At 44.6% G+C, this 42,966-nt stretch carries 42 protein-coding genes and 4 pseudogenes; 40 read left to right on the forward strand and 6 right to left on the reverse strand.

All coding sequences use genetic code 11. From position 1 onward, the window contains the following. Nucleotides 1-149: pseudogene (locus tag ACERC7_RS06160) on the forward strand (transposase); the annotation flags it as partial. Between the two features lie 56 nt (nt 150-205). Here the strand turns inward: ACERC7_RS06160 and ACERC7_RS06165 are convergent. The 3 genes from ACERC7_RS06165 to ACERC7_RS06175 are packed head-to-tail and all read right to left on the reverse strand — an operon-like array spanning nt 206 to nt 1,998. Then, complete coding sequence (locus ACERC7_RS06165; RefSeq protein WP_373660430.1) at nt 206-781, reverse strand: ECF transporter S component; 576 nt, start codon at nt 779-781, stop codon at nt 206-208. Further along, complete coding sequence (gene coaC, locus ACERC7_RS06170; RefSeq protein ID WP_373666425.1) at nt 759-1,319, reverse strand: phosphopantothenoylcysteine decarboxylase; 561 nt, start codon at nt 1,317-1,319, stop codon at nt 759-761. Before coaC ends, ACERC7_RS06165 begins: the two co-directional genes overlap by 23 nt. Then, entirely contained in the window at nt 1,312-1,998 is a 687-nt protein-coding gene (locus ACERC7_RS06175) for a phosphopantothenate--cysteine ligase (RefSeq protein WP_373666426.1), read from the reverse strand. The genes coaC and ACERC7_RS06175 overlap by 8 nt, the downstream gene beginning before the upstream one ends. Nucleotides 1,999-2,349: 351 nt before the next feature. Here ACERC7_RS06175 and ACERC7_RS06180 point away from each other — a divergent pair, with 351 nt between their 5' ends. The 28 genes from ACERC7_RS06180 (at nt 2,350) to ACERC7_RS06315 (ending at nt 28,832) form a co-directional block, all read left to right on the forward strand. Then, nucleotides 2,350-6,033, forward strand: a complete 3,684-nt coding sequence (locus tag ACERC7_RS06180) for a pneumococcal-type histidine triad protein (RefSeq protein WP_373666427.1) — start codon at nt 2,350-2,352, stop codon at nt 6,031-6,033. A 2-nt stretch (nt 6,034-6,035) separates the two neighbouring features. After that, on the forward strand, nt 6,036-7,211 hold the full coding sequence (locus tag ACERC7_RS06185) for a hypothetical protein (RefSeq protein WP_373666428.1): 1,176 nt from the start codon (nt 6,036-6,038) through the stop codon (nt 7,209-7,211). A gap of 229 nt (nt 7,212-7,440) precedes the next feature. After that, nucleotides 7,441-8,682 (forward strand): GTPase HflX, encoded by a 1,242-nt coding sequence (gene hflX, locus ACERC7_RS06190; protein ID WP_373659027.1) that lies wholly within the window; start codon nt 7,441-7,443, stop codon nt 8,680-8,682. Then, the gene (locus ACERC7_RS06195; RefSeq protein ID WP_373666429.1) at nt 8,672-9,313 is read left to right on the forward strand and encodes a cystathionine beta-lyase; all 642 of its coding nucleotides are present in this window, start codon (nt 8,672-8,674) and stop codon (nt 9,311-9,313) included. The genes hflX and ACERC7_RS06195 overlap by 11 nt, the downstream gene beginning before the upstream one ends. Nucleotides 9,314-9,315: 2 nt before the next feature. Further along, entirely contained in the window at nt 9,316-10,248 is a 933-nt protein-coding gene (gene rnz, locus ACERC7_RS06200) for a ribonuclease Z (protein ID WP_373666430.1), read from the forward strand. Next, nucleotides 10,245-11,009: an SDR family NAD(P)-dependent oxidoreductase gene (locus ACERC7_RS06205; RefSeq protein WP_373666431.1), complete on the forward strand. Its 765-nt coding sequence runs from the start codon at nt 10,245-10,247 to the stop codon at nt 11,007-11,009. Before rnz ends, ACERC7_RS06205 begins: the two co-directional genes overlap by 4 nt. Before the next feature lie 247 nt (nt 11,010-11,256). Then, nucleotides 11,257-13,464, forward strand: coding sequence for a single-stranded-DNA-specific exonuclease RecJ (recJ, locus tag ACERC7_RS06210; RefSeq protein WP_373666432.1), 2,208 nt, complete (start codon nt 11,257-11,259; stop codon nt 13,462-13,464). Then, the gene (locus ACERC7_RS06215) at nt 13,465-14,319 is read left to right on the forward strand and encodes a metallophosphoesterase (protein ID WP_373666433.1); all 855 of its coding nucleotides are present in this window, start codon (nt 13,465-13,467) and stop codon (nt 14,317-14,319) included. It abuts the gene before it with no gap. After that, entirely contained in the window at nt 14,291-14,749 is a 459-nt protein-coding gene (locus ACERC7_RS06220) for an HD domain-containing protein (RefSeq protein WP_373666434.1), read from the forward strand. The genes ACERC7_RS06215 and ACERC7_RS06220 overlap by 29 nt, the downstream gene beginning before the upstream one ends. Nucleotides 14,750-14,823: 74 nt before the next feature. After that, nucleotides 14,824-15,177, forward strand: a complete 354-nt coding sequence (locus ACERC7_RS06225) for a TIGR02328 family protein (protein ID WP_373666449.1) — start codon at nt 14,824-14,826, stop codon at nt 15,175-15,177. A gap of 74 nt (nt 15,178-15,251) precedes the next feature. Then, on the forward strand, nt 15,252-15,770 hold the full coding sequence (locus ACERC7_RS06230; RefSeq protein WP_373666435.1) for an adenine phosphoribosyltransferase: 519 nt from the start codon (nt 15,252-15,254) through the stop codon (nt 15,768-15,770). Nucleotides 15,771-15,885: 115 nt separating this feature from the next. After that, complete coding sequence (metA, locus tag ACERC7_RS06235; RefSeq protein ID WP_018367320.1) at nt 15,886-16,830, forward strand: homoserine O-succinyltransferase; 945 nt, start codon at nt 15,886-15,888, stop codon at nt 16,828-16,830. A gap of 9 nt (nt 16,831-16,839) precedes the next feature. Further along, nucleotides 16,840-17,535, forward strand: coding sequence for a DnaD domain-containing protein (locus ACERC7_RS06240; RefSeq protein ID WP_373659035.1), 696 nt, complete (start codon nt 16,840-16,842; stop codon nt 17,533-17,535). Nucleotides 17,536-17,604: 69 nt separating this feature from the next. Continuing rightward, nucleotides 17,605-18,288: a tRNA (adenine(22)-N(1))-methyltransferase TrmK gene (locus ACERC7_RS06245; protein WP_373666436.1), complete on the forward strand. Its 684-nt coding sequence runs from the start codon at nt 17,605-17,607 to the stop codon at nt 18,286-18,288. Continuing rightward, nucleotides 18,278-19,072, forward strand: coding sequence for a Nif3-like dinuclear metal center hexameric protein (locus ACERC7_RS06250; RefSeq protein WP_373660436.1), 795 nt, complete (start codon nt 18,278-18,280; stop codon nt 19,070-19,072). Before ACERC7_RS06245 ends, ACERC7_RS06250 begins: the two co-directional genes overlap by 11 nt. 203 nt (nt 19,073-19,275) lie before the next feature. After that, nucleotides 19,276-20,382, forward strand: a complete 1,107-nt coding sequence (locus tag ACERC7_RS06255; RefSeq protein WP_373666437.1) for an NAD(P)/FAD-dependent oxidoreductase — start codon at nt 19,276-19,278, stop codon at nt 20,380-20,382. A gap of 45 nt (nt 20,383-20,427) precedes the next feature. Further along, nucleotides 20,428-21,297, forward strand: a complete 870-nt coding sequence (gene rfbA, locus ACERC7_RS06260; RefSeq protein WP_373659039.1) for a glucose-1-phosphate thymidylyltransferase RfbA — start codon at nt 20,428-20,430, stop codon at nt 21,295-21,297. Continuing rightward, nucleotides 21,297-21,890, forward strand: a complete 594-nt coding sequence (locus tag ACERC7_RS06265; RefSeq protein WP_373659041.1) for a dTDP-4-dehydrorhamnose 3,5-epimerase family protein — start codon at nt 21,297-21,299, stop codon at nt 21,888-21,890. Before rfbA ends, ACERC7_RS06265 begins: the two co-directional genes overlap by 1 nt. Nucleotide 21,891: 1 nt before the next feature. Then, a complete protein-coding gene (locus ACERC7_RS06270) occupies nt 21,892-22,371 on the forward strand; it encodes a phosphoribosylanthranilate isomerase (RefSeq protein ID WP_373666438.1) in 480 nt (159 codons plus the stop codon). A 32-nt stretch (nt 22,372-22,403) separates the two neighbouring features. Continuing rightward, entirely contained in the window at nt 22,404-23,450 is a 1,047-nt protein-coding gene (gene rfbB, locus ACERC7_RS06275; RefSeq protein ID WP_018367312.1) for a dTDP-glucose 4,6-dehydratase, read from the forward strand. A 97-nt stretch (nt 23,451-23,547) separates the two neighbouring features. Further along, the gene (gene murA, locus ACERC7_RS06280) at nt 23,548-24,819 is read left to right on the forward strand and encodes a UDP-N-acetylglucosamine 1-carboxyvinyltransferase (protein WP_373659044.1); all 1,272 of its coding nucleotides are present in this window, start codon (nt 23,548-23,550) and stop codon (nt 24,817-24,819) included. After that, on the forward strand, nt 24,819-25,007 hold the full coding sequence (locus tag ACERC7_RS06285) for a DNA-directed RNA polymerase subunit beta (RefSeq protein WP_373659045.1): 189 nt from the start codon (nt 24,819-24,821) through the stop codon (nt 25,005-25,007). The genes murA and ACERC7_RS06285 overlap by 1 nt, the downstream gene beginning before the upstream one ends. Nucleotides 25,008-25,016: 9 nt before the next feature. Then, complete coding sequence (locus tag ACERC7_RS06290) at nt 25,017-25,874, forward strand: DNA/RNA non-specific endonuclease (RefSeq protein ID WP_373666439.1); 858 nt, start codon at nt 25,017-25,019, stop codon at nt 25,872-25,874. Between the two features lie 64 nt (nt 25,875-25,938). Then, nucleotides 25,939-26,436, forward strand: coding sequence for a phosphatase PAP2 family protein (locus ACERC7_RS06295; RefSeq protein ID WP_373666440.1), 498 nt, complete (start codon nt 25,939-25,941; stop codon nt 26,434-26,436). 64 nt (nt 26,437-26,500) lie between these two features. Further along, nucleotides 26,501-28,045: an ABC-F family ATP-binding cassette domain-containing protein gene (locus ACERC7_RS06300; protein WP_373666441.1), complete on the forward strand. Its 1,545-nt coding sequence runs from the start codon at nt 26,501-26,503 to the stop codon at nt 28,043-28,045. 3 nt (nt 28,046-28,048) lie between these two features. Beyond that, nucleotides 28,049-28,219, forward strand: a complete 171-nt coding sequence (locus tag ACERC7_RS06305) for a hypothetical protein (RefSeq protein ID WP_373659049.1) — start codon at nt 28,049-28,051, stop codon at nt 28,217-28,219. Next, nucleotides 28,220-28,477: a hypothetical protein gene (locus ACERC7_RS06310; RefSeq protein WP_373659050.1), complete on the forward strand. Its 258-nt coding sequence runs from the start codon at nt 28,220-28,222 to the stop codon at nt 28,475-28,477. Further along, nucleotides 28,467-28,832 (forward strand): hypothetical protein, encoded by a 366-nt coding sequence (locus tag ACERC7_RS06315; protein ID WP_373659051.1) that lies wholly within the window; start codon nt 28,467-28,469, stop codon nt 28,830-28,832. Before ACERC7_RS06310 ends, ACERC7_RS06315 begins: the two co-directional genes overlap by 11 nt. 41 nt (nt 28,833-28,873) lie before the next feature. Here ACERC7_RS06315 and ACERC7_RS06320 read toward each other — a convergent pair whose 3' ends face one another. Next, the gene (locus ACERC7_RS06320) at nt 28,874-29,878 is read right to left on the reverse strand and encodes a LacI family DNA-binding transcriptional regulator (protein ID WP_373659052.1); all 1,005 of its coding nucleotides are present in this window, start codon (nt 29,876-29,878) and stop codon (nt 28,874-28,876) included. A 167-nt stretch (nt 29,879-30,045) separates the two neighbouring features. Here ACERC7_RS06320 and ACERC7_RS06325 point away from each other — a divergent pair, with 167 nt between their 5' ends. From ACERC7_RS06325 to ACERC7_RS06335, 3 genes and pseudogenes are all read left to right on the forward strand, one after another. Next, complete coding sequence (locus ACERC7_RS06325) at nt 30,046-31,218, forward strand: galactokinase (RefSeq protein WP_373659053.1); 1,173 nt, start codon at nt 30,046-30,048, stop codon at nt 31,216-31,218. A gap of 279 nt (nt 31,219-31,497) precedes the next feature. Next, on the forward strand, nt 31,498-32,982 hold the full coding sequence (gene galT / locus ACERC7_RS06330) for a UDP-glucose--hexose-1-phosphate uridylyltransferase (RefSeq protein ID WP_373666442.1): 1,485 nt from the start codon (nt 31,498-31,500) through the stop codon (nt 32,980-32,982). Between the two features lie 264 nt (nt 32,983-33,246). Continuing rightward, nucleotides 33,247-33,854 (forward strand): annotated as a pseudogene (locus ACERC7_RS06335) (helical hairpin domain-containing protein); the annotation flags it as partial. A gap of 39 nt (nt 33,855-33,893) precedes the next feature. On the opposite strand, the gene ACERC7_RS06340 reads toward ACERC7_RS06335, so the two are convergent. Next, a complete protein-coding gene (locus ACERC7_RS06340; protein ID WP_373666443.1) occupies nt 33,894-34,757 on the reverse strand; it encodes a helix-turn-helix domain-containing protein in 864 nt (287 codons plus the stop codon). Between the two features lie 215 nt (nt 34,758-34,972). Between ACERC7_RS06340 and ACERC7_RS06345 the strand changes: the two genes are divergently transcribed. The 8 genes and pseudogenes from ACERC7_RS06345 (at nt 34,973) to ACERC7_RS06380 (ending at nt 42,595) form a co-directional block, all read left to right on the forward strand. Further along, complete coding sequence (locus tag ACERC7_RS06345; RefSeq protein ID WP_373659064.1) at nt 34,973-35,125, forward strand: PhrA family quorum-sensing system peptide; 153 nt, start codon at nt 34,973-34,975, stop codon at nt 35,123-35,125. Nucleotides 35,126-35,385: 260 nt separating this feature from the next. Beyond that, nucleotides 35,386-35,679, forward strand: a complete 294-nt coding sequence (locus ACERC7_RS06350; protein WP_373666444.1) for a hypothetical protein — start codon at nt 35,386-35,388, stop codon at nt 35,677-35,679. A gap of 36 nt (nt 35,680-35,715) precedes the next feature. Then, the gene (locus ACERC7_RS06355) at nt 35,716-37,890 is read left to right on the forward strand and encodes an ABC transporter permease (protein WP_373666445.1); all 2,175 of its coding nucleotides are present in this window, start codon (nt 35,716-35,718) and stop codon (nt 37,888-37,890) included. Between the two features lie 4 nt (nt 37,891-37,894). Next, nucleotides 37,895-38,545, forward strand: a complete 651-nt coding sequence (locus ACERC7_RS06360) for an ABC transporter ATP-binding protein (RefSeq protein ID WP_373659058.1) — start codon at nt 37,895-37,897, stop codon at nt 38,543-38,545. Nucleotides 38,546-38,792: 247 nt separating this feature from the next. Next, nucleotides 38,793-39,131: pseudogene (locus tag ACERC7_RS06365) on the forward strand (helical hairpin domain-containing protein); the annotation flags it as partial. 413 nt (nt 39,132-39,544) lie between these two features. Further along, complete coding sequence (locus ACERC7_RS06370; protein WP_373666446.1) at nt 39,545-39,841, forward strand: lactococcin 972 family bacteriocin; 297 nt, start codon at nt 39,545-39,547, stop codon at nt 39,839-39,841. Between the two features lie 104 nt (nt 39,842-39,945). After that, complete coding sequence (locus tag ACERC7_RS06375) at nt 39,946-41,961, forward strand: DUF1430 domain-containing protein (RefSeq protein WP_373666447.1); 2,016 nt, start codon at nt 39,946-39,948, stop codon at nt 41,959-41,961. A gap of 1 nt (nt 41,962) precedes the next feature. Beyond that, on the forward strand, nt 41,963-42,595 hold the full coding sequence (locus ACERC7_RS06380) for an ABC transporter ATP-binding protein (protein ID WP_373666448.1): 633 nt from the start codon (nt 41,963-41,965) through the stop codon (nt 42,593-42,595). A 123-nt stretch (nt 42,596-42,718) separates the two neighbouring features. Here ACERC7_RS06380 and ACERC7_RS06385 read toward each other — a convergent pair. After that, nucleotides 42,719-42,844, reverse strand: a pseudogene (locus tag ACERC7_RS06385) (transposase); the annotation flags it as partial. Nucleotides 42,845-42,966: the final 122 nt, after the last annotated feature.

A 42,966-nucleotide genomic window follows, 5' to 3' on the forward strand; every position in this document is an offset into this window, starting at 1 on the left:
AACGCCAAGATTGAAGCAACCAACAACATCATCAAGGTTATTAAGCGCAACGCCTTTGGTTTCAGAAACTTTGAAAAGACAAAACTCGCATTTTCATTGCCATAAACATAAAACGAGAGAAGACACTTTCTGCCCTCTCTCGGTGTTAAATTGGTCAACCCACTACAGTTGACAAAGAGCCGGTTTATTGATGTGTTTTAGTCAATTAGTGCTTTAGCGACCGCAATCTCGGCACTAAAATCACGGTTAAGGCAGTAGCGATGGCGACTTCGACCAATGAGTTGGTTGCCAGTACAGCCGCTAAGAAGCTCTGCACATTGCCTCCGAAGCGGTCAGGGAAGAGGAAGAAGATACCACCCAGCACAAAGAGGGTGTTGGTCATGCTGCCAACAGCGCCAGCCATGCCCAAGCCGATAGTGTTGTGAAGGGCTTTGTAAATCAGATAGGGAGTGACACCGATAAGAACCCGTGGAACAATCGCAATCAGAAGAGAGTAAAAGTTTCCATCATCAACAAACGGTGAGAAAATGTAACTGGCGGGCGTAACCAAGATGGTGTTGCGCACCACGCTCATGATGCCCATAAAGGTTCCGAGCCCTGCGCCGACTTTGGGACCATAGTAGATGCTGGCGATAATGACAGGGATATGGGTCAGTGTCGGTTTTAGAGGGAGGGCGGGAATGGCTGCAAAGATGGACTGGCTGACAATTTCGATGACCAGCATGACAGCCATAAAAATAGCAATAGCAGCGATTTGTTTAGTTTCTTGACGTCTGTTCATGTAAAATCTCCTCAATCGTGTGAATAATATCTGATAGGTCAGCTAGGGCACCGCGCCCCACATCACCGCAAGCTAAAAGGGCAGAGCGAGGTGGAATTTCCCTGTATCCTTGTTGGGTCAGGACGGCCATGTTCTGTTGCGTGATGGGGTTGTCGTACATTTTTGTGTTCATGGCTGGCGCAAAGAGCTTTGGTGTTTCGGCTGGCAAGGCAAGCGCAGTGGCTGTCACCATATTGCTCGCCAGACCGTGTGCCAAATGCGCGATGGTATTAGCAGAAGCGGGAGCGAGGATAAATAAGTCAGCTTCCTTGGCTAAGTCGATATGGTTGATTCGGTCTGCTAATTTTTCAGTCATCACATCTACATGCACAGGTTGTTTAGAGAGAACTTGTAAGGTCAAGGGCGTGATAAATTGAGTGGCAGCCTCTGTCATTAAGACGTGGATCTCGTAGCCTAGCTTGGTTAATTGGCTGGTTAAATCCGCTGCCTTATAGGCAGAAATGGAGCCTGATATGGCTAATAAGAGTTGTTTAGGCATGAGTGGTCACCTTTTCTAAAATCAGCTGAGCGATTTGTTCTTTTGTCTCTGCTTCAAACACCTCGTCAGCTGTCAGCAAATAGCCGCGATGCTTGTCTTGGTTAATCTCCATTAAATCATTAGCCAGAATAAAATCAGCACGATTTTTCATCAGACTAGATTTCGCTACCGCGAAAAGCTCGTCACGACTAACATCAACCAAGAGCTTGAACCCCACTAACTTAATGTTCGGATTCCAATCTTTAATGTGACCGATAATCTTAGGCGTTTTTTTCAGAAGAAGAACTTGATAATCACTATGAGATGAGATTTTCGTATCATTATTTTTTTTGGTCAATAGCTGGCGCAGATCTGACGTTTTTTCGACCTCTTCCAAGTCAGTCATATAGACAGGGGTGTAATCAGAGACGGCCATGCTATGAATGCAGACATCATGTGATTGAACCAGAGGCTTGAGCACGGTGATTAGGCTTGCCACGTCAGAGATGATTGTCACAGATAATTTGGGGTGAGCATCAGGCTTAACGGCTTGTTTGGTTGTCACAAGTGTTACCTCATGACCAGCTGCTAAGCAGGTTTCTGCCATAATTTTTCCAAGCCAACCACTGGCATGATTGGTAATCCCTCTCACCTGATCAATCGGCTCTGTCGTGCCGCCGGATGTGATTAAACATTTCATATCTGTATTATAGCATAAGTCCTTTCCTAGGCAAAATGTTTTGTAAAAAGCTTGCAAAAATCGGCTTTATACGATAAAATAAACTGGTTAAGCATAAAATTAACTGGTTTTTAACCGGTGTATCATCAAGGAGGCTATATGGCTAAGCATAAATGGCTAAAACTAACTGGGCTTGTCCTAGCAAGCCATCTTGTTTTATCGGCCTGCCAAACCAAGCAGGAAGCTAAAACAACATCTTCAACAACCTAGACCAGCTCTTCAACAAAACAAAAAGAGAGCAAAAAAGATAAACAAGACAAATCATCCGATAAGAAAAACACCAAAAAAGAAAAAGATATCCCGGGTGTAACAGTGCCGACCAGTGACGGCTTTATCCTGACAGATCAATCAAAAATTCTTTCGCATACGAGAGACGGTATTGTCGTTGACCATAATGGGCATTCTCATTTTATCTTTTATGCTGATTTGCAAGGCACTAAATTTGCCCACCTGATTCCAGCAGGTACGGTTGTGACAGCAGCCCCAACTCAGCAAAAACCGCAAGGAGATAAGCAGCAGACTACAGCAGATCATCATTATGAGTTTAATCCAGCTGATATCGTCGCAGAAGATGCTCTGGGCTACACTGTTCGCCATGGAGACCATTACCACTATGTTTTGAAATCCAGCTTGTCAAATCAACAGCAGGCTGCAGCGACGACTCATGTTCAGACTACCCCGCTAGCACCGTCTACTGGAGGAAGAGCTGACCAGGCAAATCCATCCCAACAAGGTGGTATTGCAGGGATTGACTTTCCAACCAGTGATGGGTTCTTGTTTGATGGAACTGGCGTTCACGGCTGGACAGAGGCAGGGTTGTTGGTTAATCATGATAGACACCTGCATGTTTTATTGACATCAGATTTGGCTAGATCAAAATGGGCCTACCTTTTGAGGAACTCATCGACAGCCCCATCAATGCCATCTGTATTAGATAAGCCAACTCAACCAAGTTCCCCTATACCATCTGAGCAGCCAACAGTACCGAGTGGGTCTCCTCAAGAACCGAATGAGCATCATCAGGATGAGGTTGCGGTAAAACGTGCCTATTTGGCTCAAGCAACAGGGCTAAGTGAAAATCAGATTGTTCTACTAAATACGCCAGATGGTCCAGGGTTCATGTACCCTCATGATGACCATACTCACTTTGTCCTCTTGTCTAAATTGGACATCACGAAATCTTATGATGACGGTCATGGCAATCAGGTGAAGCCAGCAGTTCCAGAGAACCCTCAAGTGCCAACGTCTCCATCTCTTCCAGCACAACCAAGCACACCAGAAATACCAGCACAACTGTCTGAACCAAAACCATCTGAACGTGATGAGTTGGAGGCCAAACGTCAGTATCTGGCTGAGAAACTTGGTCTTCGTCCAGAAGCGATTCAGGTGACAGATGGTCCAACAGGACGATTGTTTATCTATCCCCACGACAACCATCATCATGCCATTGCTGTTGACAAGGTTGTGATCGGGGAGCCGATTGAAGATCCTCATGCGGATCCTCATGCTCACCAAGCTGTCGGTCGTGAGACCCTCAAGGCAATCGGTTTTGACGAGGAAATTATTGCAGATATCTTACATGCTGATGCCCCAACACCTTTCCCAGCAGATGAAACAGATCCTGAGAAGATGAAGGCCTGGTTGGCAACTGTAACTAGTTTGAACATCGGACAACGCCAAGACCCGCTCAAACGCTTTGGTCTGGACTTGATGCCCAACCTTGAGACCTTGGGTGTTGGGTTTACACCGATTGATGATGTGAGACCAATTTTACAGTTCAAGAAGTTAAAAAATCTTTTCTTAACCAAGACAGGGATTACAGACTATAGCTTCTTAAAAGAGTTGCCTCAATTAGAGGGACTTGATGCGTCACAAAATAGCTTAACCTCATTAGCTTTTCTCAAAGATTACCCACAGTTAAAAACACTGGCACTTGCAGGGAATGATCTCACAGATATCAGTGCGCTAGATGATTTGCCAAACCTTGAGTTTGTGAATCTGGACTACAACCGATTAACTGATTTGTCTGCCTTATCCCAAGCTAACCATCTTAAAGTGCTGAGTGTGGAACACAATCAGTTGAAAGATTTGTCTATCTTGTCTAACAAGTCTGAATTGCAACGTATCTTTGTATCCCACAACAAAGGTCTTGATTTGTCTACGCTTCAGGCGCCAAATCTGGAAGAATTAACAGCAGAGCACAACGAGTTGACTAATCTGAACTTTGTTTCAGGATTGCCATCGCTGGTTAGCTTGTCTGTAGGAAATAATGCGATTTCTGATTTATCAGGACTTGAAAAAGCAACCCAACTCCGCACATTAAATGTGTCGGATAACCAAGTGACCAGCTTGCATTTACCTGCTAGTCAAGCTAGCCTAGATAACCTTAACATTAGCAATAACTTGCTGACGACTTTGGAAGGTATCCAGAACTTTAGCGCATTGACAAGTTTGAATGCTGGTCATAATCATCTGAATACATTAGTGGTCAGCCAACCAAATAAAACCATTACCTTTATCGAAGTTAATGATAATCATATTCCTGCTGAAGAATTGACGCCAAACAGCCAAAATATCCCACAAGGCATTGCCCAGTATTTCCCAGCAGCAGAAGGTGGCAATACATCAAACAACACGCCTAACGAGCTAACAGAGCCAGCTGACGAAGTAGCTGCTAAAAGAGCTTACCTAGCACGTGAAACAGGTCTCAGCGAGGATAAGATTACCGTTTTGGAGACCAAGAATGGTCCAGGCTTCATGTATCCTCACGATGACCATATTCACTTCGTTTTACTGCGTGATTTAGACATCACTAAGCCTTATGATGACGGGCACAGCGACCATGATCAGCCGGCAGATTCGGAAAAATCGGGTAAACAAGATAAGCCAACTGAGCAAGAAAAACTAGCTGTCGCTCCTAAACCAAGTCGTCCAGAGAAACCGGCTGTTCCACCAAAACCAAGCCGTCCAAAACCATCGCCTGCTCCAACGCCTATTCCTGAAGAGCAAGAAACACCTGTGTCAACAACCGAAGCACCAACTAAAGAAGGGGTGGCTGGTATTGATTATCCAACTAGCGACGGTTTCCTCTTTGATGGCACTGGTATAGAAGGCTGGACTGATGCGGGCTTGATGGTTGACCATAAGGGGCATACTCATATTTTACCAAAAGACGCTATTGCTCGTTCAAAATGGGTACACTTATTGCCTAAGGAAACCCCTAAAGTGCAAGCGGAGTCTCCTGTTTTGTCTGAGAAGCAAGCAAAGCAAAGAGCAGAGTTAGCCCAACAACTGGGTCTACCTGTGGAGAGTATTCGTCCTGTGACCGCTGATGGCAAAGTTGTTGGTTTTGAATACCCTCATGAAGACCATACTCATATTGTCCATGTGACAGAAGAAGCGCCAACTAAAGCCCCTCTGACTGACGAGGAAAAGCGGGAATTAACGGCTTATATCCGTAAGGCTTATGGATTGCTCCAAGGGACGCCTGTTCATTTCCATGATTCCTTTGTTGTCTTTGCCATTCCTCATCCTCATCAAGACTACGATGCGAAGCGTGATTACTATACTGACGTGCTAGACCCACTTTATGATGCAGGTCACGTTCACCCCTACTCTGTACCACTGGATTTGTTAACCATTCCAGCTAAAACGGATAATTTGGAACTTGATTTTGAAAATGAGTTACAAGCTGCGGCTGAACGTTTGGGCGTACCAGTCATCCAAGTGAACATCAAGGATAAAAAATATTTTGTTCTACCAGGGAAAGATCACTACCACTACCTCAATATCTTAACGCCAATGGCTGGTTATGAGGCTTACATGGCCAATAAATTACCTGAAATTAAGGCAAGCTTTTCAGCAGGCGAGTTTTCAGCAGCACCGGTGACGGACGAGATTGCCCGTGTGCTGGAAGATGCCAAGTCCAAGTTTGGTGAAACAAGTGCAGACTATCGACGTATTGCACGAGCCTTGGATGACTCAAGGTTGACCTAGCAGTGCCAACAACATCTACACAAGCTTATATGGCAGCCTTACAGGATTTTGATAGCCGTTATATCAAGGGAGACAAACCAAAAGAAGCAGCACCAGTGGTTGAAGATGAGCTGACCGCACGTTATGAACAGCTGGTTGAGCAGTACAAGACATTAGGTTCAAGAACCTTACGTAGTTTTGGCTTACGTCAAGAGGAAGAAGTTGAAAAACTAAAAGCCCTAGTTGTCGCAAAAGACAAGGCAGGTTTAGAGCGTGTCGCAAATCACTTGTCAGCTATTGCACGCGTTGATAAGGCGTCTAGTGACCAAGGTCCGCGACTAGCTTATATGGACTTTTTCTTGAGACATATGGACGATGAAAAGGTTTCGCCACAATTGCGTCAACGCCTTCAGGAGAAAGTAAAAGAACTCTATGGTGTTCCGCGCGTGTTCGAATCTCATCTGGGAGAAACCTCTGCCTTGAAAGAAGAATTGAAAGCGGCTATGTCGACAGAGAAAGCCCCAGTTCACACAGCTGATGCGGATGTTCCGAGTGGCTCAGTGTTCAACCGTAAAGACATGGCGTCATATGTCAATAATCTGCGTGATTTTCTCATTCGAACAAAAGTTATGACGGACGAGGAATTGTCAGAAGACTTTACTGAGGCCTTGCCGTTATTCCTTGAACAGCCTGCTAAACATCTTGAAGACGGCACTAACAAACCGGCTGATTCAACGGAAGCCTCACCATCATCGTCAACCCCAGACTCTCCAGCTGAGCCATCTGAGGAGAAACCATCTGACGTCGTTGATAATGATGTCGATGACGAGGAAGACAAAGAGGACATCTTTGATGGTGCTTCTGCTGAGGAGTTAGAAAAACTGTTAGCAGAACTAACTCGCCTGAAAGCAGAACGTGACGCCTTTGAAGAAAGTAATCCAGCTAATTCAGATGAAATACCTGCTACAAAAACTACGCCAACCTCCCCATCAACTACTCAGCCTGAAGAACATAAAGCTGAGGAGACATCAACCCCAGACTCTCCAGCTGAGGCGTCTGAGGAAACCACAGCTGACGCCGTTGACAACGATGTCGATGATGAAGACGACAGCGAATGGGACGAGGACGAATTAGATGAATTTCTAGCTGGTTGGGAAGCCCTAAAGAAACAGCGTGAATCGATTCATTTTGAACCTTAGCCTAATAACAAAAAGATAAATGCAAGGTCATCATCGCTTAGAGACAAACATCAGGTTGGTGTTTGTCTTTTTCGCCATTAAAAGCACCTTGTAACGTAAAATTGCTATCATCGGAATAAGAGGTAGTTTTTGTCTATTTCTATCTCTCTGTTCAATCTTTAACGAATTCTTTGAAAATAGCAGAGCCCAAAAATATGGTATAATGGAAGTGATGCAAGGAGGTGGGCAGATGATTGAGACGCAAGAAAAGACTGAGCAAGCTATTTTGGTTGGCGTAGAGTTACAGACCAGTGAGCATTTTGCCATGTCTATGGAAGAGCTGGCCAGCCTAGCCAAAACAGCAGGTGCGGAGGTGGTGGCGAGCTACACCCAGAAACTGGAGCGCTACAACAGCAAGACATTTGTCGGCTCTGGTAAGTTAGAAGAACTAAAAGCAGTCATCGAGTCCGAGGAGATTGACAGTGTTATTGTTAATAACCGCCTAACCCCTCGTCAGAATACGAATCTGGAGATGGAACTGGGGGTTAAGGTCATCGATCGTATGCAGCTGATTTTAGATATTTTTGCCATGCGGGCACGGAGCCACGAGGGCAAGTTGCAGGTGCATCTAGCCCAGCTCAAGTACATGCTGCCACACTTGGTTGGTCAAGGGATCATGCTTAGCCGTCAAGCAGGTGGCATCGGTAGTCGTGGTCCTGGGGAGAGCCAGCTGGAACTCAATCGTCGTTCCATTCGTCATCAGATTTCAGATATTGAGCGTCAGCTCAAGCAAGTTACCAAGAACCGTTCCACGGTACGGGACAAGCGTATCGCTTCTCAGGCTCTCAAAATTGGGCTTATTGGCTATACCAATGCTGGCAAGTCTACCATCATGAACGTTCTAACGGACAAGAGCCAGTATGAAGCCGATGAGCTTTTTGCAACGCTGGATGCGACGACCAAGAAAATTTACCTCCAAGACCGCTTTGAGGCGACCTTGACCGATACGGTTGGTTTTATCCAAGATCTGCCGACGGAGTTGGTTGCGGCGTTCAAGTCGACTTTGGAGGAGAGCCGACAGGTGGACTTGCTATTGCATGTCATTGATGCCAGCGACCCCAATCACGCCGAGCAGGAGCAGGTGGTTTTGGACATCTTGGCTGATCTGGATATGGCAGATATCCCTCGGCTAGCAGTTTATAACAAGATTGACAAGGTCACTGAGTTTACCCCCAGTCTTTTTCCTTACGTGACCGTGTCATCTCAGTCGGAGACCGCAGCCAGTGACCTGCGCCAGCTGATGATCGAGGCGATCACTGACCAGATTTTTGAGCCTTTTGCAGTGCAGGTTAAGCCAGAAGACAGCTACAAACTCTATGAACTGAGTAAGGTTGCCCTACTAGACAGCTACGACTGGGACAGTGACCAGCCCGTGACGGGCTACATCAGTCCTCAAAACAGATGGCGATTGGAGGCTTTTTATGACCAATGAGATTGACCTAGCCTTGACCTACGGTGGCTACACCAGTTTGGACAGGGTCTACCTGACCCGCCAGTTGCAGGGGCTGAGCAGAGTTGAGCAACTCAAAATCATCACCCCACCGCCTAGTGTGGTCAACGCTTATTTTGCCGAGCATTATCAGAAAACCTCGCCCAAAGCTGCCTGCGATTACCTGTTGGAGCTGAGTACGGCGCTCGACCTCTTTGAATCTTACCCCAGCTTTGCGGCAGAGGATAAGCCCTTTGTCCGTCTCAACCTGTCTGGACGTGCCTTTGGTTTTGCCTTTGTTAATGCCCAAGGGTTAGCGACTGTTTTTGCAGAGGACGAGGGGGAGGTGGTAGACCTGACCCTACTAGAGCTGGCAGAGCTCTTTCCCCATTTGGTGGTTTACCGAGAGGGTGATAGGGTCTATCTCGATACCTTGTTATGGGAGGAAGAAGGGGCAGAGCCCCTCACCTGCGACGGCGCATTCCTGACGACGGGTCACCGACTAACAGATGGTACCATCAAGCTGTCCAGTTACAACAGGCAAGAATTGCTGGACGTCGCCAGCCAGTTGTCAGGAAAACAGGTCTTTGGCTATACCCAAAGGCAATCCCTTATCTATGTGTTAGAAAGTTAAGTATGGAAATTCAATTTTTAGGGACGGGTGCCGGTCAGCCGTCCAAGGGACGTAATGTGTCCAGTCTTGTCCTCAAACTTCTTGATGAAATCAATGAGGTCTGGATGTTTGACTGTGGGGAAGGCACCCAGCAGCAGATTTTAGAGACGACCATTCGTCCTCGTAAAATAAAAAAGATCTTTATCACCCATCTGCATGGGGATCACGTCTTGGGCTTGCCAGGTTTCCTATCCAGCCGTGCCTTTCAGGCCAGCGAGGAGCAGACGGATATTGACCTCTATGGGCCTGTGGGGATTAAGCAGCTGGTCCTGACTAGTCTGCGCGTGACAGGTACTCGTCTGCCTTATCGGATTCATTTTCATGAGTTTGACGAGAACACCTTGGGCTTGATTTTGGAGACAGACAAGTTTACTGTCCATGCGGAAGCTCTTGACCATACAGTGTTCTGTGTCGGTTATCGCGTGACCCAGAAGGACTTAGAAGGGACCTTGGATGCGGAAGGTCTCTTGGCGGCTGGTGTGCCCTTTGGACCGCTCTTTGGTCAGGTCAAAAATGGTCAGGATATCCTTCTGCCTGACGGCAGGCAAATCATCGCTAAAAACTATATTTCCGAGCCTAGAAAGGGCAAGGTAGTGACCATCTTAGGGGATACACGCTTGACGGACGCTAGCATTCGTCTAGGGTTGGGAGCGGATGTCCTTGTCCATGAGTCCACCTACGGCAAGGGAGACGAGGCTATCGCCAAAAAACATGGACACTCGACCAATATGCAGGCGGCCAGTGTTGCCAAACAAGCCTTTGCCAAACGGCTCTTGCTCAACCATGTATCCGCTCGCTTTTTGGCTCGCGATGTTCGGCAGTTGGAAAAAGACGCTCAGTCGCTCTTTCCAGATACCCATGTGGTGCGTGATTTAGAGGAGGTAGAGGTTTTATGACAGGACGTGTGATTGTCATGACAGGGGCTAGCGGTGGCTTGGCTCAGGCGTTGGTGGCTCAGCTGCCAGCTGCTGACCAACTGGTTCTCCTGGGACGTAGTCGAGAGCGGCTCATGACCCTCTATGGGGAACGCCCCAAAACCCTCTGTCTGGGACTAGATGTTCGTGACAGCTCGGCTATTGCCCAAACCATCGACAGCATTTATGCTCAGTTTGGGCGCGTGGACATCCTCATCAACAACGCTGGTTTCGGTGAGTTTCAGGCTTTTGACGCTTACGAGGTGGCGCAGATCAAGGAGATGTTTGAGGTCAATACCTTGGCGACTATTCATTTTTCGCGGCTGATTGCTGGGAAAATGGCAGAGCAGGGTTCAGGGCATGTCGTCAATATTGCCAGCATGGCTGGGCTAATTGCGACAGCCAAGACCAGTATTTATTCGGCCACCAAGTTTGCGGTCATCGGCTACTCGAACGCCCTGCGACTAGAAGTGGCAGATAAGGGCGTTTATGTGACCACAGTCAACCCAGGACCGATTGCCACCAAGTTTTTTGAGACCGCAGACCCATCGGGCGACTACCTCAAGAGCGTTGACCGCTTCACGCTGTCTGCGGATGCAGTGGCTAGTCGTATCGTAGCCATACTGGGTAAAAACAAGCGCGAACTCAACCTGCCTTGGCTTTTAGCTCTGGCTCATAAATGGTATACCCTCTTCCCCACCCTGTCTGACTGGTTAACACGAAAAGTGTTTAACTATAAATAAGCCATTTTCACCTATACTAGTGGAACTGATTGGATAAGACATGACAATTCGCGAAAATCATTAAAAACCTGCCTTGGCAGTTTTTTATAATAGTTACTGATGCTGTCGTGTTCGTTTTTATCTGGTAAACAGTAGTTTTTATGTCATTAGCGTGACAATGCATACGAGCCTTTCCCTAGGTCAGGCAGTTTGTTTTTCGCTTGTTTTTTGATAAAATAAAGGAATAACGATCCAGAAAGTGACTGATATGATTTCTTCTAAATACACTTGGCAACTTGATGAACGATTGCCTGATGAGGGCTTTTTGAAGCTGGCAAAAAAAGAAGGTTTGGACAAGCTGGCAGCGACCATCTTGTTTAACCGTGGGGTGCAGACTTGGGAAGAACTAGTGGCTTTTTTGCAGGCAGATTTGAGCCAGTTACATGATCCTTATCTCCTAAACGATATGGATAAGGCGGTCCAGCGTATCCGCTCTGCCATTGAACAAAATGAAAGAATCCTCGTTTACGGGGACTACGATGCGGACGGGATGACGGCGGCGTCTATCGTCAAGGAGACCCTGGAGATGTTGGGGGCCGAGGTGGTGACCTACCTGCCCAACCGCTTCACGGACGGCTACGGGCCCAACCTGTCGGTCTACAAGTACTTTATCGAGCAGCAGGGCGTGTCTCTGATTGTGACGGTGGACAATGGGGTGGCGGGCCATGAGGCCATTGCCTATGCGCAAGGGGATGGTGTTGATGTGGTGGTGACGGATCACCACAGTTTACCAGCAGAGCTGCCAGAGGCTTACGCCCTTGTCCATCCTGAGCACCCTGGCGCTGATTATCCCTTTAAGTATTTAGCAGGTTGTGGGGTGGCCTTTAAATTAGCGACAGCCCTGCTTGAGACGGTTCCTGTAGAGATGCTCGATTTGGTAGCTATTGGAACCATTGCTGATATGGTTAGCTTGACGGATGAAAACCGCATCATGGTCAGGGCTGGTTTGCAGGTACTCAAGGAAACTGAGCGACTGGGCTTACAGGAGTTGCTCAGGTTGGCTGATGTTGATTGGGCAAGTCTGACTGAGGAGACCGTTGGTTTTACCATTGCTCCCCAGCTCAACGCCTTGGGGCGGCTGGACGACCCCAACCCTGCCATTGAACTCTTGACAGGCTTTGATGATGAGGAAGTCCAGCAGCTTGCCCTTATGGTTGAGGCCAAAAATGAGGAACGAAAAAACCTAGTCGCTCGGATTTATGATGAGGCTAGACAGATGGTTGATCCAACGAGCCCTGTTCAGGTGCTGGCCAAAGAGGGCTGGCACCCTGGCGTTTTGGGCATTGTGGCTGGTCGCTTGCTGGAAACGCTGGGGCAGCCTGTCATCGTCCTCGGCATCACGGACAGTCAAGCCAAGGGGTCGGCACGCAGTCCAGAAGCCTTTGACCTCTTTACGGCCCTCAGTCCTCATCCAGAGCTTTTTGTGGCTTTTGGGGGCCATAGCGGAGCGGCTGGCATGACCCTCCTAGTGGAGCAGTTACCAGCACTCAAGGCGGTCTTGTCTGAGGCTCTGGCAGAGCAGGCCATTGACCTTAATCAGAAACCACCCCTACCTGTGGCTGGTCAGCTCACCCTGTCTGAGCTATCGCTTGACACCATCAAAAGCCTAAGTAAACTAGCGCCTTTTGGTATGGATAACCGCAAGCCTGTCTTTCTCCTCAAGGATGTTAAGGTGACCCAGGCTAGAACCATGGGACAGGGGGGTGCCCATCTCAAGCTCAAGGTGCAGGAGGGTGAGACGGCCTACGATGTCGTTGCTTTTAACCAAGGGCAGCTGTCTCAGGAGTTTCAACAAGCTAGGGGCTTGGAGCTCTTGGTTACCCTAGCCGTCAACCGCTGGAACGGAGCCACTACTCTCCAGCTCATGCTGGAAGATGCTCGTGTTGACGGGGTTCAGCTTTTTGACCTGCGGGCTAAAACAGCTCTCCTGCCAACTGGTGTGCCTCTGTTGACGGCTGAGACAAGTAGCCCAGTCGTGGTGGTGGCTGATTTGCCAAACACCTTGGCAGACTTACAAGGGCTCTTTGAAGGGAAAACCTTTGAAGCCATTTATTTCAAAAACACCATCAACACCCCTTATTACCTGTCTGGTTATGGGACACGAGACCAGTATGCCAAGCTCTACAAGACCATCTACCAGTATCCAGAGTTTGATGTCCGCTACAAGCTCAAGGAGCTCAGCCATTTCCTCAAAATTGACCAGATTCTTTTGGTCAAGATGATTCAAATCTTCGAGGAACTTGGCTTTGTCAGCATCTCTGACGGTGTGATGACGGTCAATAAGGAGGCTGACAAACGACCGATTGCCGACAGCCAAATCTATCAGGAGTTGGTGGCAAACGTCAAGTATCAGGAGTTGATGGCACTAGGGACACCTGAGGAGATTTACCAAACCTTGACGAGGAAAGAGGACTAAATGGAAAAGATCGCTGTTTTATCAGACATTCATGGCAATAGCACAGCCTTGGCTGCTGTCCTGGCAGACGCCAAAGCTCAAGGGGCGACGGAGTACTGGCTTTTGGGTGATATCTTTTTGCCAGGACCAGCAGGAGATGAACTGTTAGAGTTCTTACAAGATGTGCCTGTGACGGTGTCCATTCGTGGCAACTGGGACGATGTGGTCCTAGCCTTGAAGGAGAGGAAAGCCACTGGGATTGTTGATGCTAAACAAGCAGAACATCTGGCGCTGTACAGACAAGGCCAGTACCTGCTTGAAACCCTATCGCCAGCAGGGCTCGATTACCTCAGCCAACAAAGGGCAACGGCGCATGTGACCAAGTCAGGTCTAAACATTCAACTCTCGCATAATTTTCCAGATAAGAATCATGGTGGAGGACTGTATTGGCAATCGCCTCAGGAAGAGTTTGATAGGCTTTGTGCAGATCATGCAGTGGCTGTTGCCATCTACGGGCATGTGCATGTCCAGACCATGCGCTATGCGACCAGCGGTCAGCTCATCCTAAATCCAGGCTCCATAGGACAGCCTTTCTGGACTTGGGAAGCCTTGCGACAAAACCAGCGTGCCCAGTATGCACTCCTGACCTTTGATGGACAAGGTTTGGCTGGTGTGGATTTCCGTAAGGTGGCCTATGATGTCAAAAGAGAGTATGCCATCGCCAAGGAGCGAGGTCTGCCCTACTTAGAACTTTACCAAGAACTGCTCGAGACAGGTGTCCTGCACACCCATGACAATGAGCTCCTAGCTCAGTACAACGACCGCTACGGTTATGAAGAGGAGGTTCGTGCTTATTTTAGCCGACAAGATGATTGACGAGGAACGTATTATCCAAGCGACAGCAGAGCATGTGAGAAGACTGATGGAGACAGAAGGCAGCGGCCATGATTGGTGGCACATTGATCGTGTTAGAAGAACGGCAGTGACCATCGCGCATGAAGAAGGCGCTGACCTCTTTATCTGTCAGATGGCAGCGCTCCTTCATGATGTCGCAGATTATAAGTTTAATGCCAGTCTGGCGACTGGCTTGGCAAAAGTTTCGGACTGGCTGGAGCGTCAGCAGGTTGATGAGCGTGACCAGCGGCATCTTTTAGACATCATTGAGACCATGCCTTTCACCAGTCAGAGACAAGGAAAACAAGTCCCTAGCCTAGAAGGGCGGGTGGTGCAGGATGCAGACCGCCTTGATGCGGGGCTATCGGTATCGCTAGAACGATGGCGTATTCTGGACATACGGGTCGGCTGATTTATCAGCCAGACGGCGATAAGGAGACGGCTATCCAGCATTTTGCTGATAAATTACTACACTTAAAGGCTCTGATGACCACGGCTTACGGTCGGAAAATGGCAGAGCAACTCTTAGGACAGCACCGCGAGTGTGCGGCCTTGCGAGGACGAGGCTGGGGTAAACCTCATGCCACGGTCAATTATGTTTTTGACCACAATCCCTATAAGCTCTACCAGTACCATGTGCTTATTATGGATGAGATGGTCGCTCGTGGCTACCAGCCTGACAGGGCTTGGTATGACCCTGCCTATCGCGGGAAAACCGCTACGCCCTACGATCAAGTAGATCCAATTGAGCTGACCAGCCCCATCTACCCCGAACACGATGAGGTCTATCTCTTTGACTGTCTGGATAACCTGCGTGAAAAGGGCATTGAATTGGAGTAAGTTAGTTTATTTCCCAAAAAATGAAAAGAATGTGTTATAATTGTTCGTAAAACCATTTTTTAGAAAGTCAGAAGATGAAATTAGAAAACTATATCGCTAGCATTGAAAACTACCCTAAAGAGGGGATTACCTTCCGAGACATTAGCCCTTTGATGGCTGATGGCAATGCCTACAGTTACGCTATTCGCGAGATTGTTCAGTATGCGGTGAGCAAAAATATCGACATGATTGTTGGTCCTGAAGCGCGTGGCTTTATCGTGGGCTGCCCTGTAGCTTTTGAGTTGGGCATCGGTTTTGCACCTGTCCGCAAGCCTGGTAAATTACCACGCGAGGTCATCTCAGCGGATTATGAGAAAGAGTATGGTCTTGACACACTCACCATGCACGCTGATGCCATCAAGCCAGGTCAGCGCGTGTTGATCGTTGATGACCTTTTGGCGACAGGTGGTACGGTGAAAGCGACCATTGAAATGATTGAAAAACTAGGTGGTGTGGTTGCTGGCTGTGCCTTTCTGATTGAGCTAGACGGACTTGGTGGTCGTGAAGCCATCGGCAATTACGACACGAAAATTTTGATGAATTTTCTGGGATAAGCTCGGTTATGGGTATAGCTAAAAACTATAGCCTGTTCTAAAAAATAGATATTTGAAAGATTGAGCTCCCCACCGTATACTAGAAGTAGTATCTTCTAAAGAAAGTGAGGGGCTTATGCCAATTACACTCGATAAAAAGTTACCAGCAGTTGATATTCTTCGCGCGGAGAATATCTTTGTCATGGACGACAACCGTGCTGTTAGTCAGGATATTCGTCCTTTGAAAGTCTTGATTGTAAACCTGATGCCAACCAAAGAGGCAACAGAAACGCAATTATTAAGGCTTCTATCTAACACACCTTTACAGCTAGAGATTGATTTTCTCTATATGGCTAGTCATGAGTCGAAAAACACTGGTTTTGACCACTTGTCAACCTTTTATAAAACCTTTACAGATATTAAAAATAAGTTTTATGATGGCATGATTATCACTGGGGCTCCTGTGGAGACCTTGCCGTTTGAGGAGGTTGACTACTGGGAAGAATTATGCCAAATTTTTGAATGGCAAAAGTCGCATGTTTATTCGACCCTGCATCTGTGTTGGGGGGCCCAGGCAGCGCTCTATTATCGTTATGGTGTTGAAAAATCGCAAATGGCTGAGAAGTTGACGGGCGTTTTCTCGCAGGTGGTGTCTGATAAGCGTTGCCCGCTTCTGCGTGGATTTGATGATGAGTTTTTTGCGCCCCACTCACGCTACACCGAAGTTGATGAGGTGCAGGTTCTCAAACAGACCCCTCTACAGATTCTTGCTAAAGGGGTTGATGTCGGCTTATCCATCCTAGCGAGTTCAGACCTGAGAGAGGTTTATAGCTTTGGGCACTTGGAGTATGATCGTGAGACCCTAGATAAGGAATACCGCCGAGATATCTTATCTGGTAAAAGCTCTGCTATGCCTAAAAACTACTACCAGAATGATGATGCTAGCCAGCCGCCAATCATGCGTTGGAACCTGCCTGCGGCGACTTTTTTCAGTAATTGGATTAACTATGGGGTCTATCAGGAGACGCCTTATCATTTGGAGCAGTTGCAAGAAGAGTTCTTGGAGTCTGCGCAACTTTAGGAGGGCGAGATGACAGCTGTCACTTATTATCAGTCAGGGCATGTGGTGCTACCCAGTCAGTTGCTGTTTAACTACCACCACTTGTTTAACAACAGTGAAGACTTTCTTGTTTGGCAATTTTGCTACTTGCAAAACACGACCAATTTACAAGATTTATTACCTAGCCAGATTGCTCAGGCCATTGGTAAGACAGTTGCAGATGTTAATCGGTCCTTTGAGCGTTTGACTGAGGCAGGTCTTTTAGTCATTAAAATCATTGATATTGCTGGGGAGATTGAGACTATTTTTGACACCAGCCCAGCTTTTGAAAAATTAGATACCCTATTACATCAAGGAAAGCCACAGGGTTCTGAATCCGTGGACACCTTGCCTTTGTTTGATGGGTCAGAGTTGAAGTTACTTGTGGACGACTTTCAACGAGAACTGGGGCGTTTGCTCAGTCCTTTTGAACTGGAAGAGTTGGACAAGTTGCTTAAGGAAGTTCAAACCGATCCAGCTTTGATTAGAGAAGCACTAAAAGAAGCGGTGTTTAATGGTAAGACCAATTGGAATTATATCCAAGCCATTTTACGTAATTGGCGCAAAGAAGGTATCTTGACCGTTAGGCAAATTGAGGAGCGCCGCCGTGAGCGTGATCGTCACAAGGTGGAAGAAGTGGCGATTGATGAGGATTTCCGTTTGGCATCTAACCTCTGGGTGGATTAGTTCGTCACAGACTGATTGGCATGTTATGCTTTAATAGTCTTGATTAGAGAACAGTTTAGAAAGATAGCTATGACGATATTACTTTCAAAACGTTTGCAGCAAGTTGCTAGCTTTGTGCAGCAAGGTGCAAGGCTTTTAGATGTCGGCAGTGACCATGCTTACCTGCCTGTCGCCTTGATTGTTGCAGGGCAGATTGAGGCAGCAGTGGCAGGTGAAGTGGTTGCAGGTCCATATCAGTTTGCTGTAGAGACGGTTAGCTCAGCTGGACTGGAGGATAGGATAATCGTTCGTTTAGCGGATGGTTTGGCTGCTATGAAACCAAGCGATAGGATTGACACCATCACGATTTGTGGGATGGGCGGACGCTTGATTGCGGATATTTTAGACAAGGGCAGAGCTGAGCTGTCGGCTGTCCGCCGCTTGGTGCTCCAGCCCAATAATCGTGAAGATGATCTCCGCCGTTGGTTGACGGCACATGGCTATGCTATCGTCGCAGAAGACATCTTAGAAGAAAATGGCAAACGCTATGAAATTATCGTAGCAGAGGCAGGTCAGCAAGAGTTGTCTGAGTTGGATATTCGGTTTGGTCCTTTTTTACGGCAGGATCAATCTCCTATTTTCCTGCAGAAGTGGCAGCAAGAGTGTGCCAAACTGGAAGAAGCTCTTGCAGGTATTCCCATCCAGTATGAGGAGACCCGCTCTGCTATTTCCCAAAAAATCCAAGCGATCAAGGAGGTACTGCATGAAAGCTAGTGAGGTGATTGCTCGCTACCAAATCTTTTGTCCGCCTAGTCTGTCTATGGAGGGCGATGTTTCAGGTCTTCAGATAGGAACTCTGGACAAGGATATCCAGCGGGTCATGGTGGCTTTGGATATTCGAGAGGCGACGGTGCTTGAAGCGATTGAAAAGAAGATTGACTTGATTATCGTCAAGCATGCGCCGATTTTTAAGCCCTTAAAACACTTAGTGGCAGATGATTTGCAGACTCAAATTTATTTGAAGTTAATCAAGCATGACATAGCGGTTTATGTCAGCCACACCGATATTGATGTCGTAGATGGTGGGCTCAATGACTGGTTTTGTGAGATGCTGGGCATTCAAGTGACAGATGTTCTGCATGAGACAGCTGACGGTCAGGGGATTGGTCGTGTAGGTGTTATTGAACCTGTGACCTTAGAGGAGTTGGCGCTCAAGGTCAGATCCGTCTTTTCATTAGATAGTGTTCGGCTAGTGACCTATGCACACGATAAGCAGCGTTACATCGAGCGAGTAGCGATTTGTGGCGGTAGTGGCGGCAGCTTTTACAAGGAGGCTCTTGCCAAGGAGGCTGATGTCTATATTACAGGAGACATCTATTACCATACAGCTCAGGAGATGCTGACAGAAGGGCTCTTGGCCATTGATCCAGGGCACCATATCGAGGTTCTCTTTGTCCAGAAAGTCACAGCGCTACTGGAGAGCTGGAAAGCAGATCTGGATTGGTCGGTTGATGTCTATCCATCAACAGTCTCTACCAATCCATTTAGACATTTGTAAGCTGAGGCTAGGACGAAGGTTCTAGTCTTTTTAGCAATGTTCGGTAGATGCCCAAGATGTGGTAAGCTCTTCCGATTGACACAGCTTGGACGATCCGACTAGGTCTTTCTGAGATGGGCAACGAACTCTTTATTATTTATCGAGTTCGAACGCATTCCCTTGTGGTATAATAAAATAGAAATCGCATGAAAAAGGAGAAAATGATGAAAGTTGCCGTTATTGGTGCAGGGATTGTCGGATCAACAGCCGCCTATTACTTGTCAAAAGAAGATGGGATAGAAGTGACCGTTTTTGATGAGGGGGTCGGTCAGGCGACCAAGGCTGCAGCAGGGATTATCTGTCCTTGGTTTGCCAGAAAGCGCAATAAAAATTGGTACAAAATGGCGCGTTTAGGGGCTGATTTTTACCAGAACTTGGTAGCTGATGTAACAGCCGATGGCTATGACAGCCGTTTTTACGAGCAGGTGGGGGTTGTGGTCATCAAGTCCCGTCAGGATTTTCTGGAGGAGACCTTAGACTTAGCCCTAACAAGACGAGAAGAGTCGCCTTTGATGGGGGACGTTAGGCTCATCAGTCAGGAGGAGTTGGATCGTTATCATGAGGGGATTGCTGGCTTTGACCAGTACCTCTGGGCATCTGGTGCTGCTCGTGTAGAGGGTTCGGAGCTGACCAAGACCTTGCTGGCAGCTAGTGGTGTGCCTGTCGTGACGAAAAAAGTTGGCTTTACCATCTTGTCTGATGGTCGCTACGAGGTGGATGGGCAGGTCTTTGACCGCTTGATCTTGGCTTGTGGGGCTTGGTTGCCTTTTATTTTGGAGGAACACGGTTATACGGTGGCTGTTCGTCCGCAGAAGGGGCAAATCATTGATTATCAGTTTCGTGAGTTGGACACAGGGAGCTATCCTGTCATCATGCCACACGGTGAGGGAGATATTATCCCGTTTCGTGAGGGCAAGCTGTCTGTCGGGGCCTCGCATGAGGATAAGATGGGGTATGATTTGACCTTAGACCCTGAGGTGCTGGCGGGACTGGAAGCCAAAGCTCTGCCATTTTTTCAAAAAATTGCTGGTGCAGACAGCAAGAGCTACCGTGTCGGCATCAGAGCCTACACGCCCAATTATGCTCCCTTTTATGGGCAAGTTCCGGGGCTTTCAGGGGTGTATGCCGCTAGTGGGCTGGGGTCGTCTGGCTTGACGACAGGACCCTTGATTGGGCGCGAGCTGGTGCATTTGCTGATGGGAGAGACAGGGCAGCTTGAGCCTAGTGACCACCCGATTGAGAGGGTGGTGGTAAGAGCTGACAAATCTTAAAAAGTGTGGTATAGTAAAGAAGATTACATGACAAGGAGCTTACCGATGAAAGGTATTATTCTGGCAGGTGGGTCAGGGACTCGCCTCTATCCGTTGACAAGAGCCGCTTCCAAGCAGCTCATGCCGATTTATGATAAGCCGATGATTTACTACCCATTGTCAACTTTGATGTTGGCTGGGATTAAAGAAATTTTGATTATTTCGACACCTCAGGATTTGCCTCGCTTTGAAGATATGTTGGGAGATGGGTCTGAGCTGGGAATTTCCCTGTCTTACGCAGTGCAACCAAGTCCAGATGGTCTGGCTCAAGCCTTTATCATTGGTGAAGAGTTTATCGGAGATGATAGTGTTTGCTTGATTTTAGGAGACAATATTTACCACGGCAACGGTCTGACCAAGATGTTGCAACGTGCGGCTTCTAAAGACAAGGGTGCGACCGTCTTTGGTTACCAAGTCAAAGATCCTGAGCGCTTTGGCGTCGTCGAATTTGATGACAATATGAACGCCATTTCTATCGAAGAAAAGCCTGAACAGCCAAAATCAAACTTTGCGGTGACTGGGCTTTACTTCTACGATAATGATGTCGTGGAAATCGCTAAGAACATTAAGCCAAGTCCTCGTGGTGAACTTGAAATTACAGACGTCAATAAAGCTTACCTTGACCGTGGCGATTTGTCTGTCGAGCTGATGGGGCGTGGTTTTGCTTGGTTGGATACAGGAACGCATGAGAGTTTGCTAGAGGCATCTCAGTACATCGAGACGGTGCAACGCCTGCAAAATGTCCAAGTAGCAAACCTCGAAGAAATTGCCTACCGCATGGGCTACATCACAGATGATCAAGTCAGTGAATTAGCGCAGCCATTGAAGAAAAATGAATACGGGCAGTATTTGCTCCGTTTGATTGGAGAGGCTTAATGACGGAACAATTTTTTGATAAAGAATTAGCCTGCCGCAAGATTGAAGCTATTCCAGGTCTCTTGGAATTCGATATTCCAGTACGCGGGGACAATCGTGGTTGGTTCAAAGAAAATTTCCAGAAGGAAAAAATGGTGCCCCTGGGCTTTCCAGAGAGCTTTTTTGCAGAAGGTAAGTTGCAGAACAATGTCAGCTTTTCCCGTAAGCATGTCTTGCGTGGCCTTCACGCTGAGCCTTGGGACAAGTACATCTCGGTAGCAGACGGCGGTAAGGTTCTGGGGACTTGGGTTGACCTTCGTGAAGGGGAGACTTTCGGTAATACCTACCAGACCATCATTGACGCCAGCAAGGGGATTTTTGTGCCTCGGGGTGTTGCCAATGGTTTTCAAGTTTTGTCAGACTTCGTTGCCTATAGCTATTTGGTCAATGACTACTGGGCCTTGGAGCTCAAGCCTAAGTATGCCTTTGTCAATTATGCAGATCCAAGTCTTGGCATTGAGTGGGAGAATCTCGCAGAAGCCGAAGTCTCAGAAGCTGATAAAAACCATCCGCTACTCAAAGACGTCAAACCTTTGAGAGCTGAGGATTTGTAAGATGTATCAAGAATTTTTAACGATTGCCAGAGAATTAAATCAGATTGGTATCGTTCCACTTCTGATGGGGTCGGTTGGACTAGAGCAAGTGACTGGTCGGGATTGGCAATCCAGAGACTTAGATATTCATGTGCCGAGTGATCTGCGTGGCTGGGAAGCTCCTGATGAGGGACGGATTTATCGCTTTGATGAGCTGAATGCCATCATGGAAAGGCTAGGTTATCAGTTGGTTGACCGCCACGAGCATGAGTTTCAAAAAACTGGAAAATCTGTTGAATTTGGTGGGCTACATTCGCTGCCGAACTTTGCTGGTGTAGACCTAGAAGAAGTAGAAGATGAGGGCGTTCATTATTATTTGCCAAACGTGGAACAGTACCTCAAGATTTATCTGGCATCCTCAAAAGATAGCTACCGTGCTGAGAACAACAATCAAAAAGATTTTGCAAAAATTGCCTATCTGAAATCGATAGTAAATCGTTAGAGTAAGTCATTCTAATAAAAATTGGAGAAAACATGTCAACATTTAAACACATCATCGTCACAGGTGGAGCTGGTTTTATTGGCTCAAACTTTGTGCATTACGTTTACAACAATCATCCAGATGTCCATGTGACGGTCTTGGATAAATTGACCTACGCGGGTAACCGTGCGAACTTGGAAGCCATCTTAGGTGACCGAGTGGAGTTAGTGGTCGGTGACATCGCAGATGCCGAATTGGTGGACAAGTTGGCTGCAAAGGCGGATGCTATTGTCCACTATGCAGCTGAAAGTCATAACGATAACTCCCTCAATGACCCATCGCCGTTTATCCACACCAACTTCATCGGGACGTATACCTTGTTGGAAGCGGCTCGTAAATACGATATTCGTTTCCACCACGTATCAACTGATGAAGTTTACGGCGACCTTCCACTTCGTGAAGATTTACCAGGTCACGGTGAAGGTCCAGGTGAGAAATTCACAGCGGATACCAAGTATAACCCTAGCTCGCCTTACTCCTCTACCAAGGCAGCGTCTGACTTGATTGTCAAGGCTTGGGTACGTTCATTTGGCGTGAAGGCGACCATTTCCAACTGTTCAAACAACTATGGCCCTTACCAGCACATTGAGAAATTTATCCCACGCCAGATTACCAATATCTTGTCTGGTATCAAGCCAAAACTCTACGGTGAAGGGAAAAATGTCCGTGACTGGATTCACACCAACGATCACTCATCAGGTGTCTGGACCATTTTGACCAAGGGACAAATCGGTGAAACCTATCTGATTGGTGCCGATGGTGAGAAGAACAACAAGGAAGTGTTGGAGCTGATTTTGGAGAAAATGGGTCAACCGGCTGATGCCTATGACCATGTGACCGACCGTGCAGGGCACGACCTTCGCTATGCGATTGACGCTAGCAAGCTCCGTGATGAGCTGGGTTGGACACCAGAATTTACCAACTTTGAAGCGGGTATCGAAGAAACCATCAAGTGGTATACCGATAACCAAGACTGGTGGCAGGCAGAAAAAGCAGCTGTTGAAGCCAACTATGCTAAGACTCAAGAAGTGATTAAGTAAGTAAAGACGGGAAACCGTCTTTTTACATGCAGGAAAATGTTAAAACAATGGAAATCATGGTATAATAGAACTGAATTAATGTCTAAGGATGGAGAATATGGAACAAATAATCATCGACGGCGGTCAAACTCGTTTACAGGGAGAAGTGACGATTGAGGGAGCAAAAAATGCAGTTTTACCGCTGTTAGCTGCAACGATTTTGGCCAAAGATGGTCAAACTACCCTGCGTCATGTCCCTATTTTGTCAGATGTGTTTGTTATGAATGACGTGGTTAGAGGCTTAGGTATCACGGTAGACTTTAACCAAGAGCAAAATGAAATCACAGTAGATGCGACAAACTTTATTGACCATACCGCTCCGTATGAGTATGTTAGTCGGATGAGAGCCTCTATCGTTGTTCTTGGACCAATCTTAGCACGTTGTGGCGAAGCCGTTGTATCAATGCCAGGGGGCTGTTCTATCGGCAGTCGTCCTATTGATTTGCACTTGAAAGGCTTAGAAGCGATGGGAGCTGAGATTACTCAGTTTGGTGGAGACATTACCGCTAAGGCGGCCAAACTCAAGGGAGCCAATATCTACCTTGATTTCCCGAGTGTTGGAGCCACTCAGAACCTAATGATGGCGGCAACCTTGGCTGAGGGCAAGACAGTCATTGAGAATGCAGCGCGCGAGCCTGAAATTGTCAATTTAGCTGTCTTACTCAATAAGATGGGGGCAGATGTTAGAGGAGCTGGTACGGAAACGCTGACCATCATAGGAGTGAAACATCTCCACGGAGCAGAGCATGATGTGGTTCAAGATCGCATTGAGGCTGGTACATTTATGGTAGCAGCAGCGATGACAAGCGGTGATGTCTTGGTAAAAGACGCTATCTGGGAGCATAATCGACCCTTGATTTCTAAGTTACTGGAAATGGGTGTTGAAGTGACAGAAGAAGCAGGGGGCATACGAGTTCGGTCAGCTGTGCAAAACTTGAAACCTGTCAGTGTTAAAACCTTGCCACATCCAGGTTTTCCAACCGATATGCAAGCCCAGTTCACAGCACTGATGGCTGTTGTCAAAGGAGAGTCATCAATGATTGAGACTGTCTTTGAAAACCGCTTCCAGCATCTCGAAGAGATGCGCCGTATGGGACTTCACACAGAGATTTTGCGAGATACCGCCCTTATCCATGGTGGAGGTAATTTGCAAGGTGCTAAGGTCATGTCAACCGATTTACGAGCCAGTGCCGCTCTCATTTTAACAGGTCTAGTTGCAAAAGGGCAAACAACGGTGACTAAATTAGAACACTTAGACCGTGGCTATTATCAATTTCATGAAAAACTAGCAGGTCTTGGAGCCTCTATCCGTCGTGAAGGAGGTGCTTAGTGGAAACTGGCTGGAAATATGTTGTCAAGCGTCTAGGGATGATGCTGTTTGTTGCCCTTCTTTGCTTGCTTTTTCTGTCACTTGGCTTGATGATTGGCTATGGTGCTCTCGGTGATGGTGACAATGCCACAGCAATTTTATCCCTTGAAAAATGGCGAGAGCTCATTGGTAAGTTTACTGGACAATAAGGAGTCGTCATGTCATCACCAAAAAAATTAAAATCATCGTTGACCTCCGTACTAGTTCTAATCGTTGTCACCATTCTTGGCTTATCCAGTGGTCAGCTTGATTCATTCAAGCAGTTACTTGGAGATAACTCATCGGGATTAGTGACAAAGACTTGGTCTGCTGCCGTTGACCCACTAGAAGAGGATCCAAGCAAAGCGTTGGCAGAGTCAGTCTTGACTGACCGGGTGCTTGAGCAGTTAGGAAATGATATTGCTTGGAATGGCGTTGGCGCATTTGTCATCAATGGTAACAAGACCAATCTCAATGCGGCTGTTGCTAGCTTGCCTTATGTCAATAATGAGACAAAGACTATTCAAGGTCGCACAGTTCCTTGGCGAGCCAATGCCTTGCTAAACAAGTCAACCCGCCAGTATCGGGATCGGAGTAGTACAGGTCAGGGAGGAAATGACTACCGGCCACCAGCTTGGCATCAACGCCATGATTTACCTGGGGAGTATGACCATGCCGTGGATAGAGGACACCTCATCGGTTATGCTTTAGCAGGAGGTTTGGCAGGGTTTGATGCCTCAACGAGCAATCCCCAAAACATTGCAACGCAGACAGCTTGGAGCAACCAAGCCAATGATGATGGCTCAACTGGACAGAATTACTATGAAACTATTATCCGAAAAGCTCTGGATAATAATAAAACAGTGCGTTATCGGGTGACACTTATTTATGATGGTGAGAATCTACTTTCAAGTGGTACCCATCTGGAAGCCAAGTCTTCTGATGGACAAGTGGAGTTTAACGTTTTTGTTCCCAACGTTCAGGAAGGATTGACCTTTAACTATCATAACGGTCAGGTCTATCTAGATAAAGTTTAATAACAGTCCTAGACTAGAACGCTCACAAAGCACACGAGAAAGAAGACAATAGACAAATAAGGCGATGTCAACAAAAAATTATAAGCAATTTTATGAGCAAATCGCTGCTCCATGGCAACATAACCCAAACATTCTTGAGCTGAGCAATCGGTTATTGACCTACTCTATCTATTTGCTCTACCCTGCGGTATTGCTTTATCGCTTTTTTGGAGTTGGTTTTGGGGCAATAGCAGAGCTAATCATCTGGCCAGCTGTTGGATTTTTACTTGTTTCTGGGCTTCGGCGATTGTTCAATCAGCCCAGACCCTACGAAACTTGGAACATTCAGCCCTTGATAAAAAAAGACACTAGTGGTCAATCTTTTCCCAGTCGACATGTCTTTTCAGCTACAGTGATTGGGACGGTATTTTTGTCCGTTCAGCTTGGATTTGGGTTTTTTGTTCTGTCTTTGGCTGCCTGTTTGGCAATGGTCCGAGTGGTCGGTGGGGTTCATTATCCCAGAGATGCCATCGCAGGTTTTTTACTGGGGATTTTGCTAGGCCTACCTGTTTTTTTCTGGTAAAACATGATAAAATAGACATTAAGCTAGGTTTTGCTCAGCTATTTTTTAAGGAAAAAGAAAACACATGAGTATTTTAGAAGTAAAGAATTTAAGCCACGGTTTTGGTGACCGAGCGATTTTTGAGAATGTGTCCTTCCGCCTGCTCAAGGGTGAGCATATTGGCCTTGTCGGAGCAAATGGCGAGGGCAAGTCGACTTTCATGTCCATCGTGACGGGCAAGCTCCAGCCAGACGAGGGCAAGGTTGAGTGGTCTCGTTATGTGACGGCGGGTTATCTGGACCAGCATGCGGTCTTGGAAGCAGGAATGACGGTTCGTGATGTCCTAAGGACAGCCTTTGATGAACTCTTTAAGACCGAAGCCCGCATCAATGAAATTTATATGGCAATGGCAGATGAAGGTGCGGATATGGATGGCTTGATGGAGGAAGTCGGTGAGCTGCAAGACCGTCTGGAGAGTCGTGATTTTTATACCTTGGATGCCAAGATTGACGAAGTTGCACGAGCCCTTGGGGTCATGGACTACGGCATGGATAAGGATGTGACCGAGCTGTCAGGTGGGCAGCGTACTAAGGTGTTACTGGCTAAATTGCTGCTTGAAAAACCAGACATTCTGCTCTTGGACGAGCCGACCAACTATCTGGATGCCGAGCATATTGACTGGCTCAAGCGCTACCTGCAAAACTACGAGAACGCCTTTGTCCTCATTTCCCACGATATTCCTTTCTTGAATGATGTCATTAACATCGTCTACCACGTGGAAAACCAGCTCTTGACCCGCTACTCTGGTAACTATTACCAGTTCCAAGAGGTGCACGCCATGAAGCGTGCCCAGCTGGAGGCGGCTTACGAGCGCCAGCAAAAGGAAATTGCTGACTTACAGGACTTTGTCAATCGCAATAAAGCGCGTGTTGCCACCCGCAACATGGCCATGTCCCGCCAGAAAAAGCTGGACAAGATGGATCTCATCGAGCTACAAGCAGAAAAGCCAAAGCCGAGCTTTGACTTTAAGATGGCTCGTACACCTAGCCGCTTTATCTTCCAGACCAAGGACTTGGAAATCGGCTACGATCGTGCCCTGACCAAGGCACCGCTCAATCTGACCTTTGAGCGCAACCAGAAGATTGCCATCATCGGTGCCAACGGTATCGGGAAATCGACCCTGTTGAAGAGTTTGCTGGGCATTATTCCTCCGATTGCTGGCGAGGTGGAGCGAGGTGAGTATCTGGAGTTGGGCTACTTTGAGCAGGAAGTGGCTGGTGGCAATCGTCAGACCCCGCTAGAAGCGGTCTGGGATGCCTTTCCAGCGCTTAACCAAGCCGAAGTCCGTGCTGCCCTTGCCCGCTGTGGCTTGACCAGCAAGCACATCGAGAGCCAGATTCAGGTCTTGTCAGGTGGTGAGCAAGCCAAGGTGCGTTTTTGTCTGCTCATGAACCGTGAAAACAATGTTCTGGTGCTGGACGAGCCGACCAACCACCTGGATGTGGATGCCAAGGACGAGCTCAAACGCGCCTTGCAAGCTTATAAAGGCTCCATTCTCATGGTCTGCCACGAGCCTGATTTCTACGAAGGTTGGGTCGATGCCGTTTGGGATTTTAATGAGATGAGTTAAGTGATGCCAAACGAGATTTACGGTGCTATTTTAGATAGTGGTGAACGGGCTTATACCTTAATGAGTGAGGTCTTTGCTCCTCTGAGTCTAAAGCTTGAAGACTATAACTGGCTGGTATCACATTATTGGATTTATCATATAGATGAAATTCCCTGGGATAAGGATTATACATAGTTGACCGGTGAACAATTGAGACAGGTCTTTGAAAAGTATCCAGCACATCAATGGATTTGGGCTGTTCTATCAGGTAGTGAAGAATTGTGGCAGCTGCCTCTAACTTGCCTTCATCCCTTAGCTCGCCATGAGATAGTTGCTTGGGACTCTACCCTGACCTTGGTTAAAAGTGTTCAGAAAGAAGTGGTTGACAGTTTTCGAGAAGCCTTCCCCCTGAGTGACGATTTGAAAGATTGCATAACATCTTATGAGCTGTGAGGAGGAGAAAACAGTAATGAGTGTTGAGGATAATTTAGTGTTATTAAAAGTGACTAAAGCGCATCAGGGAGAAGGTTTATTTCCTACTTTTTCAATCGGAACACCCGTCCACCACATGACCCCTTGTGGGAAGTATCCTAACTGGTTTTCTTGTGACATAGCGGGGCACAAAACCTATATTCCCAATCATTTCGTGGTTGCTAATCGTTTGATTGTTGATTACAATCCCACGGAGTTAGTTGTCGCAGTAGGTGATCAGGTGGCAATGCTAGAATGCCATGACCAGTGGGCTCTTGTTGACCATGATGGACAAATAGGATGGTTACCAGTGGAGATATTGCAAAAGAATGACTAGACATAAAGAATCCCTCGCTAAACTTTAGCGAGGGATGATGCTTATAAGCTGCTGTCTCTAATGGTTAATTTTGTTGCTAACTTAATCAGAGTTGGAATGGCGTGGCTGGGTTTTACAAGGGCTTGGTGAATCATATCCACAGCAGTTTTCCCCATTTCTTCAGTGTAGACGGTAACGCTGGATAAGGCTGGATAGACCTGCCTAGTAATTGGCGTGTCGTTAAATGAGATGAGGGAGACGCGTTCTGGAACGGCAATCTGGTGCTCTTGGAGCGCCCTTAGGGCACCGAGTGCCATGGTGTCATTCGCGATGAAAAAGGCTGTTGGGAGTTGATCGCCTAATTCTTCGATAGCTGCTGACATCAATTGATAACCAGATGGTGCTGAAAATTCGCCAACATAGACATATTTTGGTTGGTAGATGCCAAGCTCAGTCATGTAATTTTTGAAGGTACGAAAACGCTGATCGACTAGAGTTAACTCCCCGTCAGTGGTTTGTTCCTCACCAGCTAGCATACCAATGCTGCTCAGCTTTTTGTCTAAAAAGTAATCCAAAACACGCACTACCGCATGATCAAAATCAGTGGTCACACAGGAATAACCTACCTCGAGCGTATCGCTGTCCACAAAAATTAGATTGGGGCAACGGCTTTCGAGGTCCTTAATTTGCTTAGGGCTAAATTTTCCAAGAGCAATAATGGCAGCAATGTCTTTGTCCAAAGCGTAAATATCATTGTTAAAAAAGCGTAAAATATCATAGCCTAGCTCTTCAGCCCGTCGTTCAACGCCTAAACGAATGGCGTAGTAGTAGAGGTCATTGAGTTCCTCTTGTTCACTGTACCATTGCAAAATGGCGATGGTCTTTGATGAGGTCAAAGGTGAAGAGGCTGGTCGAAGGTGTTTGGTGTAGTTCAGCTCGTTGGCAACAGCCAAAATCTTTTCACGTTTTTCATCGCTGACAGATAGGTTGGGGTCTTGATTAAGAACGCGTGAAACAGTAGCTGTTGACACCTGTGCTTTTTCTGCAATGTCTTTGATAGTTGTCATGTTCATTCTCCTTGGCAAACTTTTAGTCATATTATAGCATAAAAATAAGCAATCTTTAGTAAAATTATATCACAAAAATATTTTTAGTAAATGTTTAGTAAAAACTTGTTTTTAATTGATTGCTATGCTATAATAACAGTGACAGAATAAACAAAAGGAGTCTCACGATGAACACTATAGAACTAAATCAACAATTCACAGATATCTTTTTCACAGAAGCAGATGCAACCTTTTTTTCACCAGGACGGATTAACCTGATTGGTGAGCATACGGATTACAATGGTGGACATGTTTTTCCTGCGGCTATTACGCTGGGAACTTACGGGGCAGCTCGCAAGCGAGATGATCGAAAAATCCGTCTTTATTCCGCTAATTTTGAACATCTTGGGATTATTGAGATTGATTTGGACAACCTGACGTTCAACAAGGCAGACAACTGGACCAATTATGTCAAGGGAGTTATTAAATTTTTGCAAGAAGCAGGGCATGCGATTGAGACAGGCTTTGAAGCCTTTGTCTATGGTACCATTCCAAACGGTGCAGGACTGTCCTCATCGGCATCGCTGGAGCTCTTGATTGGCATCATTGCTGAAGAGCTCTATGGTCTCAAGCTGGATCGTCTGGACTTGGTCAAAATCGGCAAGAAAACCGAAAATGAGTTTATCGGAGTGAATTCTGGTATCATGGACCAGTTTGCCATCGGGATGGGAGCGGATAATCGCGCCATTTACTTGGATACCAATACCTTGGATTATGAGCTGGTGCCACTGGACTTGGGTGACCACGTCATCGTTATCATGAATACCAACAAACGCCGTGAATTAGCGGATTCCAAGTACAACGAACGCCGTGCGGAATGTGAAAGAGCTGTCGAAGAGTTCAATGCTGTCTTGAACATCCAGACCCTTGGTGAGTTGAGTAGTACGGAGTTTGACCAATATGCCTACCTCATCAAAGATGCCAACCGCATCAAACGGGCTCGCCATGCGGTGTCTGAAAATGAGCGCACGCTTCGTGCTTTAGAGGCTCTCCAAGCGGGCAAACTAGAAGAATTTGGTCGTCTGGTCAACGCGTCCCATGTCTCCTTGGAGCATGATTATGAGGTCACGGGGCTAGAGTTGGATACGCTAGCTCATACCGCTTGGGAGCAAGAGGGCGTGCTTGGGGCTCGCATGACAGGAGCTGGCTTTGGCGGCTGTGGCATTGCCATTGTGAAAAAAGATAAGGTAGATGCCTTTACGGAAAATGTAGGTCGGACCTACACCGAGATTGTTGGTTATACCCCATCATTCTACATGGCAGAAATCGCTGGCGGCAGCCGTGTCCTATCAAGGAAGTGAGAGTAGGACAGAAATCGTGATGTTACCGCCGATTTCCCCTCGTGTCTTCTTTTTATGACTCGGGCTGAAACAGTCTCTCAGACTGTTTCACTCCTACCTCCGCATAGCTCAAACAGCCTGGGAATAGGCTGTTTGAGGTTGGAAATTTAGCGAGTGAAACTTACCACAGACGCAAGGGTTATCAAAGCCTTAAGGCGAAGATAACCCAGTCAACTACTGCGTCTTGTTTATCTGATAAAAATTGGTTACCAACTGATTTTGAAATAAAGGAAAAATATGATGGCAAAACTAATCAATACCTTTGTAGAGCAGGTCATTGAGAGCTCTCATTCTGTCTACACAAAGATGGACAGCATTTATCTGGTCAATCGGGTTCTCGCGCTTGTCGGAGAAGAAGAAGCTGATCGTGAAACAGCTGCCGCAGAGTTGATTGCGCTCAAGGAAGAGTTGGTAGATGTGGCGGTTGAAAATGGCCGTTGCGGCTCGCTTTTTGAAGAGCGAGACTGCCTTGGTGCGGAGCTGATGAATGTCATCACACCACCGCCAAGTGTGGTTAATGAACGCTTTTGGACAACATATGCGGAGCAGCCAGAGCAGGCCATTGCAGAATTCTACGACCTGTCCCAGAAAAATGACTATATCAAGCTGGATGCCATTGCTAAAAACATCGCCTTTGAGACGCCGACGGCCTATGGGAACTTGCAAATCACCATCAACCTATCCAAGCCCGAGAAAGACCCTAAAGCGATTGCGGCGGCGAAACTCCTCAAGCAGTCTAGCTACCCATTGGATCAGCTGGCTATGGAAAATGAGGGTTATCAGGGTCGCCTTGACCACCCGGCTCGTGCCAATCACCGGATTATCCGCGTGGATCTGGGGGAGGAGCGGTGGGGATTTCAGTATTCGCCCTATGCTTATTTCAACGAGCACTGCATCTTTCTAAACACCGAGCATGTGCCTATGGTCATCAGTCGCACCACCTTTGAGCAGCTCTTGGAGTTGGTAGAAATTTTTCCAGGCTACTTTGCAGGCTCCAATGCCGACCTGCCCATCGTAGGCGGTTCTATCCTGACCCACAACCACTATCAGGGTGGTCGTCATACCTTTCCTATGGAAATGGCAGAGCTGGATCATCAGTTTGCCTTTTCAGGATATGAAGACATCACAGCTGGTATTGTCAAATGGCCGATGTCGGTGATTCGTCTGACAGGAGCGGACAAGGAGCGGTTAGTGGATTTGGCGGATAAGATTCGACTGGCTTGGTCAGGTTATTCTGATCCAGACTTAGATATTATTGCTAAAACAGGCGATGAACCACATCACACGGTGACACCGATTGCGAGACGGCGTGGGCAACTGTTTGAGCTAGACCTTGTCCTGCGTGACAATCATACCTCAGATGACCACCCAGACGGGGTCTACCACCCCCATAAGGATGTCCAGCACATCAAAAAAGAAAATATCGGTCTCATTGAGGTCATGGGCTTGGCGATTTTACCTCCACGATTGAAAGAAGAACTAGCAGAAGTTGAGAAGTACCTGCTTGGTCAGGACAATCAGCTAGCAGACTATCATAAAGATTGGGCAGACCGTATCAAGGCGACACAGCCAGATTTGACTAAAGATACGGTCACCACCATCGTCCAAGGAGCTGTTGGACAAGTCTTTGCTCGTGTACTGGAAGACGCTGGCGTCTACAAGCGAGATAAGGAGGGACAATCAGGTTTTTTGCGGTTTGTGGAGAGTGTTGGAGTAACTGGATAATAAATTAAGTTAAACAGTACAATAGGGCATCTCCTGTGATTGACTTAAAATCACAAGGGATGTCCTATTTTGACGTTGACTAAATATTTTTAATCATTTTGGCCAGAGATCCTTAAGTGTCTCCATCAGTGGTGTTAGTCGCTTCTTTTCTGAAATGAGGTGGGTCATATAAAAGGGGAGACTAGCACGTTCATCGGTAATCAAAAGCATTTTGCGATTGTTATTCTTAATCGAATGTCCAGAGAGATTGGTCGAGAAGTATGCCAGAACTTGGATATTCATGAGAGCGATCAGGACAAGACCTACCATGTCTTTATCCGAGAGACCGCCCAGTTTTTTATCTACAATAAAGAGAACTCTGACCTCAACCGCTACATGCGAGGACGTGAACTAATCCGCCAACTCACTCACGACAGCAAGTATATCCCTAGACGCAGACACCGAATATGACCAGTCTTAAAGAGAAAATAGCAGAGCTTAATCTTCTTATTGAATTAGACATTAACAACCAATCTTACCAGGAAGTCAAAGACGAACTCATCAAAGAAATTGCCCAACTGGATTTGACCATCACGGAGTTGCAGGATAAGGTCGCTCATCTCAACAAGGTAGCAGAGGTTCTGCTTAATCTCAACAACTCCGACTCAGAAAACAGACGGCTAGCCAGGTATGATTATGCTAAGATGAATCTGACCGCAGCTATAACACTTGAGCAGCTAGAGCTAGAAGTAAGAATGTTTCAAAAAAATCTTGGAGAAGCCATTGATTTTTACGAATATAAAGTTAGAAGATTAGAGAAATTTTCCAACATACTTGATAAAACAAAGTATCAAAATATCACCAATTTAGAACATGAAACTAAATCAATCTAGTTATTTAACGTTTAAGAAGAACTTAAAAGTCAAAATCAATTAAGTAGCATCTAATTCCTTTAAATAATTCTCTATTTTCATAAGCATTAAGGGATTGTTATAAATCTTGCATAACTCTCGTGCTTCTATATAATAATTTTTGACTTGTTCTTTGTCTAGAAATTGAGCTCCAGCATTTCCGACAAGAATGAGTAGGGGAGCTAGTTGGTAGCTTGTTTGCCGCTCTTTACAGATCTCGATCGTTTCAAGAGCTTCTTGGACGGCTTCGTTATATTTTTCCTTTGACACTAAATAGTGAGCGTAGTTGTAGCGAACTCTGATGTAACCAAATAAAAACTCTTGATGATCTAGATTTTTTGTCTGATACAACTCCATTAAATGAGAGTAGTTTGCTTCATATTCTTGTTCACGGCCAACGAGGGAGTAGAAATTAGATAGTGTGTTCAGTGCCTTTAAGTAAATTAAAGTAGTTGAGGATACTTTTGATAATATATTTTCCAAGTGGGAGATGGCCTCAAACTGAAGGTTATATTGGTAGAAGTCAATGATAGCTTTAATCCATTCAAGGTAAGTTCGGTCTTCTAGTGTTAGAAAGGTGCTTCGGCCAACCTCTATTTTATAAAGATATTCTAAATCGTCATAATTCCTATCGTCTAGTAGACTGGAAGATAGGTGTTTGAAGTTGGACAGGTTAGACTTGATTTCAATTTGTTCATTGAAAAAGTAATCTAATGGGACTTCAAGTCGCTGAGAAAGTTTAAACAAAAGGTCAGCGGATGGAATGAAGTGTCCCCTCTCAATCTTACTGATCTGGCTCTGTTCGCAAATCCCTTCTGCCAGGGTTTGTTGGGAGAGTCCTAGTTCTTTTCTTTTTAATCTGAATTTTTCAGCGAGTATACTCATAAAAACAATATTTCCTTCTATTTTTCTGAATCCAGTATATAACATTTAGTTAAAAATGGCAAATTCCCATGAAATAACATTACTGTTTATAATAATAAAAAAAAGTAAAAAAACGCATAAAAACAATTGACTAAATAAAATGTATCTGTTAAGATAAAGACAAGGAAACAGAAAGGGGTTTCACAAATGAAGAAAAATCGTGGAATTCACGTGGAATTCAAAAATTAGCTATATTAGTATTATTAGGGTTTTTTACGTTTAGTAATACAATTCCTTACCAACAGTTTATTCAGAAGAATAAACGATTGGAGATTCGAGTAGAATCACAAAAGAAGTCTGATGGTCTTGATGTTGGGAAGGCTGATTAGTTGATTAGTTGATTAGTTGATTAGTTGATTAGTTGATTAGTTGATTAGTTGATTAGTTGATTAGTTGATTAGTTGATTAGTTGATTAGTTGATTAGTTGATTAAATGATAAAGATACTATTAACTTTATAGTATTTCTGTTTTATCTAATTTTTAATTAGAAAGAAGGGATTCCAATGTACTAGGATGTGATTTGTAGAAACTTTTAAACACAGTCGTTGCTATTGTTAGATTTTAAGTGAAAGAAATGGGGACTTTACGATGAAAAAAAGTATTAAAAAAATGGTTACAACATCTTTACTTGCACTGACTTTGGCGGGTGCAGGTAGTTCTATCGTTTCAGCTGCAACAGTTTGGTATAATGGTACTGCAGTTTATTGGGATTATGGTCGTACCGCTGGTCTTTGGAGCTATTCACACGTTCAATCTGGTGTTTACGAACATTCAGCAACTGCGAATGGAGCATTCTCAGGATGGAAACGACCTGGGGTTGAAGCACGTGCATCTAAATACATCGGAACTGATACTGCCGAATGCTATTGGAATTGTCGGTAAGTGCATATGATTTACAAAAACATGTTATTAGGTAAGATGAAATACTTAATCCTGTTTTTGGTTGCCATTCAGAGTACTTTATTTACTCTGATGGCAATTTTTTTTACAGGTTTACAGTATCAAAATTCATGGAGGAGCTATAATCATAATTCAGGGACGTTAACTGTTTATCTTCAAAGACTAACAGAAGAGCAATCGCAAAATGTATTTAATTATTTTTTAGAGCAAAGAGATTTGTCTATTTGGACAAAACGTTTTGAAAGTAGTGATACAGGCGAAGGGGTAAATAGGATTTATATAGATGTCCTTGGTAGTCCGACTGGTTTTTCAGATTTTATCAATAGTGGTGGTAAAACAGTTGTATCACAACAACAATTTGGAGAGTTATTATCTCATAAGGATAATTATATGACTATTGGACTTGATAAAGGCTCCAATAATATGCTTTACGAATTACCAGATTTACTATTTACTACACCAGTAGTCATTGATCGATTAGATTATATCTTCCAAAATACAAATACAATCAGTGGAATCTATTATATTAATGGTCTTCATGAAGCTACAGCACGGGATACTTTCTTGATAAATCTTTCAACAATTACAGGAATCTCTGTTGAGGATTTAACGAAAGAAAGGTTTGGAAGTAATACCGACGAAGGAATTTGGGCAATAGTACTAGCCATTAGTATCTTGGTAAATGCACTTATTTTACTTATCCTATTCTTGCTTTGTGTTCTTCAATCCTTTAAACACTTTGGAACGTTGATTCTATTAGGTTGGGATAGAAAAGAATTGTGGTCAGCTTTTTTCAAGCCTTCTTTACTATTTTCTATTTATATTATTCCTCTTGTATCTTTAGGTATTTGGTTTGTGTCAGGCTGGTTTACTTTTGGACTATCGTCCTTAATTCCAGTTTTTGCAGGATCAAGTCTTTCAGTTTTATTACTTCTGTTGACACTAGTTATTCCAAGTATTATTGTTTATTCGGTTTCTCCATTAGCTGCAATCCATAAACGCTTGCCAATGAAACCACTAATGGCAATTAGTTTGTTATTTTATGCTTTGGTGGCTGGTCTATTAATTACAGTTAGTCATTCTTTAGATGCACCAATGAATCAGTTTATTGATAATATAAAAGTATCTAGAGAATGGAAAAATGTGGAAGACATGTATGTTATCTCAGGTTTTGTTGAGGGAGATGATATAGGAACTTACGCAGGAACAACGAACTCTTTCGAGAGTAGTATGTATCAGTTTTATCAACGAATTTCAGATATCCCAGGTGTTTACATTGCGCAAGGTGAATATCTTGGTCAGGAGTATCTTGATACAATCTATGGTACCTACCAACATGTCCCAAGAAAACCATTTTGGTACTTAAACTACTCATATAACTATCTACAGAACCTAGGTATTAAGTTAAGTGATGAAGAGCTACTAGAAGTAAGCAATGGCACTCGCTTATATCTTTTACCTGACACACTCAGTATAGAAGAGATTGAAGTGATGAAGGCTCATTTGCAAGAAAGTGTAAAAGTAAAACCAGGGGATTTACAAACTAGATTCACAGAAAACCCCAAGTTTATGTTTAGAGTCTACCATCCATCTGAGTCAATATTTACTTGGTCAACTTCTATTTCTCAGGGTGTTACTAGTAAAGAGCCAGTTATTTTTGTATCGGCACCAGAAAATTTATATTTTATGGAGTCAGCAAACCTAGCTGTAAGTGGTTATGATGGTATTTTGAAGGTCCGTGATCAGGAAACAATGAATCAGGTGACATCCATTTTAGAAACAGATTTTCCTGATTTAGCAGACAATAAGTTGACGTTTACAACGGTCAAGGATTTTATTAATGGACTGCAAAAAGATTTGAGTTATACTTTCTATCTTTTCGGTACTATAATAGCTATTATCATCGTTACAATGATGGCTATTTTCTGGAGTTTTGTCTTGGTTTATCGGCTATTATTTGAAGAGAAATTGTATGTTCAATACTTTATGGGATTCTCACCATGGAAGAGATATATTGGTGTCCTTTCTCTTGTTGTTGGTTTTTCTATAGTAGAATTATTAGCTTCTATCTTACTCGGATCTAAGTTGGGAATAGTAATGACACTAGCTACATTTGCTTTTCAATTGATGTTTCTTTACTTCAGTCTGTTTCGTAAAGAAGGAGAGAGTATTTTAAAATCATTCAAGGGGTGATCTAATGTCTATGATTTCAGTACAAAATGTATCTAAAAAGTTTGGCTCAAGAGAAATTTTTAGAGGCTTGAGTTTTGATGTTGAAGAAAATGAGTTTGTGGCTTTGGTAGGGCCTTCTGGTTCTGGGAAATCAACTATACTCAATATGATTGGGCTCTTGGATAATGTTGATAGTGGCAAAATTTTAATCAACGGGAAAGTTTTGCCTAAAGTGAATTCGCAATCGGCGGTTCATTATCGAAAGAATGTCATCAATTATCTATTTCAATCCAATGCCCTCATTTCTACATCTAGCGTGAAAGATAATTTGATGCTTGCCATGACTTTTACGGATTTCTCTAAGCAAGAGAAGGAGCAAAGAATTAAGGAAACTCTACAATTCGTTGGTTTAGAAAATCGATTAAATAGCAAAATCAATGAATTGTCTGGTGGTGAACAGCAGAGAATTGCGATTGTGAGGGCTATTTTAAAGCCAGGCGATATTGTCCTAGCTGATGAACCTACTGGCTCGTTGGATCCTGAAATGTCACAAAAAGCATTTGATTTGATTCGAACTTTGAGAGATCAATTTGGCAAAACAATTTTGATTGTTACGCATAATATGGAGCAAGCAATGCAGTGTGATCGAGTTATTTCACTGGAGTCAGTTTTGTGAGTTAATTCAGTTATCATTACCAATTGAGATAGATTTTTTAACCTATGGAACATTGAAAGGGGGCAAACATGAAAACATTTGAATACTATGTTATACGACGACCAAGTTTGCATAGTCATTTAGAATTATAAACTCATGTATTGGTTGAAAATTATATCGATGACGTCCTCTGTCTGCATATAATTACTAACAATGAATTAAGTGTAGAACACTTTATAAATTCTGTCTAGTTTAGTGTAACCGATTCAAGTTAATCAAAGACATTGCCCAGCTGGATTTGACCATCACGGATTTACAGGATAAGGTCGCTCATCTCAACAAAGTAGCAGAAGTCCTTCTCAACCTCAACAATTCCGACCCAGAAAACAGACGGCTAGCCAGATATGACTATGGCAAGATGAATCTGACACCAGCCATTAAACTGGAGCAGCTGGAGAAAGGGATTGAAGAAAATCAAAATTCTCTAATAAAATGGATAGACGACTACGAATATAAGGTTAGGAGATTAGAGGAATTGGTAAACATAGTTGATAAGCAAAGACATCAAAATCAAACAAATTATGAAAACAAAAATATATCACTTTAGAAGGGATGTTCTGCAAAAAAAAAAACAATAAAATAAGCACAAAAATCCTTGACAAACCAATTTAAATATGGTATTGTAAAATCAAGTAAGAAAGAGCTTACAAAAAAATAATAATTAACTATAATTTCAATTACTTTTAATCTTAATAGAATCAAATACTAATACGAATATTCCCGTTAATATTATCTAAATTGTTAGTGAAAAATTAAGTTGAAAGGGAAAATATTTGTTTGTATAGTGGATTCTAGATAAATTAATAGATATTAAAGTAAGAACTCTGTCTGTAGAAAGGGACGAACGGCTAGAAAGGAGGTAAAAATTAGGAAACTATAATTCAGGCTGAGATTCTTAATTTAAGTGTGTAGTTGCATTTCGCTCATTTTCATAATATTTCATTTTAGAGGAGTAATACTATGTTAAAAATTAGAAAAGTAGTTGCATCATCCCTTGCCGTTTTGGCATTTAGTTTGGCTCTTCCTGTTTTGGCGGTTTCTCACCGTGGTGGCGAGTGGACCTATGGAGGCCATCATGTTCCAACTAACTGGGGAGCATTCTCGAACTATTATCATGGAACGCAGCAACACTGGTCTTACGTTGGTAGTGTAGAACGAAACATTCAAAGAACAGCTTATGCAGGAGCACATAGCACTTCCTATGCGTTTATCAATACGAATGTCGGTGAGCGTGTTGTATTTGATGCAGGGTGGTAAGGAATATCTGAGGATAAACTCTTTTATCAGTAGCTTTAGTAAGCTTGTTAGTTTATAGAGGGCGGGGGTATCTCTGCCCTCTATTTTAGAATAAGGAATGCACTATGAAAAAACTATTTATACTCATATCCAATCTGCTTGCTAGTTTGTTCTTTGTTTGGGTATTTACCATTTGGACGGATACATATGTCACCCATTATTACCCTAACATTGCTGTACTTGATTCTTCCTCTGAGACAACTTTTCAGCAAGTTGCGGAACACTTGGAAAAACTAGCAGAAGAAACGGATAGCTTTATTGCGATTCAACACCAAGATCCTAACTCAGAAGGTACTACAGTTTTTTCTTATACGACCTTCGGGGTCGGAAAGTTGCCTGATGGGCTTCAGGAAAAAAATCTAGAAGATGCTCAAAGTAGTAGTGTTGAAACAAACTATTTTATCTTCGATGGACACCTAGATATTCACTTGCTAAGGGAGGAGCTAAGTCAACTTGGCTTGACTAACATGCACCTGAGAATTCCATCTAAACTATCTACGTTAATGGCTATCTTTAGTAACGGATTTCAGTTAATCAGTCTATTGATTTTCATCTTAACCTTTGGAGCACTGACTTTAATTAGCCAAATTAGCCAATTACGGTCGTCGGGCATTCGCCTCATTTCAGGAGAGAAACGGTGGTCCATTTTTCTTAGACCCGTGGTTGAAGATTTGAAAGGGATAGCTGGCGGTTTCAGTTTAGCTGTCGTGCTCACTGTTGTTTTGCAAAAAATTCTGTCGCTTCCAAAGGAATCTCTAATGACCATAGGAGCAGGCTTGCTCAGTTATAATCTCATCTTGTTGTTGATCTCCCTGTTTTTCGCTCAACTCTTCGCAGTTGGGATAAAAAAGGTACACCTGATGCAGATTATAAAAGGGCAAGTGCCTGTCAGAGGAATCATTAGTTTGATTTTAATCGGTCAACTATTAGCGGTTATTATTGTAACGCTGGGAATAGGGAGTAGCTTAAAGTATTCCCAAGCCTGGCAACAGCATCGGATAGGAGAAGAAGCCTGGAGTCAGGAAAGGCAGCTGACTATCCTAGCGACTAGTCGTGAAGGGATAACGATAGGTTTAGATGAAAAGGCTCAAAGGCAACTCAGAACTTGGTATCAACTGATGGATTTGGCTGTTTCAGAACAAAAGGCTTTCTTATCTAGACACCAGTTAATTGATCGTATCATGCAAAATGGCATGAATTCCTCCCAAAATTTGACAACCTCTACAGAATGGCACGATTACAGCCCGAATGGCAATGTCCTTATCGTCACACCGCAATACTTGGAGCGTCAAAACATTCCTGTAGATACAACTATTGAGCAAAAGATGAATCACCTTGATGTAGGGGAGTTTGTCTTATTGCTGCCTGAACACCTCCGTTCAGAGGAAGAACATTATAAATCTGTTTTTGAAGACGACTTAACCAGTCGCATGTCTAGTCAAGATGAACGACAGCAAATGACTGCGACGGTAGGTTATTTGGAATCAGGTCAGGATCGTTTTGTCTATAATAGGACCCCTCTTTCTTACCAGCAGTTTTTGAAAGATCCGATTATTATTGTCGTAACCCCTCAATCAACTGGTCCACAGTCCATTGCGTTTTGGTTAGACGCAGTACAGAACTATGTTCTCTTTAATCAATTGTCTGATGCCCAGGAGCTTATCCAGAGACAAGGTATTGAAAATTGGGTCTCAGAAATGCCATCGGGATATAACAACTACATCACATTATCGAATAATATCCAGAGGGAACGTTGGGTAATGTTGGCGGGAGCGGTGCTTGGGATTGCAACTTCGATTTTGCTGTTTAACACCATGAATAGGCTCTACTTTGAAGAATTTAGACGTGCCATCTTTATCAAACGGATTGCAGGTCTTAGATTCTTAGAAATCCATCGTACTTACCTCTTGGCTCAACTGGGTGTGTTTTTACTGGGATTTGTGGCGAGTGTATTCCTTCAGGTAGAGGTAGTGGTTTCTTTTTTAGTCTTATTGCTCTTTATTGGTGTATCTCTTTTACAGTTACATGTCCAAATGCAGAAAGAAAACAAGATGTCTATGCTTGTTTTGAAGGGAGGTTAATATGATTGAACTTAAACAGGTGAGTAAATCTTTTGGAGAACGAGAGTTGTTTTCGAATCTTTCAATGACATTTGAGGCTGGGAAAGTCTATGCCTTGATCGGTTCAAGCGGTAGTGGGAAAACAACCTTAATGAACATGATGGGGAAATTAGAACCTTATGATGGGACGATTTTTTACCGAGGTAAAGACTTGGCCAGTTATAAGTCGAGTGATTTTTTCCGTCACGAATTGGGTTACCTCTTCCAGAACTTTGGCTTGATTGAAAATCAAACCATAGAAGAAAACCTTAAACTAGGTCTCGTTGGTCAAAAGTTGAGTCGGTCGGGGCAACGATTGAAACAGAAGCAGGCCTTAGAACAGGTCGGTCTGTCTTACCTTGACCTCGATAAACGTATTTTTGAGTTATCTGGCGGAGAGTCGCAGCGGGTTGCTTTGGCAAAAGTTATCTTAAAGAATCCACCCTTTATTTTGGCAGATGAACCAACAGCCTCAATAGACCCGGCAACCTCTCAGTTGATTATGGAGATGTTACTGTCGCTTCGTGAGGCTAACAGACTAATCATTATCGCGACCCACAATCCGACAATCTGGGAAATGGCTGATGAAGTGGTCACTATGGATAGTCTGAAATAAAAATCCCCTGTTTCAATAGCATTTTAAGTTACCGAAATATTATCTTGACTTGATACTTGAAGTTAATTTAGGATTGAAGTTTATTAATTCTGGCTCTTTGTCAACTGTAGTGGGTTGACCCACTTAACACCGAGAGAGGACAGTTCTTGTCTTCTCTCGTTTTATGTTTATGGCAATGAAAATGCGAGTTTTGAAGTTTTCAAAGTTTCTGAAACCAAAGGCGTTGCGCTTAATAACCTTGATGATGTTGAATCGGTTACACTAAACTAGACAGAATTTATAAAGTGTTCTACACTAAAGAAAACAGGAGAACTCTATGTCTAGAAAAATCCGTCGTCAATTTAGTGATGACTTTAAGCAACAAATTGTTG

The sequence above is a fragment of the Streptococcus sp. E17BB genome (genome assembly GCF_041807725.1).
GTDB lineage: Bacteria > Bacillota > Bacilli > Lactobacillales > Streptococcaceae > Streptococcus > Streptococcus entericus.

Excerpts from the sequence above, each read along its gene's own strand:
- ACERC7_RS06165 (WP_373660430.1), bottom strand. The coding sequence starts at position 781 with ATGAACAGACGTCAAGAAACTAAACAAATCGCTGCTATTGCTATTTTT.
- coaC (WP_373666425.1), bottom strand. The coding sequence starts at position 1,319 with ATGCCTAAACAACTCTTATTAGCCATATCAGGCTCCATTTCTGCCTAT.
- ACERC7_RS06175 (WP_373666426.1), bottom strand. The coding sequence starts at position 1,998 with ATGAAATGTTTAATCACATCCGGCGGCACGACAGAGCCGATTGATCAG.
- hflX (WP_373659027.1), top strand. The coding sequence starts at position 7,441 with ATGATTGAGACGCAAGAAAAGACTGAGCAAGCTATTTTGGTTGGCGTA.
- ACERC7_RS06195 (WP_373666429.1), top strand. The coding sequence starts at position 8,672 with ATGACCAATGAGATTGACCTAGCCTTGACCTACGGTGGCTACACCAGT.
- rnz (WP_373666430.1), top strand. The coding sequence starts at position 9,316 with ATGGAAATTCAATTTTTAGGGACGGGTGCCGGTCAGCCGTCCAAGGGA.
- ACERC7_RS06205 (WP_373666431.1), top strand. The coding sequence starts at position 10,245 with ATGACAGGACGTGTGATTGTCATGACAGGGGCTAGCGGTGGCTTGGCT.
- recJ (WP_373666432.1), top strand. The coding sequence starts at position 11,257 with ATGATTTCTTCTAAATACACTTGGCAACTTGATGAACGATTGCCTGAT.
- ACERC7_RS06215 (WP_373666433.1), top strand. The coding sequence starts at position 13,465 with ATGGAAAAGATCGCTGTTTTATCAGACATTCATGGCAATAGCACAGCC.
- ACERC7_RS06225 (WP_373666449.1), top strand. The coding sequence starts at position 14,824 with ATGACCACGGCTTACGGTCGGAAAATGGCAGAGCAACTCTTAGGACAG.
- ACERC7_RS06230 (WP_373666435.1), top strand. The coding sequence starts at position 15,252 with ATGAAATTAGAAAACTATATCGCTAGCATTGAAAACTACCCTAAAGAG.
- metA (WP_018367320.1), top strand. The coding sequence starts at position 15,886 with ATGCCAATTACACTCGATAAAAAGTTACCAGCAGTTGATATTCTTCGC.
- ACERC7_RS06240 (WP_373659035.1), top strand. The coding sequence starts at position 16,840 with ATGACAGCTGTCACTTATTATCAGTCAGGGCATGTGGTGCTACCCAGT.
- ACERC7_RS06245 (WP_373666436.1), top strand. The coding sequence starts at position 17,605 with ATGACGATATTACTTTCAAAACGTTTGCAGCAAGTTGCTAGCTTTGTG.
- ACERC7_RS06250 (WP_373660436.1), top strand. The coding sequence starts at position 18,278 with ATGAAAGCTAGTGAGGTGATTGCTCGCTACCAAATCTTTTGTCCGCCT.
- ACERC7_RS06255 (WP_373666437.1), top strand. The coding sequence starts at position 19,276 with ATGAAAGTTGCCGTTATTGGTGCAGGGATTGTCGGATCAACAGCCGCC.
- rfbA (WP_373659039.1), top strand. The coding sequence starts at position 20,428 with ATGAAAGGTATTATTCTGGCAGGTGGGTCAGGGACTCGCCTCTATCCG.
- ACERC7_RS06265 (WP_373659041.1), top strand. The coding sequence starts at position 21,297 with ATGACGGAACAATTTTTTGATAAAGAATTAGCCTGCCGCAAGATTGAA.
- ACERC7_RS06270 (WP_373666438.1), top strand. The coding sequence starts at position 21,892 with ATGTATCAAGAATTTTTAACGATTGCCAGAGAATTAAATCAGATTGGT.
- rfbB (WP_018367312.1), top strand. The coding sequence starts at position 22,404 with ATGTCAACATTTAAACACATCATCGTCACAGGTGGAGCTGGTTTTATT.
- murA (WP_373659044.1), top strand. The coding sequence starts at position 23,548 with ATGGAACAAATAATCATCGACGGCGGTCAAACTCGTTTACAGGGAGAA.
- ACERC7_RS06290 (WP_373666439.1), top strand. The coding sequence starts at position 25,017 with ATGTCATCACCAAAAAAATTAAAATCATCGTTGACCTCCGTACTAGTT.
- ACERC7_RS06295 (WP_373666440.1), top strand. The coding sequence starts at position 25,939 with ATGTCAACAAAAAATTATAAGCAATTTTATGAGCAAATCGCTGCTCCA.
- ACERC7_RS06300 (WP_373666441.1), top strand. The coding sequence starts at position 26,501 with ATGAGTATTTTAGAAGTAAAGAATTTAAGCCACGGTTTTGGTGACCGA.
- ACERC7_RS06305 (WP_373659049.1), top strand. The coding sequence starts at position 28,049 with ATGCCAAACGAGATTTACGGTGCTATTTTAGATAGTGGTGAACGGGCT.
- ACERC7_RS06315 (WP_373659051.1), top strand. The coding sequence starts at position 28,467 with ATGAGCTGTGAGGAGGAGAAAACAGTAATGAGTGTTGAGGATAATTTA.
- ACERC7_RS06320 (WP_373659052.1), bottom strand. The coding sequence starts at position 29,878 with ATGACAACTATCAAAGACATTGCAGAAAAAGCACAGGTGTCAACAGCT.
- ACERC7_RS06325 (WP_373659053.1), top strand. The coding sequence starts at position 30,046 with ATGAACACTATAGAACTAAATCAACAATTCACAGATATCTTTTTCACA.
- galT (WP_373666442.1), top strand. The coding sequence starts at position 31,498 with ATGGCAAAACTAATCAATACCTTTGTAGAGCAGGTCATTGAGAGCTCT.
- ACERC7_RS06340 (WP_373666443.1), bottom strand. The coding sequence starts at position 34,757 with ATGAGTATACTCGCTGAAAAATTCAGATTAAAAAGAAAAGAACTAGGA.
- ACERC7_RS06350 (WP_373666444.1), top strand. The coding sequence starts at position 35,386 with ATGAAAAAAAGTATTAAAAAAATGGTTACAACATCTTTACTTGCACTG.
- ACERC7_RS06355 (WP_373666445.1), top strand. The coding sequence starts at position 35,716 with ATGAAATACTTAATCCTGTTTTTGGTTGCCATTCAGAGTACTTTATTT.
- ACERC7_RS06360 (WP_373659058.1), top strand. The coding sequence starts at position 37,895 with ATGTCTATGATTTCAGTACAAAATGTATCTAAAAAGTTTGGCTCAAGA.
- ACERC7_RS06370 (WP_373666446.1), top strand. The coding sequence starts at position 39,545 with ATGTTAAAAATTAGAAAAGTAGTTGCATCATCCCTTGCCGTTTTGGCA.
- ACERC7_RS06375 (WP_373666447.1), top strand. The coding sequence starts at position 39,946 with ATGAAAAAACTATTTATACTCATATCCAATCTGCTTGCTAGTTTGTTC.
- ACERC7_RS06380 (WP_373666448.1), top strand. The coding sequence starts at position 41,963 with ATGATTGAACTTAAACAGGTGAGTAAATCTTTTGGAGAACGAGAGTTG.